General features: G+C 71.6%; 34 protein-coding genes and 1 tRNA gene. 11 read left to right on the forward strand and 24 right to left on the reverse strand.

The genetic code is table 11. The annotated features are described in order from the left end of the window. Positions 1–458: 458 nt before the first annotated feature. The 4 genes from ACFVIM_RS07790 to ACFVIM_RS07805 all read left to right on the forward strand — a co-directional run bounded on the left by ACFVIM_RS07790 (position 459) and on the right by ACFVIM_RS07805 (position 3,810). Positions 459–869 (forward strand): rodlin, encoded by a 411-nt coding sequence (locus ACFVIM_RS07790; RefSeq protein ID WP_384299761.1) that lies wholly within the window; start codon positions 459–461, stop codon positions 867–869. A gap of 278 nt (positions 870–1,147) precedes the next feature. Then, the gene (locus ACFVIM_RS07795; protein WP_384299762.1) at positions 1,148–1,384 is read left to right on the forward strand and encodes a chaplin; all 237 of its coding nucleotides are present in this window, start codon (positions 1,148–1,150) and stop codon (positions 1,382–1,384) included. A gap of 738 nt (positions 1,385–2,122) precedes the next feature. After that, on the forward strand, positions 2,123–3,334 hold the full coding sequence (locus ACFVIM_RS07800; protein WP_384299763.1) for a pyridoxal phosphate-dependent aminotransferase: 1,212 nt from the start codon (positions 2,123–2,125) through the stop codon (positions 3,332–3,334). Between the two features lie 86 nt (positions 3,335–3,420). Continuing rightward, complete coding sequence (locus ACFVIM_RS07805) at positions 3,421–3,810, forward strand: hypothetical protein (protein ID WP_384299764.1); 390 nt, start codon at positions 3,421–3,423, stop codon at positions 3,808–3,810. Between the two features lie 423 nt (positions 3,811–4,233). Here the strand turns inward: ACFVIM_RS07805 and ACFVIM_RS07810 are convergent, their stop codons facing one another. Next, complete coding sequence (locus tag ACFVIM_RS07810; RefSeq protein ID WP_384299765.1) at positions 4,234–6,066, reverse strand: phosphoenolpyruvate carboxykinase (GTP); 1,833 nt, start codon at positions 6,064–6,066, stop codon at positions 4,234–4,236. A 315-nt stretch (positions 6,067–6,381) separates the two neighbouring features. Here ACFVIM_RS07810 and ACFVIM_RS07815 point away from each other — a divergent pair, with 315 nt between their 5' ends. Both ACFVIM_RS07815 and ACFVIM_RS07820 read left to right on the forward strand, forming a co-directional pair. Continuing rightward, complete coding sequence (locus ACFVIM_RS07815) at positions 6,382–7,068, forward strand: hemolysin III family protein (RefSeq protein WP_384299766.1); 687 nt, start codon at positions 6,382–6,384, stop codon at positions 7,066–7,068. A 176-nt stretch (positions 7,069–7,244) separates the two neighbouring features. Beyond that, positions 7,245–7,871, forward strand: coding sequence for a TetR/AcrR family transcriptional regulator (locus tag ACFVIM_RS07820; RefSeq protein ID WP_384299767.1), 627 nt, complete (start codon positions 7,245–7,247; stop codon positions 7,869–7,871). A 10-nt stretch (positions 7,872–7,881) separates the two neighbouring features. Here the strand turns inward: ACFVIM_RS07820 and ACFVIM_RS07825 are convergent, their stop codons facing one another. Beyond that, positions 7,882–9,912 carry a thioredoxin domain-containing protein gene (locus tag ACFVIM_RS07825; RefSeq protein WP_384299768.1) on the reverse strand — a complete coding sequence of 677 codons (2,031 nt, stop codon included), beginning with the start codon at positions 9,910–9,912 and terminating at the stop codon, positions 7,882–7,884. 185 nt (positions 9,913–10,097) lie between these two features. On the opposite strand from ACFVIM_RS07825, the gene ACFVIM_RS07830 reads away from it, so the two are divergent. Continuing rightward, a complete protein-coding gene (locus ACFVIM_RS07830; RefSeq protein WP_384299769.1) occupies positions 10,098–10,664 on the forward strand; it encodes a Uma2 family endonuclease in 567 nt (188 codons plus the stop codon). Positions 10,665–10,679: 15 nt separating this feature from the next. Here ACFVIM_RS07830 and ACFVIM_RS07835 read toward each other — a convergent pair whose 3' ends face one another. The 5 genes from ACFVIM_RS07835 to hppD all read right to left on the reverse strand — a co-directional run bounded on the left by ACFVIM_RS07835 (position 10,680) and on the right by hppD (position 16,332). Then, positions 10,680–11,285, reverse strand: coding sequence for a class F sortase (locus tag ACFVIM_RS07835; protein WP_384299770.1), 606 nt, complete (start codon positions 11,283–11,285; stop codon positions 10,680–10,682). A 124-nt stretch (positions 11,286–11,409) separates the two neighbouring features. Further along, positions 11,410–11,910 (reverse strand): hypothetical protein, encoded by a 501-nt coding sequence (locus tag ACFVIM_RS07840; protein WP_384299771.1) that lies wholly within the window; start codon positions 11,908–11,910, stop codon positions 11,410–11,412. A gap of 190 nt (positions 11,911–12,100) precedes the next feature. Beyond that, on the reverse strand, positions 12,101–14,239 hold the full coding sequence (locus ACFVIM_RS07845) for a sensor histidine kinase (protein ID WP_384299772.1): 2,139 nt from the start codon (positions 14,237–14,239) through the stop codon (positions 12,101–12,103). After that, positions 14,226–14,933 (reverse strand): response regulator transcription factor, encoded by a 708-nt coding sequence (locus ACFVIM_RS07850; RefSeq protein ID WP_384299773.1) that lies wholly within the window; start codon positions 14,931–14,933, stop codon positions 14,226–14,228. The genes ACFVIM_RS07845 and ACFVIM_RS07850 overlap by 14 nt, the downstream gene beginning before the upstream one ends. 253 nt (positions 14,934–15,186) lie before the next feature. After that, positions 15,187–16,332, reverse strand: coding sequence for a 4-hydroxyphenylpyruvate dioxygenase (gene hppD, locus ACFVIM_RS07855; protein WP_384299774.1), 1,146 nt, complete (start codon positions 16,330–16,332; stop codon positions 15,187–15,189). A gap of 121 nt (positions 16,333–16,453) precedes the next feature. Between hppD and ACFVIM_RS07860 the strand changes: the two genes are divergently transcribed. The 3 genes from ACFVIM_RS07860 (at position 16,454) to ACFVIM_RS07870 (ending at position 19,387) form a co-directional block, all read left to right on the forward strand. Beyond that, positions 16,454–16,927: an Lrp/AsnC family transcriptional regulator gene (locus ACFVIM_RS07860; protein ID WP_384299775.1), complete on the forward strand. Its 474-nt coding sequence runs from the start codon at positions 16,454–16,456 to the stop codon at positions 16,925–16,927. A 293-nt stretch (positions 16,928–17,220) separates the two neighbouring features. Next, positions 17,221–17,931 carry an ArsR/SmtB family transcription factor gene (locus tag ACFVIM_RS07865; protein WP_384299776.1) on the forward strand — a complete coding sequence of 237 codons (711 nt, stop codon included), beginning with the start codon at positions 17,221–17,223 and terminating at the stop codon, positions 17,929–17,931. 16 nt (positions 17,932–17,947) lie between these two features. Next, a complete protein-coding gene (locus ACFVIM_RS07870) occupies positions 17,948–19,387 on the forward strand; it encodes an MFS transporter (RefSeq protein ID WP_384299777.1) in 1,440 nt (479 codons plus the stop codon). Here the strand turns inward: ACFVIM_RS07870 and ACFVIM_RS07875 are convergent. From ACFVIM_RS07875 to ACFVIM_RS07900, 6 genes are all read right to left on the reverse strand, one after another. Continuing rightward, positions 19,317–20,105: a PDZ domain-containing protein gene (locus ACFVIM_RS07875; protein WP_384299778.1), complete on the reverse strand. Its 789-nt coding sequence runs from the start codon at positions 20,103–20,105 to the stop codon at positions 19,317–19,319. The genes ACFVIM_RS07870 and ACFVIM_RS07875 overlap by 71 nt on opposite strands. Positions 20,106–20,252: 147 nt before the next feature. After that, entirely contained in the window at positions 20,253–20,894 is a 642-nt protein-coding gene (locus ACFVIM_RS07880; protein WP_384299779.1) for an IclR family transcriptional regulator, read from the reverse strand. A gap of 469 nt (positions 20,895–21,363) precedes the next feature. Beyond that, positions 21,364–23,154: a DEAD/DEAH box helicase gene (locus tag ACFVIM_RS07885; protein WP_384299780.1), complete on the reverse strand. Its 1,791-nt coding sequence runs from the start codon at positions 23,152–23,154 to the stop codon at positions 21,364–21,366. A gap of 250 nt (positions 23,155–23,404) precedes the next feature. Then, positions 23,405–23,785 (reverse strand): type II toxin-antitoxin system death-on-curing family toxin, encoded by a 381-nt coding sequence (locus tag ACFVIM_RS07890; protein ID WP_384299781.1) that lies wholly within the window; start codon positions 23,783–23,785, stop codon positions 23,405–23,407. Beyond that, positions 23,786–23,983, reverse strand: a complete 198-nt coding sequence (locus tag ACFVIM_RS07895) for an Arc family DNA-binding protein (RefSeq protein WP_384299794.1) — start codon at positions 23,981–23,983, stop codon at positions 23,786–23,788. A 30-nt stretch (positions 23,984–24,013) separates the two neighbouring features. Continuing rightward, positions 24,014–25,495, reverse strand: coding sequence for an MFS transporter (locus tag ACFVIM_RS07900; protein WP_384299782.1), 1,482 nt, complete (start codon positions 25,493–25,495; stop codon positions 24,014–24,016). A 217-nt stretch (positions 25,496–25,712) separates the two neighbouring features. Here ACFVIM_RS07900 and ACFVIM_RS07905 point away from each other — a divergent pair. Further along, positions 25,713–25,784: transfer RNA gene (locus ACFVIM_RS07905), tRNA-Cys, on the forward strand. 128 nt (positions 25,785–25,912) lie between these two features. On the opposite strand, the gene ACFVIM_RS07910 is transcribed toward ACFVIM_RS07905, so the two are convergent. The 11 genes from ACFVIM_RS07910 to ACFVIM_RS07960 all read right to left on the reverse strand — a co-directional run bounded on the left by ACFVIM_RS07910 (position 25,913) and on the right by ACFVIM_RS07960 (position 40,671). Beyond that, the gene (locus ACFVIM_RS07910; RefSeq protein ID WP_384299783.1) at positions 25,913–26,455 is read right to left on the reverse strand and encodes an AAA family ATPase; all 543 of its coding nucleotides are present in this window, start codon (positions 26,453–26,455) and stop codon (positions 25,913–25,915) included. Positions 26,456–26,518: 63 nt separating this feature from the next. After that, complete coding sequence (gene mycP, locus ACFVIM_RS07915; RefSeq protein ID WP_384299784.1) at positions 26,519–27,700, reverse strand: type VII secretion-associated serine protease mycosin; 1,182 nt, start codon at positions 27,698–27,700, stop codon at positions 26,519–26,521. An 84-nt stretch (positions 27,701–27,784) separates the two neighbouring features. Beyond that, positions 27,785–29,377: a WXG100 family type VII secretion target gene (locus tag ACFVIM_RS07920; protein ID WP_384299785.1), complete on the reverse strand. Its 1,593-nt coding sequence runs from the start codon at positions 29,375–29,377 to the stop codon at positions 27,785–27,787. 30 nt (positions 29,378–29,407) lie between these two features. After that, positions 29,408–29,860: a hypothetical protein gene (locus tag ACFVIM_RS07925; RefSeq protein ID WP_384299786.1), complete on the reverse strand. Its 453-nt coding sequence runs from the start codon at positions 29,858–29,860 to the stop codon at positions 29,408–29,410. 171 nt (positions 29,861–30,031) lie between these two features. Beyond that, complete coding sequence (locus ACFVIM_RS07930) at positions 30,032–32,353, reverse strand: xanthine dehydrogenase family protein molybdopterin-binding subunit (RefSeq protein WP_384299787.1); 2,322 nt, start codon at positions 32,351–32,353, stop codon at positions 30,032–30,034. Further along, positions 32,350–34,332, reverse strand: a complete 1,983-nt coding sequence (locus tag ACFVIM_RS07935) for a 2Fe-2S iron-sulfur cluster-binding protein (RefSeq protein ID WP_384299788.1) — start codon at positions 34,330–34,332, stop codon at positions 32,350–32,352. Before ACFVIM_RS07935 ends, ACFVIM_RS07930 begins: the two co-directional genes overlap by 4 nt. Beyond that, positions 34,329–35,225 (reverse strand): FAD binding domain-containing protein, encoded by an 897-nt coding sequence (locus tag ACFVIM_RS07940; protein WP_384299789.1) that lies wholly within the window; start codon positions 35,223–35,225, stop codon positions 34,329–34,331. Before ACFVIM_RS07940 ends, ACFVIM_RS07935 begins: the two co-directional genes overlap by 4 nt. Positions 35,226–35,513: 288 nt before the next feature. Then, complete coding sequence (locus ACFVIM_RS07945; protein ID WP_384299790.1) at positions 35,514–37,193, reverse strand: beta-N-acetylhexosaminidase; 1,680 nt, start codon at positions 37,191–37,193, stop codon at positions 35,514–35,516. Between the two features lie 340 nt (positions 37,194–37,533). Beyond that, a complete protein-coding gene (locus ACFVIM_RS07950) occupies positions 37,534–38,373 on the reverse strand; it encodes a carbohydrate ABC transporter permease (protein WP_384299791.1) in 840 nt (279 codons plus the stop codon). A 5-nt stretch (positions 38,374–38,378) separates the two neighbouring features. Continuing rightward, on the reverse strand, positions 38,379–39,347 hold the full coding sequence (locus tag ACFVIM_RS07955) for a carbohydrate ABC transporter permease (protein ID WP_384299792.1): 969 nt from the start codon (positions 39,345–39,347) through the stop codon (positions 38,379–38,381). Between the two features lie 19 nt (positions 39,348–39,366). Further along, positions 39,367–40,671 carry an extracellular solute-binding protein gene (locus ACFVIM_RS07960; RefSeq protein WP_384299793.1) on the reverse strand — a complete coding sequence of 435 codons (1,305 nt, stop codon included), beginning with the start codon at positions 40,669–40,671 and terminating at the stop codon, positions 39,367–39,369. Positions 40,672–41,028 lie beyond the last annotated feature (357 nt).

Here is a 41,028-nt window from a genome sequence, read left to right on the forward strand (position 1 = left end):
CCCCGGGTGCCGGGGCCCCACCCCCACCACCGTTCACCGCACCCGAACGGCCCCGAATGGCCCCGCCATCGGAGCAGCCGGGGCCGTTCGGGTGCGGTGAACCACTCCGCGTACGGATGACGGGAACGTCCTGTCCGGCAAACGCACGCGGACACCTGGCCCACCGGCCCCACCGGGGAATTCACGGCACCCGCCCCGAGAAACGGCGGACGGAATTCCCCGCGATGTCGCGCGATTCCATTCAGCTCGCGTCCGACACCCCCGCCGCCTTAGCGCGCGTCGATCCGCCATCGCGAGAGCGGATCCCTATGGTATGACCCTCCGTCGATATCCCGAATGGACGTCAGCACCGTCCGGCAAGGTCCGGCATTCGGGTGAACGCACGGAACCAAAGAGGTCGGGGACAGTTGACCAGTCTGCTCCACGATCGATCGTTCATAGCGAAAAGGGAACAACACGTGATCAAGAAGATTCTGGCTACCGCGGCGGTCACCGCTTCGATGGTGGGCGCCGGCGCCACGATGGCCCCCCAGGCCATGGCGGTCGGCAACGACAACGGCACCACGTCCTTCAGCGGCAACGGCGCGACCCAGGCCTACGGCAACGCCTCCACCCACGGCGACCTGAGCCCGCAGCTCGCCCTGGTCCAGGGCTCGCTCAACAAGCCCTGCATCGGCCTGCCGCTCAAGGCGAACGTCGGCTCCCTCATCGGCGTCATCCCGGTCACCCTCCAGGACATCCCGATCCTCTCCGCGCCGCAGAACCAGCAGTGCACCGAGAACTCGACCCAGGCCAAGGGCGACGAGCCGCTCTCGCACATCCTCAGCAACATCCCGATCCTGTCGGGCAACGGCGCCGGAAACAACTGATCCGGCCCAGCGGAATTCACACCAGTGCCCCCGAGCGCAACGGCGTTCGGGGGCACTCCCCTGTGCGGCGAAAAGAGCGACCCATCGTACAGAAATCCCGTGAACGGTTCGACAACGAATCCTGCTGCATCGGGGTGACATTCCGAACTGACGGCCATACGAAGGTACTCACCCGGGAATCCCTTCGTTACTAGGTCTGCGGGGGCGCTCATAAACAGGGCACTGTCGGCGCAGCGCGAAGGTCGCGGCTGTGGGTCTCCGCTGAAAGGATCAATGAAATGATGCACAAGAAGGCTGCCGCCGTCGCCGCGGGGCTCATCATGGCACTGGGCTCCGCCACCCCGGCCCTGGCCGACGCGGACGCCCACGGCGCGGCCGTCGGTTCGCCCGGTGTGCTGTCCGGCAACGTGATCCAGGTCCCGGTCAACGTTCCGATCAACGTCTGCGGCAACTCGATCGACGTCCTCCTCGGCTTCCTCAACCCGGCCATCGGCAACGTCTGCGTGAGTTCGTGATTTTTTAGCGGTTGCTCGCCTCCGGGGCGCTGGAGTCGATGTCTCAGGCTCGACGTGCTCGATCGCTCGTTCCTCGCGATCTCCGCGCGACTCACCTGAGACATCGACGCGCCCCTTTGGCTCGCAACCGACCTCGGGTAGAGCGAGCCCTCACACGGAGCTACTCACCCACAGAGCCACCGTGAGCGAACCCGGTGGCGAAGCTCCCACGGGGATCCGAGTGGCGGGCGGCCATCGAAAGATCGACAACGAGTCACGGTCACACCGGCCGTCACCACGGCAGCCGGGGGTCAGGGGGCACGTTCGGGGGGTGCAGGGTCGCCCCCGCAGAGAGGGGCGGGACAACCCGGCCTCACGCAACAGGAACGCCTCATCCGCCGCTCCCGAGGAGGTGAGCCCGGAGGCCACCGAACCCCGCACACGAACGACAGCGGCAGCGACGGACACCGCACCCGGCCCACGGGCCACCCGCCGGGCCCCGCACCCGGGCCACCCGGCCCCACGGCCTACCGCCACACGGCCAGCCCCGCACCCTCCCCGGAGGGCCCCCGCGTGAGAAGCGCAACATCCCGGCCAGGGAACCGCCGCGCGACCGCAGGCGGGAGCGCGCACGGAGGGCGGCATTCCAAGGAGAGACCCCGCCCCCACCAGCGCGACCGTCGGCGCCGCCGCTTCGCGCCGCCCCCATGACGCCCGGAATGCCCGGCGATCACCGGACACCGCCCTTAAGCTCGCCGCATGCAGGTGATCCAGTCGACGAAGCTCGCGAATGTCTGTTACGAGATCCGGGGACCGGTGCTGGAGGAGGCGATGCGTCTGGAGGCAGCGGGGCATCGCATCCTGAAGCTCAACACCGGCAACCCGGCCGCCTTCGGGTTCGAGTGCCCGCCCGAGATCCTGGAGGACGTCCTCCGCAATCTGGGCGGCGCGCATGGGTACGGCGACGCGAAGGGGCTGCTCTCGGCGCGGCGCGCGGTGATGCAGCACTACCAGACCAAGGGCATCGACCTCGATGTCGAGGACATCTACCTCGGCAACGGTGTCTCCGAGCTGATCCAGATGTCGATGCAGGCGCTGCTCGACGACGGGGACGAGGTGCTGGTCCCGGCGCCGGACTATCCGCTGTGGACCGCGTCCGTCTCGCTGGCCGGGGGCACGGCGGTGCATTACCGCTGTGACGAGGGCTCCGACTGGATGCCCGACCTCGCCGACCTGGAGCGGAAGATCACCGACCGCACCAAGGCGCTGGTGATCATCAACCCGAACAACCCCACCGGCGCCGTCTATGACGAGGAGATGCTGCGGAGCCTGACCGAGATCGCCCGCCGCCACCGGCTGGTCGTCTGCTCCGACGAGATCTACGACAAGATCCTCTATGACGGCGCCACGCACACCCCGACCGCCGCCCTCGCCCCGGATCTGCTCGTCCTCACCTTCAACGGGCTCTCCAAGAACTACCGGGTGGCCGGGTACCGCTCCGGCTGGATGGCGGTCTGCGGCCCGAAGGGGGACGCCGCCTCCTATATCGAGGGGCTGACCATCCTGGCCAATATGCGGCTCTGCGCCAATATGCCCTCCCAGCACGCGGTGGCCAGCGCGCTCGGCGGCCGGCAGTCGATCGACGATCTGGTGCTGCCGGGCGGGCGGATCCTGGAGCAGCGGGATATCGCGTATGACCTGCTGACCCAGATCCCGGGCGTGACCTGTGTGAAGCCCAGGGGCGCGCTCTATCTCTTCCCGCGTCTGGACCCCACGGTCTACAAGATCAAGGACGACCGGCAGATGGTGCTCGATCTGCTGCGGGCCGAGAAGATCATGGTGGTGCATGGAACGGGCTTCAACTGGCCGGAACCGGATCACTTCCGCCTGGTGACCCTGCCCGCCACGAAGGACCTCGCGGATGCCGTGACCAGGATCGGGAACTTCCTGGACGGGTACGGCCAGCACTGAGATCGGTGATCTCTTTCGCGACTCCTGTCAACTTTAGATTGAATCTAATGCAGGATGGTCTCCTGACAGTGAGGAGGAGGCCATCCATGTACGAGCCGATCCGCACCAAGTCGGTCCATTCGATGGCCGACCCCGCCGCGTTCCCCCATCGCTCCCGCGAGGAGGAACTGGGCATCCAGCTCGCCGGGCATCTCTCGGCGCTGCTCGCCGTCACCGATGAGCTCGGCCTCGGCGAGGTCGCCGGGCGGCTGGCCGCCGAGGTGACCCGGCTGCGCGGCGCCGCTCCGCTCCGTCATACCGGACCGAGCGGCGCCGATCCCGTGGCGCTGCACCGCCGCGCCCACGCGCTGGCCGGGCGGGTGCTGGTGACCGCCGCCTCGCGCGCCGACACCACGGTGGCGATCCTGGCCGCTGAGCGGATGGACGCCCACAGCGCCGCACTGAGCGCCTCGTCGCGCCTGGTCGGCGCCTCCTGACGGCCCCGGTCCACGAGCCGGGGAGGTCCGTGGGCCGGGAGCCAACCACGCCCGGGGTCGGGGTCCACCCCCGTAATCCCGACCCCGGGTGAACCAACCGCCTGGCGGCGATCGACGGCCATGTGCCGGGCCCGCGACAAGAGGCGTCGAAGAAGAGCGAGCGGCAAGAGACGCGCGCGGCGACCCGTACCGCCCCGGTCCGTATCCGCGACAGGTCGCGGCCGTGGGCCGGCCCGTACCAGCGGAGAGCGGGACCGTGGGGGGATCCGTACCACCGCACAGAACCGGCCCCCGGAGCCGTGAGGGGGCTCCGGGGGCCGGGGTGCGCGGCGGGTCTGATGACCCCACAGGTCAGGGCGGATGTCGTGGTGGCCCACCGCGACGCCGGGGGCGGACCGGGCGGGTGCCCGGTCCGGTGGCGCGTCAGCCGAGACGGGCGACGAGGGCGCGGTACTCGTCCCACAGCTCCTTGGGCGTGTGGTCGCCGAAGGTGTTGAGGTGCTCGGGGACCAGGGCGGCCTCCTCGCGCCAGACCTCCTCGTCCACCGTCAGCAGGAACTCCAGGTCCCCGGCGGAGAGCTCCAGGCCCTCGGTGTCGAGGGCGGCGGGGGTCGGCAGGACACCGATCGGGGTCTCGACGCCCTCGGCGGTGCCGTCCAGCCGCTCCACGATCCACTTCAGGACCCGGCTGTTCTCGCCGAAGCCCGGCCAGACGAACTGGCCGTCGGCGTTCTTGCGGAACCAGTTGACGTAGTAGATCTTCGGCAGCTTCGCCTGGTCCGCGTTCTGGCCGACCTTGATCCAGTGGGCCATGTAGTCGCCCATGTTGTAGCCGCAGAAGGGGAGCATCGCGAAGGGGTCGCGGCGCAGCTCGCCGACCTTGCCCTCGGCGGCGGCGGTCTTCTCGCTGGCGACGTTGGCGCCGAGGAAGACGCCGTGCTGCCAGGAGAAGGACTCGGTGACCAGCGGTACGGCGGAGGCGCGGCGGCCGCCGAAGAGGATCGCCGAGATCGGCACGCCCTGCGGGGACTCCCACTCCGGCGCGACGGTCGGGCACTGCGCCGCCGGGACGGTGAAGCGGGCGTTGGGGTGGGCGGCCGGGGTGTCGGAGTCGGGCGTCCAGTCGTCGCCCCGCCAGTCGGTGAGGTGGGCGGGGGTCTCCTCGGTCATGCCCTCCCACCAGACGTCGTTGTCGTCGGTGAGGGCGACGTTGGTGAAGACCGCGTTGCCCCAGAGGGTCTTCATGGCGTTGGCGTTGGTGTGCTCACCGGTGCCGGGGGCGACGCCGAAGAAACCGGCCTCGGGGTTGATCGCGTAGAGGCGGCCGTCCGCGCCGAACCGCATCCAGGCGATGTCGTCGCCGATGGTCTCGACGGTCCAGCCGGGGATGGTGGGCTCCAGCATGGCGAGGTTGGTCTTGCCGCAGGCGGAGGGGAAGGCGGCGGCGACGTACGTGGCGGCCTCGGGGCCGCCGGTGGGCGGGGTGAGCTTGAGGATCAGCATGTGCTCGGCGAGCCAGCCCTCGTCCCGCGCCATGACGGAGGCGATCCGCAGGGCGTAGCACTTCTTGCCGAGCAGGGCGTTGCCGCCGTAGCCCGATCCGTACGACCAGATCTCGCGGGTCTCGGGGAAGTGCGAGATGTACTTGGTGGAGTTGCACGGCCAGGGCACGTCCTGCTCGCCTTCGGCGAGCGGGGCGCCGAGGGTGTGGACGGCCTTGACGAAGAAGCCGTCGGTGCCCAGCTCGTCCAGGACCGGCTGGCCCATCCGGGTCATGGTGCGCATCGCGACGGCGACGTACGCGGAGTCGGTGATCTCCACTCCGATGGCGGAGAGCGGCGAGCCGACCGGCCCCATGCAGAAGGGGACGACGTACATGGTCCGGCCGCGCATCGAGCCCCGGAAGATGCCCCGCTCACCGGCGAAGATCTCCTTCATCTCGGCCGGGTCCTTCCAGTGGTTGGTCGGTCCGGCGTCGGCCTCCTTCTCGGAGCAGATGAAGGTGCGGTCCTCGACGCGGGCGACGTCGGTCGGGTCGGAGGCGGCGTAGTAGGAGTTCGGGCGCTTGACCGGGTCCAGTTTGGTGAAGGTGCCCTTGGCGACCAGCTCCTCGCAGAGGCGCTCGTACTCCGCCTCGGATCCATCGCACCAGACCACCCGGTCCGGCTGGGTGATCGCCGCGATGTCGTCCACCCAGGTGATCAGCTCACGGTGCTGGGTGGGAAGGGTGCTGGGAGCCGCGATGTCGCGCGCCACGATTGCTCCTAAGAGAGGGTTCTGTTGGTCTTGTCCAGTTCTGTGCCCCGTGGGGGCCTCGACCCGGATGCTTCGTAGCCGCTCATCCGGTGCCGACCGCACTCATCTGATGATCCGTGGCGCATGCCCATATGTCCAGCGCATAGCTCATGTGAGCATCACCACTGTGTCGCGGACGGGGGACGGCAGAGGGGGCGCGCGGTCACGGGACGGCGCCCCGGTTCCGTACCGCCGCCCGCCTGACCTCCCCGGATCCCGTCTGTCAAGGTGCGGCCTCCAGTAAGGCACTTACGGGTGCGTAGGTACGATCCAGACATGACTGCTGCTGCCGTGCCTGACGTCACCGAGATCGAGGCCCCTCCGCCGCATCCGGCGAAACCGAAGCTGCGCGGCTGGCTGCACGCGGGGATGTTCCCCGCCGTCCTGGTCTCCGGCCTGGTGCTCACCGCGCTCGCCGGATCGACCGAGGCGCGTGTGGCCTGCGCGATCTATGTGCTGACCGCCTGCCTGCTGTTCGGGGTGAGCGCGCTCTACCACCGGGGGAACTGGGGCCCGCGCGCCCAGGCCCTGCTGCGGCGCCTGGACCACGCCAATATCTTCCTGATCATCGCGGGCACCTACACCCCGCTGACGATCCTCCTGCTGCCCGACTCCAAGGCCGGGCCCCTGCTGTGGGCGGTCTGGGTGGCCGCGGCGGCCGGGATCGCCTTCCGGGTCCTGTGGGTCGGCGCGCCCCGCTGGCTCTACACGCCCTGCTATATCGCGATGGGCTGGGCGGCCGTCTTCTTCCTGCCGGACTTCCTGCGCGCGGGCGGGATCGCGGTGCTCATCTGCGTCATCACCGGCGGGCTGCTCTACAGCGTGGGCGGGGTGGTGTACGGGATCAAGCGCCCCAATCCGTCACCGCGCTGGTTCGGCTTCCACGAGGTCTTCCACTCCCTCACGCTGGCGGCCTTCGTGGTGCACTACGTCGGCATCTCCCTGGTGGCGTACCAGGGCTGAGACACACCGGGGCCGAGCCGGTGCGGCCGGCCCCGGCCGGGCCGCCGTTCCGGGCGCCCGCGCGCGATTCCCGAGCGGCTGGGCTTCTCGCTCATCTGAGCTTGGCCGTGCGCTCCTTTGAGTCGCACCGGGCGCCGACGATGGATCACCGTTCGCCGCTACGGGACAATGGGGGCATGCCCGCGACCGTGCCCCTCCCCCAGGACACCCGGCCCCAGCCCCCGCTGGGCCTCCGGGAACGCAAGAAGCTGAAGACGCGGCTCGCGATCCGCCGCGCCACCTACCGGCTGATCCGCGCCCAGGGGTACGAGTCGACGACCATCGAGCAGATCGCGGAGGCCGCCGAGGTCTCCCCCTCCACGGTGTTCCGGTACTTCCCCACCAAGGAGGACATCGTCCTCACCGATGAGTTCGGGCCGCTGATGGAGGCCGAACTGAGGGCGCGCCCCGAGGACGAGGACCCGGTGGACGCCGTCCGCGCGGTCATCCGGCTGGCCCTGGCGGCCTTTCTGCGGGAGCACCCCGAGGAGGCGCTGGAGCGCACCCGGCTGATGGCCGAGGTCCCCGCCCTGCGCACCCGGACCAGCGAGACGGCGGCGGCCACCTTCCGGCTGCTGGTCCACGCCGTCGCGGACCGCGTCGGCCGCCCCCACGACGACCTGGACGTCCGGACCTTCGTGGCGGCGGTGACGGGAGTGCTCCGCGAGGTGACGGTGTACTGGGCGGAACGCGACCACCAGGACGATCTGCTGGACCTGGTCGACCGGGGGCTGCGCGCCCTGGGCACGGGCCCCCGCTTCTGACGCCGACCGTTCAGTCCGTACGGGAGGACAGCTCCCCGTGCAGCGCGGCCACGGTCGTCACCGGCCGTCGGCAGACGAACCCCCGGCAGACATACGCCGCCGCCGCGCCCTCCACCAGGCCCCGCCCCCGCAGCAGCGGGAACTCGTCCCCGTCCGGCGCCCCGACCGCGACGACCGCTCCCGGCGCCGTCGACAGCAGCGCCGTACGGTGCAGCTCCCGGCCCCGGGGGTCGTCGTCCGCGCCCCGGACGACCGCGATCTCCCGGGGCCCGTCCAGCAGCGCCTCGGCGACCGCGAGCCCCCAGCCGAGGAAGCGCGGCACCTTGGGCCCCAGCGTCCGCACGATGCCCAGCGCCCCCTCCGCCGCCTCGCGGTGCACCGTGGACCCGGTCTGCGCGGCGTACGAGAGCAGCGCCCCGGCCGCCGCGCTCCAGCCGGAGGGGGTGGCGTTGTCGGTGGGGTCCTGGGGGCGGCGGATCAGCCGCTCGGCGTCGTGCGCGGTGTCGTAGAAGGCGCCGTCCTCGCCGCTGAAACGGTCGATGACCATATCGAGCAGCAGCCCGGCGAAGTCCAGCCAGACCCCCTCCCCGCTGACGGCCGCGAGAGCGAGGAAGCCCTCGGCGACATCCGCGTAGTCCTCCAGCACCCCGGCGTTGGCGCCGCTGACCCCGTCCCGGGAGGTACGGGAGAGCCGGGCCGTGCTGTCCAGATGGACCCGCACCAGCAGATCGGCGGCCTCGGTCGCGTGCTCCACCAGGTCGGGCCGGTCGAAGCAGGCCCCGGCCTCGGCCAGTGCCGCAATGGCGAGCCCGTTCCAGGCGGCGACGACCTTGTCGTCCCGCGCCGGCCGGGGCCGCAGCTCCCGGGCCTCGAAGAGCCGCCGCCGCAGCCCCTCGTCGGCCTCCGCACCGGGGAGCTGGAGCACGGAGGCGCCGTGCTCGAACGTCCCGGCCTCGGTCACCCCGTACAGCGCGGCGGCACGGCGGCCGTCCTCCGGGCCGAGGACCTCGGCGAGCCGCTCCGGTGTCCAGACGTAGAAGGCGCCCTCGGTGACCCGCGCGGCCTCCCCCTGGCTCTCGGCGCTGTCCGCGTCCAGGGCGGAGGCGAAGCCTCCCTCGGGGGTCCGCAGCTCACGCACCATGAAGTCGGCGGTCTCCACGGCGACGCGCCGGGCCAGCGGAGAGCCGGTGGCCCGCCACAGATGGGTGTAGACGCGACAGAGCAGGGCGTTGTCGTACAGCATCTTCTCGAAGTGCGGAACGACCCACTCCCGGTCGACCGAGTACCGGGCGAAGCCGCCGCCGAGCTGGTCGTACATCCCGCCCCGGGCCATCGCCTCACAGGTGTCGGTGGCCATCTGGAGCGCGCCTTCCGCCCCCGTACGCGCATGGTGGCGCAGCAGGAACTCCACCACCATCGACGGCGGGAACTTGGGCGCCGCCCCGAACCCCGCGTACCGGTCGTCATAGTCCCGGGTGAGCGCCAGCAGCGCCCGCGCCAGCTCCTCCTCCCGGGGCACCCCGCCGCCGCCCCGGGTGACCTCACGCTCGGCGAGATCCCGGGTGATCTTCCGCGCGACCTCCGTGACCTCCCCGCGCCGCCCACTCCACGCGGCGCTCACCCCTTCGAGCACCTGCCGGAACGACGGCATCCCATGCCGGGGCTCCGGCGGGAAGTACGTCCCGAAGTAGAACGGCTCCCCCTCGGCGGTCAGAAAGACGGTCATCGGCCACCCGCCCTGCCCGGTGGCCGCCTGCACCGCCTCCATATAGACGGCGTCGACATCGGGCCGCTCCTCGCGGTCGACCTTGACGGCGACGAAGTGCTCGTTGAGGTACGCGGCGGTCCCGGCGTCCTCGAACGACTCATGGGCCATGACGTGGCACCAGTGACAACTGGAGTAGCCGACGCTCAGCAGCACGGGCACATCCCGCCGCCTCGCCTCCTCGAACGCCTCGGGCCCCCAGGGCCGCCAGTCGACGGGATTGTCGGCGTGTTGGAGGAGATAGGGGGAGGTCTCGTTCACGAGGCGGTTCGGCATGGCCCCATCCTCGCGCACGGGGGCGAGGGGGCGCTCCCGCGGCACGGCATGGCCGTGCCTGGTCGAACCCGGGCGATATCGGATGCCTCCCGGCGTTCTTCCGATTCGGGCACCACCGAGTCGCAGGACAGTAGGCTGAGCCCAGCAGCGCTGGAACTGTTGAGGCTCCTCGAAGGAGGCACACCATGACCGCCGAGATGGTGGCGCCCGCATGGATGCACACCCAGATCAGCGCGGAACAGTACGACTCCTGGTCCGAGGAGCAGTGCGCCGGCATCGAGATCGTGGACGGGATGGTCGTCGTGAGCCCGAGCGCCTCCAAACGGCACAACCGGCTGGCCCGGATCCTGGCCAATGCCCTGGATACCGCCGCGGGCCCGGACTGGAACGCCGACACGGACTTCGACGTCCGCCTGCAGGACGTTCCGCTCACCAACCGCCGGCCGGACGTCACCGTCTACCGGGCGGAGACCATCGACTTCACACCCACCCGCCCCGAACACGTGCTCCTGGTCGTCGAGGTCGTCTCCCCAGGGTCAGAGACCACCGACCGGATCGTGAAGGTGGACCAATATGCCAAAGCTGGCATCCCCTTCTACTGGCGCATCGAGCAGTCCGCCACCGGCGTTCCGATCGTCTACACCTACGTCCTCGACCCCGCCACCCGGAGCTACCGGGACGGTGAGATGTTCACCGGCGTGGTCAAGGCCGCCGCGCCCTTCCCGGTCATCGTGGACCTGGGAGCCGTCTGAGCCAGGGTTTCCCCGTCAGGCGCTACGGACCGCGTAGACGATCAGGTTGTCCACGGTGTGGCCGTCGGCGCCGAAGGCGCCGTCACAGGTGATCAGCCGCAGTTCGCGGCCGTTCACCGCGCCGTACACCCGCTCGGTGGGGAACGCCTTCTTCCGCACGGTCTCCTTGCGGGTCACGGTGAACCGGGCCAGTGCCCCCGCCGCGTTGCGGACCGTCACCTCGGCGCCCTTCCGTACCTTTCTGAGGTCCTGGAAGACGGCCTTGCCGTAGCGGGTGGCGTTATGGCCGATGATCACGGAGGCGCCCGGCTCCCCCGGTACGGCGGCGCCGGTGTACCAGCCCGCCGTCATGCCCTTCTCCGGCGGGGGGACCTCGACGGTCTGGTCCCGGTTGAGGCCGAGACGCATCAGGGGCGCGGAGATCTCGACCGACGGGATCGTGACATGGACGGGCGCGGGGGCGGTGCTGGCGCGGTCCGGGGGCGGGGTCGCCGGGGAGGCGGCCCGCGGTGATGGGGGCGGTGCGGACGGCTCCCGTTCCGGGGTGGACGGGCTTCCGCAGGCGGTGACGGTGAGCAGGGCGAGGCCGAGGGCCAGGCCGAAGAGGGCGGGGCGGGGCACGGAGGGCTCCAGGGCGAGGGGCGGTGACCGGCGCGCCGAGGTGTGCCGGACGCGGGTACGGAGACGGAGACGACAACGGCGTACGAAGGGGCACCAGCCGCAGGCCGGTGCCCCTTCGCGGTGGCTAGCCCTGGTAGCGGCGGCGCACGACCAGGGTTCCGGCGCCCGCGGCGAGGGCGGCGATGCCCGCCGCCGTACCGATCAGAGCGCCGGAGCCGTCGCGCTCCGCCGGGCGCTCACCCGCGGCGACCCCGCCGCGCGGGGTCACGGCCCCTTCGCGCAGCGGCATCGGCTGGGGGCTGGTGCTCCAGACGGTGTCGCGCGGGGCGACCCGGGGCTTGTCCCCGGCGGCGACCTCGCGGGGCGGCATGGTGGCGCTCACCTTCGCCCATCCCGTCCTCGGCTTCTCGGCCGGGTTGACGACCTGGGGCTTGTCACCCGCCGCCACACCACCGCGCGGCAACAGCGCGGTCCCCTGCGCCGGGCCACCCGCCCGCTCGGAGAGGTCCACCTTCGGAAGGGGCGCGGGGGACGAGTCGGCGAACGCGGCGGTCGCCGGGGCCAGCAGCGCGGCGGTGGCCGAGGCGATGACGGCGAGGGCGCGCAGGGACGTACGAGACGACATACGGACTGCTCCGTTCAGCTTGGTCTGAGGGCCGGGTCGCCCGGACAGGGCCTGGGCGGGCGGGTCCGGCCAGCGGTGGGAACTCGCGGACCGGCAGGCCGGTGTCCCCGGTCGGCGGACCGGAGTACCCGGTCCTGCCCAGGCTGGCGAGAACGTGTCAGAAAGCTGTCAGGACGGCGTCGGGTCGCGATCAGCGCGTGGAAAGGGAGGACGAGACGTCCAGCGGTTGGAGCGGGGACGCGGATGCGGGAGGGAGGTGGAGGGTGAAGACGGAGCCCTGGCCGGGGGTGGAGCGGACGTCGATGGTTCCGCCGTGCGCCTCGGCCAGTTTGCGCACGATCGCCAGCCCGAGTCCGCTGCCGCCGGTCCGGCGGCTGCGGGACTTCTCCGCGCGCCAGAAGCGGTCGAAGACATGGGGCAGGTCCTCGGGCGGGATCCCGGTCCCGGTGTCGCTGACGGACAGCGACACCCGGTCGCCGTCCTGGTGCGCCCGGAGGGTGACGGTGCCGCCGCTCGGGGTGTGCCGGACGGCGTTGGTGAGGAGGTTGCCGACGGCCTGGCGCAGCCGGACGGGGTCCGCGACCACCTCGGGCGGGGGCGGTGTCACCGGCGGCCCGGTCTTCTCCCCCGCCTCCGCCGGGCGGGCGACGGTCACCGTCACGCCCGCTGTCTCCGCGCGCCCCTGGTGGGCCGCCGCGACCTGGGCGAGCAACTCCTCGGGACGCAGCAGCTCGGGGCGGAGCCGCAGGGCGCCCGCGTCGGCCTGGGCCAGGTCCTGGAGGTCGTCGATGATGTGCTGGAGCTGGACGGCCTCCTCCAGCAGGGAGGAGACAAAGGCCGGGTCGGGGTCGGCGATCCCGTCCTCGGCCGCCTCCAGCCAGCCCCGGATATTGCTCAGCGGGGTACGCAGCTCATGGGCGACATCGCTGACGAGGGCCCGGCGCTGGGCCTCCAGGGTGGCCCGGTGCGCGGCCATGTCGTTGAAGGCCGCCGCCAGCCGCCCGACCTCGTTGTCGGCGGTGACCGGGACCGGCCGCGAGCTCTCGCCGTCCTTCATCCGCTGGGCCGCCCCGGTCAGCGCCCGCAGGGGGCGCACCAGCCGGGTGGCGGCCAAAAGCGTCGCGCCGACCGTGAGCGCCAGGACGAGGGCGGCGACGCCGACGATCCGCGCGGTGTTGGCGGGCGAGAGCGCGAAGGCCGGGGTCCGGGTGCCGTCGGGGTCCGTGATGAACAGCAGGGCGGTCGGCGAGACATGGGCGCCGAGCTGTTCGGCCCGGGAGCTGGCCACACAGGTCTCGACGGCGCGGTCGTCGACCGTCTTCCGCTCCTCGACCGGCTCGCGCGGCAGCGGGACGGTGCTGGTGGTGGACCAGGGCATGGGTGCGACCGCGGGGGCCGGCTCCTCCCTCGGCAGCAGCGACACCACGGGGTGGTCGGGGCTGTCGCGCCAGGTCAGATCGAGGCTGAGCCGGGTGGGGGCGCGGCCCTTGCGGCGCAGACAGTCGTCGGAGAGCTTGTTGAGGGCGGTGAGCGCGGTGGCCTCGGTCCGGGTGGGCCGGTCCAGTTCGGCGAGTCCGCAGCGGGCGCCCAGGACGTCGGCGCGGTCGTTGCCGACGATCCGGATCCGGGGGCGGCCGCCGGCGGTGACGGCGATGTCGGCGGTGAGCCCCATCTCCCGCAGACAGGCGCCGACACCGTCCGCCTTCTTACGGAGCTGGGCGCGCTCGGCGGCGGGCAGGTCGAAGGGCCCGACCGCGCGGTGGTCGATCCCGTCCGCCAGGCCGGGTCCGGTCCGCTCCCCCTGCCCGGAGCGCGCTGTCACGGACGCCAGTGCGGTGTCGGCGCTGAGCGGATTCACCACGGCCGAGGGCTCCTTGGGCAGGGGCGCGGGATCGGCGGAGGTGTCGGAGTCGGCGAGGGGGTGACCCTGCGGTGTGGTGAGGGCGATCCGGCGGCCGGTCTCCTCGGCGAGTCCGCGTACGGTCGGCCCGACCCCCGCCCACTGGGCGTGGGTGGCGGCCCGGCCACGCAGGGTGTCGTAGATTCGCGCGGTCTCGCTGAGGTCCTGGCCCTGTTGCTGGCGGATCGCGCCGGAGGTGGTCTGTACGGCGAGCCACGCGGTGGCGGCGACGGAACAGGCGGCGACCAGCGCGGAGACGGCGAGCAGCCGGACCAGAAGGCTCTTGCGCAGGGGGAGGCGGGAGGAGTCGGCGGGACGGCCGGACCGGCGGAGCGGGCGAGGGGAGTCGGCGGGACGGCCGGACCGGCGGAGCGGGCGGGGGGAACGGGATGGGCGGGTCTCGGCACCCGCGCCCTCACCGCTCGTCATGACCACGGTCCGGATCCGCCAGTTTGTAGCCGACACCGAAGACCGTGAGCAGACGCACGGGCCGCCGTGGGGTGGGCTCGATCTTCTTACGGAGGTTCATGACATGGACGTCGACCGTCCGGTCGCCGATATAGCGGGTGAAGCCATGGAGCTGCTCCAGCAGCCGCTGGCGGCTGAAGACCCGTCCCGGTTCGGCCGCCATCGCCGCGAGGAGGCGGAACTCGCCGGGGGTGCACTCGATGGGTTCGCCGTCGACGCTCACCTCATGGCGCTGGGGGTCGACCACCAGCCCGCCGACCCGCAGCACGGGTGTCCCGGCCGCCCGCCGGGAGCGCCGCAGCAGTGTGCGGACCCGGGCCATCAGCTCCCGGGGGCTGTAGGGCTTGGTCATGTAGTCGTCCGCGCCCAGATCGAGGCCGAGCAGCAGATCGTCCTCGGTGGAGCGGGCGGTGAGCATCAGCACGGGCAGTTCCCGGCCCTCGGCGCGCAGCACCCGCAGCACGTCGAGGCCGTCGGCCCGGGGCATCATCACATCGAGGACGAGGAGTTGGGGCGGGGGTCCGGTGCGCACCGCGTCGATGGCGGCGCGTCCGTCCGGGACCACGGTGACCGTGTGTCCCTCCCGCTCCAGATAGCGGCGGACCAGCTCGGCCTGCTTGTCGTCGTCCTCGGCGATCATCACATGTGCGCACACACGTCCGATCGTAGGCAGTTGCCCCTGGCCCGCCGGGGGCCGGGCTCCGGTCGGCCGGGGGAGGGCCGCGCCCGGCCCCCGCACGGCACCGCGTACGGAGGCGGACGCGGCCCCGCCCGTACCGAGCGGCGTACCGCTGTACCGGCATACGGCCCTACGGATGTACCGCTTGTACGGGCGTGCCGCCGTGGCGTGCCGGGGAGCCGCTCCGCCCGGCACGCCCCGGCTGACGGGGATCAGCGGTCGCCGCGGATCACAGGTTGCCGCGCCTGGCCTGCTCGCGCTCGATGGCCTCGAAGAGGGCCTTGAAGTTGCCCTTGCCGAAGCCCATCGAGCCATGACGCTCGATCATCTCGAAGAAGACGGTCGGACGGTCCTGGACCGGCTTGGTGAAGATCTGGAGCAGATAGCCGTCCTCGTCGCGGTCGACGAGGATCCTCAGCTCGCGCAGGGTCTCCACCGGCACCCGGGTCTCCCCGGCCCACTCGCCGAGGGTGTCGTAGTACGAGTCGGGGGAGTCCAGGAACTCGACACCGGCCGCCCGCATGGACCGGACCGTGGCGACGATGTCATTGGTGGCCAGGGCGATGTGCTGGACGCCCGCGCCGCCGTAGAACTCCAGGTACTCGTCGATCTGGGACTTCTTCTTGGCGATGGCGGGCTCGTTGATCGGGAACTTCACCTTCAGGGTGCCGTCCGCGACGACCTTCGACATCAGCGCGGAGTACTCGGTGGCGATGTCGTCGCCCACGAACTCCTTCATGTTGGTGAAACCCATGACCTTGTTGTAGAAGGACACCCACTCGTTCATCTGGCCGAGTTCCACATTGCCGACGCAGTGGTCGATGGCCTGGAAGGTCCGCTTGGCGGGCGGGGCCACGATCGGCTCGGCGGTCACGAAGCCGGGGAGGTAGGGGCCGTGGTAACGGGAGCGGTCGACCAGGGTGTGGCGGGTCTGGCCATAGGTGGCGATCACCGCGAGCACCACCGTGCCGTGCTCGTCCGTCACCTCGTGGGGGGCGGTGATGCCATGGGCGCCGTGCTCGGTGGCGTAGGCGTAGGCGGCTCGCGCGTCGGGCACCTCGATCGCGAGGTCGACCACCCCGTCGCCGTGCTCGGCGACATGCCCGGCGAGGAAGGTGCCCCACTCGGTGGACTGCCTGATGACGGAGGTGAACACAAAGCGCGCGGAGCCGTTCTCCAGGACGTAACTGGCCGTCTCCCGGCTGCCGTTCTCCGGCCCGGCGTAGGCGACGAGTCTCATCCCGAAGGCCGTGGAGTAGTAGTGCGCGGCCTGCTTGGCATTGCCCACGGCGAAGACGACCGCGTCCATCCCCTTCACCGGGAACGGGTCGGCCTCGCGCGCGGTGGTGGAGTGGTGATCCATGGTCTCAGTCATGAAAAAAGGCTCCCTCCGTTCCACAAGGTGCGCAATAGTTCAGGTGAACGCTCAGCAATGTGTCCACCACTGAACGAGATCAGTGGGCCTATCTGTACAGGATGACCATCTGGGAGGGTGTATGGCGATCGATCATCTGGACGGGCGGCTTATCGCGCTCCTCGCCCGGGAGCCACGGATCGGGGTCCTGGAGGCGTCCCGCCGTCTCGGAGTAGCGCGCGGAACGGTGCAGGCACGGCTCGACCGGCTGCGGACCCATGGCGTCATCAGGGGTTTCGGCCCGGATGTGGACCCGGCCGCCCTCGGCTACCCGGTCACCGCCTTCGCCACGCTGGAGATCAAACAGGGCCAGGGCGAGGACATCCGGGCCCATCTGCGTGGCGTCCCCGAGGTACTGGAGCTGCACACCACGACGGGCGAGGGCGACATGCTCTGCCGACTCGTGGCCCGCTCCAACGCCGATCTCCAGCGGGTGATCGACCGGGTGGTCGGGTTCGAGGGGATCGTCCGGGCCTCGACGGCGATCGTGATGGAGAACCCGGTACCGCTGCGGATCATCCCCCTGGTCGAACAGGCCGCGGGCGAGAGCTTCTGACGGCCCCGCGCCTCGCGAAGGGGCCGCGCCTCGCCCCGAGCCCGCCCGTCGCCCCGAGCCGCCCGTCACGACGGGGCCGCCCCTCGCGACGGGCCACCCCCGGGCCGTCACCGCACGGGCCACACGCGACAGCCCTGCCATCACCCCACGGACCACACCCGGCCATCGCCTCACGGGCGCCCGCCCGCCACCCCACCCACGGGCCGCACCCGGCCGCCGCCTCTCTCCCTCCACTCCACCTCACTCCAAAGAAACCCTTGCAAAGGATTCTCTGCAAACATACCTTTGCATCCATGCCCGGCTCTCCCGAGACCCCCCGTCACCGCCCCCTCGACCCCCGCACCCTGCGCGGGCTCGCCCATCCCCTCCGGATGCGGCTGCTCTCCTCCCTCCGCCATGACGGTCCCGCCACCGCCTCCCAACTCGCCGCGCGACTGGGCGAGTCCAGCGGGGCGACCAGCTACCACCTGCGTCAGCTCGCCGCGTACGGCTTCGTGGAGGACGCGCCGGAGCACGGCAAGGGCCGGGAGCGCTGGTGGCGGGCGTCCTCCGAGGGGACGAGCATCGACCACACGCTCTTCAGCGACCCTGACCCGTCGGTGCGCGGCGCCGCCGACCTGTTCATCCACGAGGTCGCCCACCAGCACACGCAGGAGGTCGGCACCTGGCTGGCCACCGCCTCGGAGTGGCCCGACGACTGGCGCCGTGCCTCCGACCTGAGCGACTTCACGCTCCGGCTCACCCCGGCGCGGGCGTATGAGCTGAAACAGCGGGTCCACGCCCTCGTGGAGAGCTACCGCGAGCCCGGCGCGGCGCCGCCCGGCGAGCCGACGACCGTCCCCCCGGCGCCGCCCGGCGAGCCGACCACCGTCCCCTCCCCACCGCCCGCCGACCCGGCGCCCACCTCCCCCACGGAAGCGACCGCCTCGGACACCACCACCCCCACCGCCGCCGTCCGGTTCCACTTCCACGCCTTCCCTCAGGCGCCCCGCCCCTCCATATGAGCCCCGGGAGGCAGCGATGACATCCGCCACCGGCCCCGCCCCCACCCGTGACCGCGCACCCCTCGCCCAGGTCCTGACCGCCAACGCGATCTCCCTCACCGGGAACGCGCTCACCCTCGTCGGCGTCCCCTGGTTCGCCCTGGAGACCACCGGCAGCGCCGCCAAGGCCGGTCTCGTCGCCTTCTGCGCCATGGCCCCGGTCGCCGTGGCGGCTGTCTTCGGCGGCCCTCTGATCGACCGGGTGGGCCGCCGCCGGGTCAGCGTCGCCTCCGATCTGGTCTGCGCGCTCGCGGTCGCCGCCATCCCGCTGCTGCATCGCGCCGGAGCACTGGAGTTCTGGACGTTATGCGTGCTCATGGCGGTGACGGGCCTGTGCCACGCCCCCGGTGAGACCGCCCGCAATGTCCTCCTCCCCGATCTGGCCGAGACCGCCGGGATCTCCCTCGCCCGCGCAGCCAGCCTCTTCGACGCGGTCTCCCGGGGCGCCCGGATGGCGGGAGCGGCGCTCGCGGGGGTCCTGATCGCGTTCGCGGGCGCGGAGACCGTCCTGCTGGTCGACGCCGCGACCTTCGCCCTCTCCGCCGCCGTGATCTCCCTCGGGATACGGAGGCTGGCCGCGGCCGCCCCCCGCCCCGGCTCCGCTCCCGTCTCCGCCGCCCACTACCGGCGTGAACTGCGCGAGGGCCGCACCGCCCTCACCGGCGACCGGCTGCTCTTCTCCGTGGTGCTGCTGGTGATGCTGACCAACGCCCTGGACCAGTCCTGGAGCGCGGTCCTGCTGCCCGTGCACACCCGCGAACACCTCGGCGGCCCGACCGATCTGGGGCTGCTCGTCTCCCTCTTCGCGGGCTCCGCGCTCCTCGGCGCGCTGCTCTACGCCGCGTTCGGCGACCGTTTCCCCCGCCGTACGGTCTTCGCCGTCGCCTTCCTGGTGAGCAGCCCGCCCCGGTTCGCGGTGGCGGCCCTGACGGACACCACGTTCCCGCTGGCCCTGACGATGGTCCTCGGCGGCCTCGGCGCGGGTGTGCTCAATCCGGTCCTCAGTACGGTGATGTACGAACGGATCCCCGAGGCCCTGCGCAGCCGCGTCCTCGGCGTCATCACGGCCGGGACGCTGATGGCCACCCCCCTGGGCGGGCTGGTGGCGGGCCCGCTCGTCGAGCGCGTCGGCCTGACGGCGACCCTGCTGCTGGTGGCCGTGGTCTATCTGCTGGCGACGCTCTCGGTCGCGGTCTTCCCGGTGTGGCGGCGACTGGACGGCGGGCCGCCGCCGGAACGGTGCACGCCGCCACGGTCCTCGTCCACACCACCGGCACACGGGGTCCCCGGCGAACCCGCCCCGTCCGCCCCCGTACCCCTTCCCCGCCCCCGGCGGGCGGCGGAGGTCAGCAGGACGGAACCGGCTTCCCCGCGTCCAGCGCCCGGAGGGAGTCCACCGCCCCCGTCAGCGTCGTGACCGGGATCAGCCGCAGCCCGTTCCCCACCCCGGCCCGCGCGTCCGCGCACTCGCCCTTCGGCACCAGGAAGACGGTCGCCCCGTCCCGCTGGGCCGCCTGTGTCTTGAGGGCGACGCCCCCCACCGCGCCGACCTCGCCCTGGGGGCTGATCGTCCCCGTACCGGCGATGTCACGGCCGCCGGTGAGATCGCCACCGGCCCCGTTCCCCTCCAGTTTGTCCACGATGCCGAGGGAGAAGAGCAGGCCCGCGCTCGGCCCGCCGACATCGGTGAGGCGCAGGGTCACCTTGACCTTGGCCGGGTCCTCACCGAGGTAGGAGAGGGCCGCCCGGGTCGCGTCGTGCTGGGATTCGGTCATATCGGCGAGGTTGCGCTCGGTGATCTCCTGGTCCGACTCCCCGGAGGGGTAGACGGACTCCCTCGGCAGCACGGCGCGGTCGTCCCGGAACCAGCCGTCGACCACGTCCCCGAGGTCGATGTCGGTGGCGGGCGCGGTGGCGACGATGGTGGTCATCCGCAGGGCGCCCTCCGTCTTCCGTACGGGAGCGCCGGTGATCGTGATCACCGGACTCCCCCCGCGCTCCCCCAGGACGTCGGCGGTCTCCCCGGGCTGGGCGATGACGTACGGCAGCGGGGCGAACCCGGCGACACCGAGCAGGGCCGCGACGGGCAGGGCGCTGATGAGGACGGCGCGGGAGCGCGTGAGACGGGAGAGCACGGTGTCAATCTATCGGTGCGCCCGCCGCCGGTGCGTCCGCCGGGGCCGCGGCCGACGGCTCCCGCCGGGCCACCGCCGGGGCCGCGGGAGGCTCCCCCTCCTGAGCACGGCCTCGTCAGCAGCGCGGCCTTCTCAGCGCGGGCCTCGTCAGCGCAGCGCGTCCGCCACCTCGCGCGCCGCGTCGACCACCCGTCGGCCGACCCGCTCCGGTACGGAGTCGGTGAGCATCACGACCCCCACGCTCCCCTCGATCCCCGTCACACCCACGAGCGGCGCGGCGGCACCGCTGGCGCCCGCCTCCAGTTCGCCATGGGTCAGGGTGTACCCGGGGTCGTCGGCGGCGCTCTGCCGGGCGGCGAGGATCGCCTTGCCCGCGGCGCCCCGGTCCAGCGGATGACGGAAACCGGCCCGGTAGGCGACGTGGTAGTCGGTCCAGGTCGGCTCGACGACGGCGACGGCCAGCGCCTCGGCGCCGTCGACCAGCGTCAGATGGGCGGTGGCGCCTATGTCCTCGGCGAGCGCCCGCAGCGCGGGCATCGCGGCCTCCCGCACCAGCGGGTGCACCTGGCGGCCCAGCCGCAGCACCCCGAGGCCCACCCGGGCCCGGCCCCCGATGTCCCGCCGGACGAGGGCGTGCTGTTCGAGGGTGGCGAGCAGCCGGTAGACGACCGTACGGTTGACCCCGAGCCGGTTGGACAGTTCGGTGACGGTCAGTCCGTGGTCGGTGTCGGCGAGCAGTTTGAGGACACGCAGTCCCCGGTCGAGCGTCTGGGAGGTCTCCGCAGTCACGACGCCCTCTCCTTCGGAGTTCGGAGTGAGTGACGGCGGACCAGCGGCTGACGTGGCGGCCGGGTCCCTACGGCGCCCCGCCCGAGGTCCCCGTCGGCAGTCCTTGGCGCACCGGCTGGGCTCCGCGGCGGCTCTGCCACGGGGCGTTTGTTGAGCGGGACAGTAGCGAGCCGGTCCGCTCAGCGGAAGACCTCGTCCAGAATCCGGGCGTACGGCGGTGATATCGGCCCCCCACAACGGAGTTCAGGCCAGAAACACCGGCCGCGACCTGCGCTTCCTGGCGTGAACGCGTACCCGCGCGTAGGCGGTGGACGCACGCGCGACGGCCCGGCCCCTCCGCGAGGAGAGAACCGGGCCGTCCCGTCCGCGTCACACGGGCCGTCACCCACCGGATCCGAAGCGATCAGCCCCGATCAGTGTCGATCGGTGTCGATTGGTGTCGATTGACTTCACGTCTGATCCAGCCGGACTACCGCATCCGTACCGCCCACTCCTGCACCTTCTTGATTCGCTCACGGATCTGCCCCGCCGTCGCCTCCGCGCTCGGCGGGCCGCCGCACACCCGGCGCAGCTCGGTGTGGATCACCCCGTGCGGCTTGCCACTCTGGTGGACATAGGCGCTGACCATGGTGTTCAGCTGCTTACGCAGCTCCAGCAGCTCCTTGTGGGAGACGACCGGCCGCCGCTCAGCGGGCAGTTCGAGCAGATCGGCCTCGGTGTCCGGCTTACGCCGGCTGTGGGCGATCTGGCGCGCCTGCCGCTTCTGGAGCAGCATCTCCACCTGATCGGGTTCGAGGAGGCCGGGGATGCCGAGGTAGTCCTGCTCCTCCTCGCTCCCGGGGTGGGCCTGCATCCCGAACTCGGCGCCGTTGTACATCACCCGGTCGAAGACGGCGTCGGACTCCAGCGCCTCGAAGGGCAGCTGGTCCTGGTCCCCGGTGTCCTCGTCCTGCTGCTTGTTGGCCTCGTCCATCTCCTTCTCGGACTCGGCGTAGGGGTCCTCCTCCCCCTCCTTCTTCGGCCGGTCGAGGACGTGGTCCCGCTCGACCTCCATCTCGTTGGCGAAGCTGAGCAGCATCGGGATGGTGGGCAGGAAGACGGAGGCCGTCTCACCGCGCCGCCGTGACCGTACGAAACGGCCCACGGCCTGCGCGAAGAAGAGCGGCGTCGAGATCGTCGTGGCATAGACCCCGACGGCGAGCCGGGGCACGTCGACCCCTTCGGAGACCATCCGGACGGCGACCATCCAGCGCTCGTCGCTCTCGCTGAACTCATCGATCCGCTTCGACGCGCCCGTGTCGTCGGAGAGGACGACCGTCGCCTTGCTGCCGGTGATCTCCCGGATCAGCTTGGCGTACGCACGGGCCGAGTCCTGGTCCGCGGCGATGACCAGACCGCCCGCGTCCGGGATGCCCTTGCGCACCTCGGTCAGCCGCTGGTCGGCGGCGCGCAGCACGTTGGGCATCCACTCGCCGCGGGGGTCGAGCGCGGTCCGCCACGCCTGGGAGATCGCGTCCTTGGTCATCGGCTCGCCGAGCCGCGCCGCGACCTCGTCCCCGGCCTTGGTGCGCCAGCGCATATTGCCGCTGTAGCTGAGGAAGATCACGGGCCGGACGACACCGTCGCCGAGCGCGTTGCCGTATCCGTAGGTGTAGTCGGCGGCGGAACGGCGGATGCCGTCGTTGCCCTCCTCGTACGTCACGAACGGGATCGGATTGGTGTCCGAGCGGAACGGCGTCCCGGTCAGCGCGAGCCGGCGGGTCGCCGGGTCGAACGCCTCCAGGCACGCCTCGCCCCATGACTTGGAGTCACCGGCGTGATGGATCTCGTCCAGGATGACCAGCGTCTTGCGCTGCTCACACCGGTTGCGGTGGAGCATCGGCCGCACCCCGACACCCGCGTAGGTGACGGCGACCCCGTGGTACTCCCGGCTGAGCGGGCCCGCGCTGTACTCGGGATCCAGCTTGATCCCGATCCGCGCGGCGGCGGCCGCCCACTGCTTCTTCAGATGCTCGGTGGGCGCGACCACGGTGATCTGCTGCACCACGTGGTGGTGGAGCAGCCAGGAGGCGAGGGTGAGCGCGAAGGTCGTCTTTCCGGCGCCGGGGGTGGCGACGGCGAGGAAGTCGCGGGGCTGATCCTGGACGTACTTCTCCATCGCCCCCTGCTGCCAGGCACGCAGCTTGCTGGCGGTACCCCACGGGGCACGGCCGGGGAAGGCGGGAGAGAGGTGGTGGGAGTGGGAGGCGGTAGTAGTCACGGTCTCCGGTTCGACGCTCGTCGCTCGTGGCTCGGCCTCGTCGCTCGTGGCTCGCGGCGCGGCGGAGGCACTCGGCAAGGGCAGGGACAGGGGCACGGTTCGGGTATGACAACCGGGCCACCCTACCGGGGCGGCGGAACCCCTCCGGGCCGCCCGGGGCGACCGGGAGGGCCGGTGAGAGACTCCTCACAACCCGGCCGTTCCCGAGCGCCGGGCGACCCGCCGGGGTGCTCCCGGGCGGGCGCGCCGGTCACATGGCCGTATGAAGTCCACGCAGCCGATGAGCGATGAGTGTGATGTCCTCCAGCTCCCCCGTGGCCACATCGATGACGAGCTTGTAGGCGTCGTCCTGATCGACCCCGGCCATATCCGTGCCGTTCACATCAAGAAAGACCACGGTGCACATCCACGCCATGCGCTTGTTGCCGTCCACCAGGGGATGGTTGATGGCGAGCGACTGGAGCAAGGAGGCAGCCTTCTCGAACAGATCGGCGTACGCCTCGATCCGGAACATCTGCGACTGCGGCCGATGGACAGCGGAACTCAGCAATCCGAGGTCACGGACAGTGACCTGTCCCCCGCAAGCGATCTCCGCGAGATCCAGGGCCTCCTGGACCGTCAGGTACTTCACTCACTCCCCCAGGCGCCGCAGCAGCTCGGAATGGCGCGTGGCGTACTTCGCCCCCAGACGGCGGACCGTCTCCCGATCCGTCTCCTGCTCCAGATAGCGATCGATCGCCTGAAGCACTATGGCGTGCATGCTGCGCCCCTCCTCCTCGGCGCGCGCTCTGAGGGCCTCTTGCTGATCGTCCCGAAGACGCAGGTTCATTGCCATACCAAAACGGTACTACTCATGGGGTCACTCCGGTACCGCAGCGGGCTCCGGCGCCCTCAGCCGCGTCGCCACCCACGCTCCCAGCAGCGCCACCACCGCCATCGGGACGAAGACCGCGACGAAGGCCACCGGGCGGGACTCGCCCGCCGCCGTGGCCGCGTGACCCGCGACCGAGCCGCCGCCGAGCGCGGCGAAGGCGGCGCCGCCCGCCGCCAGCAGCATGATGTTGGAGAGGCCGTCGGAGATCTGGAGGGCGGCGGAGTTCGAACCCGCCTCCTCCGGGCGGGAGAGCTTCAGCAGCAGCACGCTGGAGGGTGAGATCACCATGCCCATGCCGAAGCAGCCCAGGCCCCACAGCACCGCCAGGCTCCACACCGGCACGGAGTCGATCAGTACGGCCGGTGCCCCGGCTATCGCGACCCCCGCCAGCACCATGCCGACCGACATCAGCCGCTCACGCAGGTGCTCCCACGCCGGGCGGGACTGGAGGAAGGACCCGATCGCCCAGGTCAGCCCGCCCGCCGCCAGCGAGAGCCCGGCCAGCGTCGGGGAGAGGCCGCGCTGGGTGACCAGCATCAGCGGGATGAAGGACTCCGCCGCGATGAAGGACCCGGCCGCCATGCCGCGCAGCAGCACGACCGAGGGCAGCCCGCGCGCCGCGCGGTAGGTGCCCTTCGGCAGCAGTCCGAGCACGGCCGGGACCAGCAGCGCCGCGCCCACCGCGCCCGGCAGCAGGGAGAGCCAGCGCAGATCCTGCGCCGCGTACTGGAGCAGGGCCGCGCCGAAGGAGATCCCGAGTGCCAGCCGGATGCGCCGGGCGTCGAACGCCGCCCGGGGCGCGGCGGGGTCGGCGGGCCCGGACGCCATCCTCCGTATCGCGGGGACCGCGAGCCCCAGCGGCAGCAGCACCAGGACCGGGATCCCGACGAAGACCCAGCGCCAGCCGACCGTCTCCGTGACCGTCCCGGAGACCAGGGGGCCGACGATCGAGGGGATCACCCAGCTCGCCGCGAACGCGGCGAGGATGGCGGGCCGCAGCCGTTCGGGATAGGCCCGTCCCACGACCACATAGAGCGCGACGATCACCAGTCCCCCGCCGAGCCCCTGCACCGCCCGGCCCAGGATGAACATCCACATCCCGGTCGCGACCCCCGACAGCACCAGCCCGGCCCCGAAGGCCGCGATCCCCGCCGTCAGCGGCCGCAGCGGCCCGTCCCGGTCGGACCACTGCCCGGAGAGCACCATGGCGAAGAGGCTGGTCGTGAAGTACGCGGAGAAGGCGAACGCGTACAGCCCCACCCCCTCCAGCTCCCGCGCCGCGACCGGCATCGCCGTGCCCACGGCCGTCGCCTCGAAGGCGACCAGCAGCACCACCGCCGTCGTCCCGATGGTGAGCGCCCGATAGGTCCGGTCGAGCACGGACCCCTCGGCGGCGGGGGTGACGGGCTCTGCTGGGACGGATGACAGCTCTGTGACGTCAGTGTCACGTGGGTTCTGGACGCTCATGGGCCCAGGGTAAGAGCCGTCAGCCCTGGTGACCCCTGTCGCTGGACGGTTCCCGCCATGGTCCTTCGGACCTACTCCTGTGAACGCCGTGTGGCGGTCACATTGCACACCCGCCCGATCCCTTGAACGCCCCCGCCGCCCCGCCTACGTTCATCACAGCAAGCACGACGCACCACGCATCACGCAAGAGCACGCAGAGCACAACAGAACAGCACACGGCCGTGTGCCCGAGTGGTTGAGGGACTCGCCTGCAAAGCGAGTTACACGAGTTCGATTCTCGTCACGGCCTCTGTCTCCATCCGAGCCCGTCTCCTTCGTCTCCGTACGCGTGTGTACGGAGACGAAGGAGACGCGCCACACACCTCGCCCCGGCACCGGCTTCGGTGTCGCGCCTCACGCGCCCCACCCGCCCGGGTCTCACACCCGCGCCTCCGGCAGCCGCCGCAGCACCTCGTCCACCGTCTCGTCCACGGTCAGCCCGCTGGTGTCCAGCCAGAGGCCCAGCCCCGGGGTCTCCTCCCGCAGCCCCCGGTCCAGCTCCGCGACCGCGAAGTGCGGGCCGTACCCGGTCTTCTCCCGCGCGGCATCACGGCGGGCCACCTCGACGGCGCTCGGCGCGAGCACCACGACATACAGCGGCCGGGTCCGCACCAGCCCGACATAGGCCGACAGCTCGGCGCCGATCACGATGTCCTGGACGATCGCGGCCATCCCGGCCGCCGCGTAGGCGTCGGCGGTCATCGCCGACAGCCGGTAGCGCAACCGCAGCTGCGCCAGGGCCTCCGTCTCGTCCGGCGAGCCCATCTCCACCCGCCCGGACACCACCATGCGGCGGAAGACGTCCCCCCGCACATGCGCGGCACGCGGCAGCCGTTCGGCGAGCGCCTGCGCGACCGTGGACTTGCCCGCGGCCATCACCCCGGTGATGAGGGTGACGGATGAATCCAGTGTGTCGGTCATCCGCCCGACGCTAGGCCGCCACCCGCCCCGCCTCAACCACGTTCCGCCCGCGCCGCCACCGACTCAGACCCGCTTCCCCCGCACCACGGCGATCGTCGCCCCGGCCCCCACCAGCACGGCCGCGCCCACGCCCAGCGCGATCCACACCCCGGCCCCGCCCTCATCGCCCCTCTTCTCCGCGACGGCCCGCGCCTCCCCCTCCGCCCCCGGCGCGGCGGTCGTCGCCACCGCCGACGGCGCCTTCGAGGCACCCGCGCCGGACGTGCCGGGCGCGTCCGGGAGGGGATACTCATCGGCCGGCCCGGGATCCCCCGGAGCCGTCAGCGCCCGCAGCGGCCGCACCGACCCATACCCGACGAGATCCGTCCGGGCGTCCCCGCTCTTCGCCTTGCCCGCCGTGTTGAGCAGCACCCGCAACACCTGGTTGTTGGTCCACCCCGGATTCTTGGACCACACCAGCGCGGCGGACGCGGAGGCGAGCGCGGTGGCGTTACTGGTGCCGTCCCCGTCACAGAGCTTGGTGGGACCGCACGCGGCGAGCACCTTCACCGCCGGAGCCACGAAGTCCACCTGCGGCCCGGTCTGGGACCTGCTCCAGTGCTGGCCTTGCCGGTCGACCCCGCCGACACCGATGACGCCGGGGGTGGCGGCGGGGTACTCGACCGCGTTCCCCTGGTGCCCACTGTTACCCACAGCGGCGAAAATCAACTTGTTCTTGCCGAGCGCGTACGTGACCGCCCGACCGAGTTCAGGAGAGTCCGCCTTCTGCTGCCCCATCGATACGTTGATGATGTGCGCTGGCGAGTCAGCAGCGAAACGTATCGCCTCGCTCATGTCACGTATGAACGTGTCCGTCGACTCCAAGCCCACCGATTCTTTACTCGCATAAGGCATCCGTATCGGAAGAATCTTCACGCCCGGCGCCAACCCGAACGATCCCGTCTGGGCACCCCTGGCGCCCGTCCCCGCGATCTTTGCCGCTATGCCTGTGCCGTGGTCGGCGATGTCGTTGTTCTCATCACCGGCGAGCTCCGAGAAGTCTTTGCCCCCCGCCAGTACCTGCCCTCGGAGATCCGGGAGCGTGTCATCAACACCCGAGTCGATGACCGCGACCGTCACTCCTTCGCCCGTACTGATCTTCCAAATCTCGTTCGCCTTCATGGCGTCGAGGTGCCACTGGTCCGACCGCACGCTGTTCGCGTGGGCAGGGGTAGCGGCGACGCCTGCCAGCAGCAGTCCCAGCACCCCCGAGACCAGATGGTGACGGGGGCGGGTCCGTATGTGACGGGAAGGCATCTACTGTCCTTGACCTGTTTCTTCGGGTGGGTGTCAGTCGATCACAGGCGGCACGATCTTGCGGTTGCGCTGCTGCCAGGTCTCCTCGTCCTCGGTCAGATAGTCCGGGCGCTCACCACGCTCCTCCTCGTCCCGGCGGGCGGTGGGGGTGTTCGCGGCGGCCCCGGCCATTCCGGCCCTCCCCGTCTGGCCCGCTTCGTTGCCGCGCACAAGACCCGAGCCACCGGGCGTGAAGGGACGGCCCACCGCGATACCGGGCTGCTGCGGAGCTCGGGCACCGACCACACCGCCCGTCTCGGACGCCAGTCGACGGCCGCCGTAGACACCGCCCTGGGCACCACCGCCGACGGGCGCGCCCCCGTACATGCCCGGCGTGCCAACCGGTCCGCGTCCCACCTGGCCCCGCATCCCCGTGGTGCCCTCGGCACCGATCACCGTGCCCCGCGGAATGACGCCCGGTGTACGTCCGCCACCCGGGCCACCAGGAGCCTGCGGGACGGGACGTCCGCCGACGATGCCACCCTCGGGGCGGGGTCCCATCGGGGCGCGTGGGGCCACGGTTCCACCGCCCTGTCCGGCCGGTACCACGCCCTTGCCCTGAGGAACGGGCTTGCCCCCGACAGTGCCACCCCCACCACCGATGCCCACCGGAGAGACCGGCCCGGGGACCGGGCCAGCCGGAACGGGACCGCCGCCGTCGGGCCGCGCTCCAGGCGACGCCGGTCCGGGGGCGGGAGCCGTCGGGGCCTCGGGCACCATGACGCTGTCGATTCCCAGATCGACCGTCGGCTCCGGCCGGTTCGGGACCGGACCTGCGGGACTCACCGGGGTGACCACCGTCGGAGGCGTCTCACCGGGGATCGCGTGAGGCCCGCCGTCCTGCGGGGGACGGACCACCCCCGCGGGCTCCATGGCACGCGGCTGCGGCGTCCCGTAGGGCGCCCCATAGGAGGTGCCGCCCGTTCCGCCACCGCCGCCGTAGCTCTCGTACTGGCCGTAACCGCGACTGGACTGGTTCTCCCTCCAGCGGTCACCCAGCAGACTCGCCGGAGGCGGAAACGTCGGCGGCTCCAGCTTGTTGATCTGCTCGCCCGACTGTGTGTACGTCTGGCTCAGCTTGCGGAGCTTGTCCACGCTCGCCAGGCGGGCCGACTCCATGTCCGCCCGCGCGAGGTCCATGTCGTCGCGGGCGTCGGAGGCCGCGTTCTTGGGGGCGTCCGGGTCGTGTACGGCGGCGAAGTGGGTGGACTTGGCGGTGCCGAAGCTGGACTCGGCGGAGGAGGCGGACTTCATCAGGTCGTCCAGGCCGGTGCGCGCCTCGGTGATGGCCTGGACGACATCGTCCATCCACTTCCCGGCCTGTTCGGAGTAGTCGCCGAGCCTCAGGGTGGCGTTGGCGGTCTGTCCGGCCCAGTCCTTGAAGGCGTCCGCGCCCTCGCCCTCCCACCGCACGAGGGCGACCCGCACCTTGAGGTCGTCGCCGATGTCCTTGAGGACCGCCGCCGCGCTCTTCAGTCGCTGGGCGACGGTCTCGGCCGTGGTCTTGTTGACTGGTGTGAGCAGGGCGAACAGCTGCTCCTGCGTCATGGATTCGAAGGGCGTGCTGCCTTTGGACGGCTTACCCATGGTTCTTCACCCCCGTGTGCGAACACCCGCTCATGACAGGTCGACCGAGCCTTCGGAGCTCTGCGGCGGCGTGGCCTTCGGCTGCTGGTTCACCGCCGCGTTCGGGTCGCGGCGTTCGTCGTACCGTGCCGCGATCTGGGTGTTCAGCGCCTGCATCTGCGCCTTGATGTCGTCGTCGATGTTCTGGTAGCCGGTCTGGGAGGCCTGGATGGCGAGCTTCATGCTCTCTATCTGGAGACCGAGCGTCTTGGACAGGTTCTGGAGTTCCTGGTGGACCACGTGGTACGACGCGTAGAGGAACTCGGCCTCCTGGAAGCCCGGCCCGCCGAGGCTGGCCTTGTCCAGACGGTCTTCGGCGACCTTGCCGTGGTGGGCGTCGGAGGACGCGAAGTCCTGCAGGAGTGTGTCGACGCTGCTCTTGAAGCTCTCCATCTCGGTGAGCTCGACCAGCAGGTTGGCCGCCCCCGCGACCGCCGCCGCCATACCGCCGAACCCTGGGATCAACCCCAGGGCCGCGAGCGGCGCTTGACCGGTGCCCTCCGTCACGAACGCCTCCCCGTTGGCATACGTACATACATCCGTAGACCAATCACCTTACCGATCGGCACTGACAGCCCGCACCTTCGGAAGGCGGGGCGAACGGGGGACGGAAGGCTAGGAGTTGGCGGGCGCGACGGCCGCCTGAGGGCGGATCGGGAGGCGGTTGACCGGGCGTCCGGTGGCCGCGCGGACGGCTCCGGCGACGGCGGCCGGGGAGGTGACGACGGGGGCCGCGCTCGCCGCTTTGGCCCCGAAGGGGGCGACGACGTCGCGTTCCTCGATCAGCTGGACGATACGGATGTCGGGGGCGTCCAGGGAGGTCGGCAGGGCGTAGCCGGTCAGGTCCGGGTGGCGGACCAGGCCCCGCGCGGTGCGCAGGTTCTCGGTGAGGGCGGTGCCGACGCCGAGGGTGACGCCCGCCTCGATACGGGTGGCGAGCTGGGCGGGGTTGAGTACCCGGCCGACGTCCTGGGCGACGGCCATCTCGACCACGCGGATCGAGCCGAGTTCGATGTCCACGTCGACGACGGCACGCACGGCGCAGAAGGCCATGCCCACGAAGGCGTCGCCCTGTCCTGACTCGTCCAGGGGCTCGGTGGGGTGGGGGCGGCACTGGGCGGTGGCCCACAGTTCCTTGCCCTCCATGGCCTCCATGACGGTAGTGGAGAGGACCCCGTCATACGAGGTGATCTTGCCGTCGGCGATCTGGAGCAGCTCGGTCGACATGCCGAACTTGTGCGCCAGGGGCTGGAGCAGCTGGGTCCGCACCATCTTGGCGGCGCGTTCGACGGCGCCGCCGGAGACCCAGGTGTGGCGGCCGTGGGCGGCGGGCCCGGCCGGGGGCTGGTCGGTGTCGACGGAGGCCACATGGACCTCTTCGATACCGAGGGTCTCCTGGACGATCTGGCGGGCCAGGGTGGAGAAGCCGGAGCCGGTCTCGACGGCGGCGCAGATGACGGTGGCGACCCCGTCGTGGACCTTGACCGTGGCGGTGGAGACCTCGTCGGTGCCTTCGGCGCCGAGCATATGGACCATGCCGAGGGCGTAGCCGACGCCCCGGCGCACCGCGCTGGGTTCGCCCGCGCCCTCGGGGCCGCCGGGCAGGAGCCAGTCGTCCTCGGGCGCGTCCTTGGGGAGCGGGGGAAGGGGATAGTCCCGTACCGCCTGGAGGAGTTCGGCGACGGGCGCGGGGCAGGTCACGGTCTGGCCGGTGGGCAGGAGGTCGCCGGTGGCCAGGGCGTTGCGCAGACGGATGTCGGTGGGGTCGACGCCGAGTTTGGCGGCGAGCTTGTCCATCTGCGCCTCGTAGGCGGCGCAGACCTGCATGGCCCCTTCGCCGCGTACATGGCCGGAGGGGGGGTTGTTGGTGCGGACGGCCCAGCCTTCGATGAAGGCGTGCGGGACGACGTACGGACCGCAGGCGAAGGCGACGGCGGCGGCGAGCGACTCGGCGGAGGAGTCGGCGTACGCGCCCGCGTCGAGCAGCAGCTGTGCCTCCACCTTGACCAGCCGTCCGTCGGTGTCGGCGTGGTGGCGGTAGCGCAGCAGGGTGGGGTGGCGGTGGGCGTGGCCGAGGAAGGACTCCTCGCGGGTGGCGGTCAGTTTGACCGGGCAGCCGGTGCGCAGCGCCAGCAGTCCGAGGGGGATCTGGAAGCCGGGGTCCTCACGGTCGCCGGTGGCGCCCGGGATGCCGGTGACGACGACCTTGACCCGCTCGGGTTCGAGCCCGAAGCAGGCGGCGGCGAGATCGCGGTCGGTGTGCGGGTCGGTGGCGGCGACATACAGTTCGACCCCGCCGTCGGGGCGGGGGACGGCGAGTCCGGCCTCGGCGCCGATGGGCGCGGGGTCCTGCCGTCCGATGCGGTAGAGGCCCTCGACGACGACGGCGCCGGTGGCGTCCGGGTCGCCGTAGCGCAGCGGGATATGGCGGATCAGATTGCCGTCGGGGTGCAGCGGTTCGGCCGCGAACGCCTGCTCGGGGTCGGTGACGGGCTCCAGCACCTCGTACTCGACCAGGATCGCGGCGGCGGCGAGCCGGGCGGTGTCGGGGTGGTCGGCGGCGACGGCGGCGATGGCCTCGCCGTGGTGGCGCACGACGTCGGCGGCGAAGACCGGCCGGTCGGCGATCCGCCGTCCGTAGGAGGTGTCCCCGGGGATGTCGCGGTGGGTGACCACGGCGCGGACGCCGGGCATCTCCAGCGCGTCGGAGGTGTCGATGGAGAGGATCCGGGCGCGGGGGTGCGGCGAGCGGTGGATGGCCGCCCACAGCAGGCCCTCGGCCCAGAGGTCGGAGGCGTAGGGGAAGGTGCCCTCGGTCTTGGCCCGCGCGTCGGCGGGGGGGAGGGACGCTCCCAGGCCCAGGGTGGGGATCGGCTGCTCCTGGCCGGGCGTACCGGCCGGCCGGGGCGTCGCGGTGGTGGCCGCGTCGTTGCTCACGCCATGCCTCCGTCATGCGGGTGGGGCTGCACACTACCCGCACCGGGAGGCGCCTGGTGCGGGATACGGGCTTCGGGGCCGGATTCGGCGCCGGGCGCCGTCTCGGCGAGGGCCGCCGCGCTGGCCTCGCGCCGCGCGACGACGTCGCGGACGGCGTCGAGGACGCCCCGGTAGCCGGTGCAGCGGCAGAGGTTGCCGCAGAGGGCCTGGCGGGTCTCCAGCTCGGAGGGGTTGTGGTTGCCCTCCAGCAGGTCGTGGACGGTCATGGCCATGCCGGGGATGCAGAAGCCGCACTGCACGGCTCCCCGGGCGGCGAGGGCGCGCTGGACGTCGGAGGGCTCGCCGTCGGTGGCGAGTCCTTCGACGGTACGGATCTCGGAGCCCGCGGTCGTCGCGGCGGGCACCAGGCAGGAGGCGACGAGCCGCCCGTCGACCTGGACGTTGCACGCGCCGCACTCGCCCTGCGAGCAGCCGTCCTTGGCCCCGGCGAGCCCGAGCCGCTCCCGCAGCACGTAGAGCAGCGATTCGCCGATCCATGCCTCGGTGACGGGGCAGTCGGTGCCGTTGACCTTCAGGACGTAGGAGGTGGCGGGGTGTTCGTCGGCGGGGGTGTGGTGCTCTTCCCCACCGTCGGTGGCAGCGGTGTGATCGGTGTCGGTCGCCGTCTCCGCCGGGGCGGGTACGGAATCCTCCCCCGGTTCCGTCGCCGTGGCCGGTACGGGATGGGCGGCGGCCCCCTCGGGAGCGGCGCCCTCCGCGGCGGGGACGGTGTCGGCCGTCTCGGCGGCGGGGGCGTGCTCGACCGGCGGTTCCGGAGCGGGTACGGGGGCGGGGGCGTCGTTCCCGGCCCCGGCGGGAGCGGCGGGCACGGCGTCGGACTGCTCCGCCGAAGCCACCGCAGCCACCGCAGCCTCAGAAACCTCGGGAGCTACGGGAGCTACGGGAACCTCAGCGGCCTCCGCGGCCTGGACCACGGCGCTCGCCGCCTCGTCGGCGGTGGCGGCCCCCGGGCGCCCGGCACCCTCGGCCACGACGGCAACCACCTCAGGGGCCTCAGCCGCCTCAGCGACCTCCGTACCGGCCACGGTCACGGCCCCGGCGGCGTTCTCGACGCGCTCCGGAGGCACGGGAACAGCCTCGTCCGCACCGGGGCCGACGGGCTCCCCCGCCTGGCCCGGCGACCGCGGCTCACGCTTGGGCTCCGGCGGCGCCTGGGTCGCCCAGGGCGCGGGCGCGCCTCCCGGCAGCGTGGCCGGGGCGTCCGCTGCCCAGGGCGCGGTGGCGCCGCCGGGCAGGGTCGCGGGCGCCGTGCCCCACGGGGACGGCAGCTGCGCCTGGAGCGTGGACGACGTGTACTCGCCCGTCTCGTCGGGCAGATCGCCCCCCGCGACCGGGATGGTCCACTGGCCCGTCACATCGGCGGCGGGCGGCTGCGCCGCGCCCGCCGGGACGTACGGGTGCCCGCCGTGCGGGGAGTCGAGGTACGCGGGGACAGACTGGCCCGCGTGTTCTGAGTGGTCTGCGTGGTCTGAGTGGTGCGTCTCGCGCCGGTCGGCCTCCGCGAAGTCCCACTGGACCGTGTCGTGCGGACCGCCCGACTCCGTACCGGCCGCCGGGTGGTTGCCCTGGTGGGTCAGCGGCGCCGCGCCGGGCGCGCCGGTCGCGTCCTCAGCGGACGACAGCGGCGTACCCGGCCAGAGCTGGTCGCCGGGGGCGGGCTCGGGCCAGAGGTTCGCCGGGGGCTCCGCGGCGGGGGTCAGCGGCAGGATCATCGGCGGTACGTAGCCGTGCCCGGGCGCCTCCAGGGGCGCGCCGTGGGGCGCGTCCGGCGAGTCCGCCGCGCTCGGGGGGATGTGGACGAACGCCGTGGCGTCGTGGTCGTAGTCGCCCTGGGGGGTGGGCTGCCAGCCCCCGTGCTCGGGCGTGTGGTGGCCGGGGCCCTCCTGCTGGTGGGCCCCCGGGTTCTCCTGGTTGGTCATGACAGCGCCCTCCCCAGCGCACGCCGGGCCAGTACGGCGACGGTGCGCCGCAGATGCAGGACGGCGGGCGGATGGGCCGGCCGCTCGTCGGAGCCCGGCAGGGGCTCCGGGTCCGGGATGCACGCGGTCGCCACGTACTCGCCGAAGGCGGTCAGCGCCTCCGGCGCGAGTACGCGCCCGCCGTCCCAGTCGATATGGGCGGCGATCCACTGCTCCGCCTCCAGGGGGCGCAGCGGCATCGGCGCTATGGCGCCCACCGCGCACCGCACCCCGCGCCGCGCCGGGTCGAGCACGACCGCGACGGAGGCGGTGGCGCGGCCGGGTCCGGTGCGGCCGGTGGCCTTGAGGAAGACCTGGCGCGCGTGCAGCAGCGGCACCCGCACATGGCCGATGAGTTCGGCCGGTCCGAGCATCTCGCGACCGGCGAGCAGATGGGCGACGGGCAGTTCGCGGCGGGTGCCGCCGGGGCCCGCGATGACCAGGTCCGCCTCCAGGGCGGCGAGGACGGGCAGCGCGTCGCCCGTGGGGGCGTTGCTGGCGATGTTGCCGCCGAGGGTGCCCGCGTTGCGGATCTGCGGCGGGCCCGCGGCGCGCGCGGCGGCGGCGAGCGCGGGGATGAGGGCGGCGAAGTCGGGTCGGCCCATACGGGCGTGGGTGAGTCCGGCGCCGAGGAGGGCGTGGCCGTCCTGGTAGCGCCAGCCGCGGATCTCGCTGATCCGGCCGAGGCCGACGAGTCCGGCGGGCCGCAGTTGGCCGCGGTTGACGGCGGCCATCAGGTCCGTGCCCCCGGCGACGGGGACGGCGGCCGGCATCGCGGTGAGCGCGTCGACGGCCTCGTCGAGTGTGGTCGGCAGCGTCACCGACCGCGGTGTCTGCGGTGCGTGCGTGGTCACCTAGCTGCCCCTTCCCGGTGTCCGGCCATCCCGCCCGTGTTGCCGTACCGTACGTGCTCACGGCGTGGACGTGGCAACTCTGGCACATCTTCGGGGCGGACCGGCGGGAGGGTCCACGAAGGACGCATCCACGAGGGATGCGCCCTTACGCGGTTGATGACCCGCTTTGTCATCCCCGCCGCGCCACGCGCCGATTGACACGTTTCAAGGCCCTTGTACGGGTTCTTCCCGAAGACCGTTCAACGGTGCCAGAGACGGGGACGGCGGACACCGGAAGGCGCCCCGGGCTCACCTGTTCGGAGGCGCCCCCTCGCGCGCGAAGCCCGCGATACCGGGGCGCTTCTGCCACGGCAGCGGACCGGCGGGCGGGCGGTAATCCACCCCGAGCGCGTCCAGCCGGGCGTAGTGGGCGCCCATCCGCCGCTCGAAGTCGGCGAAGTCCCGCTCGGGCGAGGCGGGCAGAGCGGACCAGGCGACCTCGGCGAAGGCGGCGAGCCGGGGGAAGACCTGGTAGTCCATCCGGGCGCGGTCGTGGATGACCTCGGTCCAGACATTGGCCTGGGTGCCGAGCACATGCGCGGCGGCCTCCGGCGAGAGCGTCGGCGGCACCGGCTCGAACCGGTAGACGTCCTCCAGGGTGCGGACATAGCCGATCGGGATCGGCTCGTCCTCGTGGCCGTCCTGACGGTGGTCCAGGTAGACATGCTCCTCGGGGGCGATCACGACGTCGTGTCCGGCCTCGGCGGCGGCGATCCCGCCCGCGTAACCGCGCCAGGACAGCACGGTGGCGCCGGGGGCGAGCCCGCCCTCCAGGATCTCGTCCCAGCCGATCAGCCGCCGTCCCCGCTCGGCGAGCCAGCGGTCGAAGTGGCGGATGAACCAGGACTGGAGCTCGTCCTCGTCGGCGAGGCCGAGTTCACGGATGCGGGCCTGCGCGGCCGGGGACTGCTTCCACTGGTCCTTGGGGCACTCGTCGCCACCGATGTGGATGAAGGTGGACGGGAAGAGGCCGAGGACCTCCTCCAGTACGCCCTCGTAGAACCTCAGGGTCTCCTCGGTGGGCGCCAGCGTGTGGTGGCTGACGCCCCAGGACTCCCAGGGGGTGAGCGCCGAGGTGTCGACCACGTCGGTGTTGCCCAGGTGCGGATAGGCGGCGATGGCGGCCTGGGAGTGGCCGGGGAGGTCGATCTCGGGGACGACGGCGATATGCCGTTCGTGGGCGTAGGCGACGATCTCGCGGATGTCGTCCTGGGTGTAGTAGCCGCCGTGCGGGCGCTCGTCCCACAGCGGCGAGGCGCGGTGGCCGAGCTTGGTGCGCGGGCGCCAGGCGCCGACCTCGGTGAGCTTGGGGTGGCGCTTGATCTCGACCCGCCAGCCCTGGTCATCGGTGAGATGGAAGTGGAAGACGTTCAGCTTGTGGGCGGCGAGCAGATCGAGATAGCGGAAGATGTCGCTCTTGTGGGTGAAGTGCCGCGCCACGTCCATCATCATTCCCCGCCAGGCGAACCGGGGGGTGTCCTCGATGGTGACGGCGGCCAGTTCCCAGGTCCGGGGGCCGCCCACCGGCACCCGGCGGAACGCGTCGGGCCCCAGCAGCTGACGCAGGGTCTGCGCGCCCCAGAAGAGTCCGGGCGCGCCCCCGCCCTCCAGGATGACGGCGGCGGAGCCGTCGCCCGGCTGGACGGTGAGCCGGTAGCCCTCGGGGCCGAGCCGGTCGCCCAGGTCGGCGCTGATCCTCAGGGCGATGCCCCGGGAGCCGTCCCCGGGGAGCAGGGGGAGTCCGGTGGCGGCGCCGAGCGTGGTCCGCAGCCAGTGCGCGGTGGCGTCGGTGCCGGGTCCGGCGTCGAGGGTGGTGGCGGCGTCGAGGACGACCCGGCCGGACGCGGCCCCGCGGTCCTCGACGGTGTCGGGCTGGGGAATCAGAACATCGGTGAAGTCACTCGTGTCACTGCTGTCCCGGTTACTCATGGGTGCGGCCTTTCGATCGCGGAACGGGGTGGGATTCTCTGGTCGTCGGCCTCGATACGGTACGACCGGGTCGAACCGGCCTTTACGGACGGGGGTCGCCCATCCGGCCAGCCGGGTCGAACCGGCCTGGAGCGGGCGGATCGCCCACGGGGCGCGTCGACGGAAGCGCCCCGGCGACGGCTCACCCTGGGCGGATCGCCGAGGGAGAAGAACCGCTCATATGCCCGCCCTTCTCAGTTCCCCCCGGCGACGGCTCGGCCCCGGGGAGGAAACCGAAAACGGCGCCGGGGCCGGTGACCACGGGATTCATCCGTCATCACCTGCCCCGGCGCCGTGCACGTCAGTCCTTGACGGCGCCTCCGAGCCCGGAGACGAGCCGCCGCTGAACCAGCACGAAGAAGATCAGCACCGGGATGGTCATGATGGTGGAGCCCGCCATGATCCCTCCCCAGTCCTGCTCGTCGGGCTTGAAGAAGACCAGCAACGCCATCGGCAGCGTCGACTGCGAGGTGTCGCTGATGATGAAGGACTTCGCGAAGAGGAAGTCGTTCCAGGTGTGGATGAAGGAGAAGACGCTGGTCGCCACGAGCCCGGGGAAGACCAGCGGGAAGAGGATCTGCCACAGGAACCGGGTGCGGCTGGCCCCGTCGATGTAGGCGGCCTCCTCCAGCGCCTCGGGGACCGCCTTGACGAACCCGCGCAGCATCCAGATCGCGAACGGCAGGGTGAAGGCGATATGCGGCAGGATCAGCGCCCAGAGGGTGTTGAGCTGACCGGTGTCGCGCATCAGGAAGAACAGCGGGATCGCCAGCGCCTCGATCGGCACCATCTGCGCCACCAGGAACATGATCAGCAGCGTGGTGCGGAACTTGAACTTGAACCGGGTCACCGCGGTCGCCGCCAGGAAGGCGATCAGCGCCGACGCGATCACGACCGCCCCGGCGACCAGGATGCTGTTCAGGAAGTACCGCCCGAACTCCTGCTGCTCGAAGACGCGGCGGAAGGAGTCCAGGGTGGGCGAGAACGTCCACGGCTTGGGGTTGGTGGACTGGATCTCCCCGGCCGGCTTGAAGGCCGACAGGACCATCCAGTACAGCGGGAAGGCCACGATCACCGCGATGACGACGGCGGAGACCTCGGCGGCCAGCCGCCAGGGGCGTTGGATGCGCAGGGCGCTCATACGGCTCACAGCTCCTCTCCCTGGCGGCGGATCATGCGCAGATAGACGAGGGTGACGGCGAGCAGGATCAGCAGCATCACGACGCCGATCGCCGAACCCAGGCTGTACTGCGAGGACGCGAACGCCTTCTGGTAGGCGTAGACGTTGAGGACCATGTTCTGGCCCGCGATGCCACCGCCGTTGGTCATCACATAGATCTGTGTGAAGACCTTGAAGTTCCAGATGATCGACTGGATGGTCACCACGACCAGGATCGGGCGGAGCATCGGCGCCATCACCGAGCGCCACGTCCGCCACTGGGAGGCGCCGTCGAGCGAGGCGGCCTCCAGGACCTCGGTCGGGATGGCCTTGATGCCCGCGTACACCGTCACCATGACGAACGGGAACGAGCACCAGACGACCTCGAAGAGGACCAGCGCGAAGGCGCTGTAGCGCCCGTAGAGCCAGGAGTAGTCACCGATCCCGAGGATCCGGTTGACCGGCCCGTAGTCCGGGTCGAAGAGGAAGACCCAGACCGTGGAGCCCGTGATGGCGGGCGTGGCCCAGGCGCCGAGCGCGGCCAGCATCAGCAGCAGCCGGGGCACGGCACGGATCCGGGTCAGCAGCACGGCGAGCGCGCAGCCGACCGAGAGGGTGCCGATCACACACGCCGCGGCGAAGAGCAGCGTGGCGAGCAGCACCTCCCAGAACTGCTGGTCGGAGAAGAGCTCCTGGTAGTTGCCGAAGCCCTTGAAGGTGGTGGGTTCACCACCGCTGACCTGGGCCTGGGTGTACTCCAGGGTGGAGATCAGACCCAGCTGGTAGATCGGGTAGACCAGCAGCGCGGCGAGGAAGACGAGGGCGGGGAGCAGATAGAGCCAGGGCGTCCAGTTGCCGCGCTTGCGGCTGCTGGGCGCGTCCCGGCCCGGGGGCGCGGCGGGCGCGGCCTTCGGGGAGGCCGCACCCGCCTCGGCGACGGTTGCGTTCTGCGACATGTCGTCCGGCCCGCTGGTCTCAGCCCGCGGCCGAGAAGGCCGCGTCCATCTTCGCGGCCGCCTCGTCCGACGCCTTGGCCACGTCCTTCTTGCCGCTGACGATCTCCTGGAACATGGTGGGCAGCACCAGGGAGGCGTCGATCTGGCCCCAGGCCGGGGAGACGGGGACGAACTTGGTCCCGGCCGAGAGCGTGTTCACGAACGGCACGACGAACGGGTCCTTCTTCGCCACCTCGGCCTGCACGTCCTTGAAGGTGGGCAGGAAGCCCATGGCCTCGAAGAGCTTGCGCTGGCTCTCCTTGCCGGTGAGGTGCTTCACCAGGTCGAACGCCAGGGTCCGCTTGGTGGTGCTCTTCAGCACGCCGATGTTGCCGCCGCCCGCGAAGGCGGGGGCGATCTGCCCGGCGGCGGTGCCCGGCAGCGGCACGACGGCGTACTTGCCCTTCGCCGCGCCCGCGTCGACCGCACCACGGCTGAAGTTGCCGCCGATGGCCATGGCCGCCTTGCCGGAGGCGAAGGCCGTCACGGTGGCGTTGCCGCCCATGGAGGCGCACTTCGCGGCGGGACAGTTGTCGTCCTTGAAGAGCGAGGTGTACGCCTCGATCCCCTTGCGGGTCTCGGCGGAGTTGATGGCGGACTTGTAGGTGTCGCCGGACTTCTTGGCGATGTCACCGCCGTTGGCCCACAGGAACGGCATCGCGCCGTAGGTGTAGGCGCCGCCGACGGCGATGCCGTACAGCTCCGGCTTGGCCTTGCGGATCTTCTTGGCGGTGGCCGCGACCTCGTCCAGCGTCTTGGGCACCGGCAGCTTGAGCTGCTGGAAGACATCGGTGCGGTAGTAGAGCGCGCGGATGCCCACGAAGAAGGGGGCGCCGAAGACCTTGCCGTCGACCGAGGAGCCCTGGGTGGCGGTCGGGTCGGCGTCCTTGGTCTCGTCCCAGGCCGCGAACTCCTTCGAGATATCGAGGAGACCGCCGTCCTTGACATAGCCCGCCGTGTCGGTGTTGCCGAACTCGACGATGTCCGGGGCGCTCTTCGGGTCGTTGAAGGCGGCCTTGATGCGCTGTGCGCGGGTCTCGATCGGGATGTACTCGATCTCGACCTTGGCGTCCTTGTGCTGCTTGGTGAAGGCGGCGACCGCCTCGTCCACGACCTTCTTCTTGGGGTCGTTGCCGACCTCCTGGAAGAGCCAGACGCGGAGCGTGCCGGACTTCTCGTCCTTGTCGGAGCCCTTGTTGGTCGTCTGGGGGGCGCAGGCGGTGGCGGTGAGACCCGCCAGCACGAGTGCCGCCATGGGGGTGGCTATGCGGGAGCTGAGCTTCATCGGCGGTCCCCTACCTATCCGTTGCAGCATCTGCAACGTACGTTTCGTGCTGCACAACACGTCGGAGGCTAAAGCCGGTTAAACCCCGGGACAAGAGGTCTCAACCACTCTGTGACCGGCCGATGCATCCTGTGCAACGACGCCACACGCGTCACACCGATCAGCCACAACGGGACCACCGGGGAGTCACTCGACCGCCGCGTACGGTGACCACCCCACGACAACCGGACGCCCCGCCTCCGATCGGGTCCGGGCCGGGTCCCCGTCACCCGGGAGGCGCCGACGGCGTACGGGAGGTTTCCTCGCGCGCCACGGCCGCCCGGCAAACCACAGCGGCCCCGTGGGGCGCGCTCATCT

Origin of the sequence: Streptomyces sp. NPDC057638, assembly GCF_042800315.1 — a bacterium.
Taxonomy (GTDB): domain Bacteria; phylum Actinomycetota; class Actinomycetes; order Streptomycetales; family Streptomycetaceae; genus Streptomyces.

What these genes read in the sequence shown, in the direction of transcription:
- ACFVIM_RS07795 (WP_384299762.1), top strand. Translation starts at nt 1,148, where the DNA reads ATGATGCACAAGAAGGCTGCCGCCGTCGCCGCGGGGCTCATCATGGCA.
- ACFVIM_RS07800 (WP_384299763.1), top strand. Translation starts at nt 2,123, where the DNA reads ATGCAGGTGATCCAGTCGACGAAGCTCGCGAATGTCTGTTACGAGATC.
- ACFVIM_RS07805 (WP_384299764.1), top strand. Translation starts at nt 3,421, where the DNA reads ATGTACGAGCCGATCCGCACCAAGTCGGTCCATTCGATGGCCGACCCC.
- ACFVIM_RS07815 (WP_384299766.1), top strand. Translation starts at nt 6,382, where the DNA reads ATGACTGCTGCTGCCGTGCCTGACGTCACCGAGATCGAGGCCCCTCCG.
- ACFVIM_RS07820 (WP_384299767.1), top strand. Translation starts at nt 7,245, where the DNA reads ATGCCCGCGACCGTGCCCCTCCCCCAGGACACCCGGCCCCAGCCCCCG.
- ACFVIM_RS07825 (WP_384299768.1), bottom strand. Translation starts at nt 9,912, where the DNA reads ATGCCGAACCGCCTCGTGAACGAGACCTCCCCCTATCTCCTCCAACAC.
- ACFVIM_RS07830 (WP_384299769.1), top strand. Translation starts at nt 10,098, where the DNA reads ATGACCGCCGAGATGGTGGCGCCCGCATGGATGCACACCCAGATCAGC.
- ACFVIM_RS07840 (WP_384299771.1), bottom strand. Translation starts at nt 11,910, where the DNA reads ATGTCGTCTCGTACGTCCCTGCGCGCCCTCGCCGTCATCGCCTCGGCC.
- ACFVIM_RS07845 (WP_384299772.1), bottom strand. Translation starts at nt 14,239, where the DNA reads ATGACGAGCGGTGAGGGCGCGGGTGCCGAGACCCGCCCATCCCGTTCC.
- hppD (WP_384299774.1), bottom strand. Translation starts at nt 16,332, where the DNA reads ATGACTGAGACCATGGATCACCACTCCACCACCGCGCGCGAGGCCGAC.
- ACFVIM_RS07860 (WP_384299775.1), top strand. Translation starts at nt 16,454, where the DNA reads ATGGCGATCGATCATCTGGACGGGCGGCTTATCGCGCTCCTCGCCCGG.
- ACFVIM_RS07865 (WP_384299776.1), top strand. Translation starts at nt 17,221, where the DNA reads ATGCCCGGCTCTCCCGAGACCCCCCGTCACCGCCCCCTCGACCCCCGC.
- ACFVIM_RS07870 (WP_384299777.1), top strand. Translation starts at nt 17,948, where the DNA reads ATGACATCCGCCACCGGCCCCGCCCCCACCCGTGACCGCGCACCCCTC.
- ACFVIM_RS07895 (WP_384299794.1), bottom strand. Translation starts at nt 23,983, where the DNA reads ATGAACCTGCGTCTTCGGGACGATCAGCAAGAGGCCCTCAGAGCGCGC.
- ACFVIM_RS07900 (WP_384299782.1), bottom strand. Translation starts at nt 25,495, where the DNA reads ATGAGCGTCCAGAACCCACGTGACACTGACGTCACAGAGCTGTCATCC.
- ACFVIM_RS07910 (WP_384299783.1), bottom strand. Translation starts at nt 26,455, where the DNA reads ATGACCGACACACTGGATTCATCCGTCACCCTCATCACCGGGGTGATG.
- ACFVIM_RS07920 (WP_384299785.1), bottom strand. Translation starts at nt 29,377, where the DNA reads ATGGGTAAGCCGTCCAAAGGCAGCACGCCCTTCGAATCCATGACGCAG.
- ACFVIM_RS07925 (WP_384299786.1), bottom strand. Translation starts at nt 29,860, where the DNA reads ATGGCGGCGGCGGTCGCGGGGGCGGCCAACCTGCTGGTCGAGCTCACC.
- ACFVIM_RS07935 (WP_384299788.1), bottom strand. Translation starts at nt 34,332, where the DNA reads ATGACCAACCAGGAGAACCCGGGGGCCCACCAGCAGGAGGGCCCCGGC.
- ACFVIM_RS07945 (WP_384299790.1), bottom strand. Translation starts at nt 37,193, where the DNA reads ATGAGTAACCGGGACAGCAGTGACACGAGTGACTTCACCGATGTTCTG.
- ACFVIM_RS07950 (WP_384299791.1), bottom strand. Translation starts at nt 38,373, where the DNA reads ATGAGCGCCCTGCGCATCCAACGCCCCTGGCGGCTGGCCGCCGAGGTC.
- ACFVIM_RS07955 (WP_384299792.1), bottom strand. Translation starts at nt 39,347, where the DNA reads ATGTCGCAGAACGCAACCGTCGCCGAGGCGGGTGCGGCCTCCCCGAAG.
- ACFVIM_RS07960 (WP_384299793.1), bottom strand. Translation starts at nt 40,671, where the DNA reads ATGAAGCTCAGCTCCCGCATAGCCACCCCCATGGCGGCACTCGTGCTG.